The sequence below is a fragment of the Paracoccus gahaiensis genome (genome assembly GCF_005048225.1).
Classification (GTDB): Bacteria; Pseudomonadota; Alphaproteobacteria; order Rhodobacterales; family Rhodobacteraceae; genus Paracoccus; species Paracoccus gahaiensis.
This window is the reverse complement of sequence record NZ_SUNI01000001.1, coordinates 111390-167636: the sequence shown is the minus strand read 5'-3', so window position 1 is coordinate 167636 and position 56247 is coordinate 111390. Positions and strand designations below refer to the sequence as shown.

At 67.9% G+C, this 56247-nt stretch carries 52 protein-coding genes and 1 tRNA gene (2 of these 53 running past the window's edge); 32 read left to right on the top strand and 21 right to left on the bottom strand.

Translation table 11 applies throughout. The features are described from left to right. The 11 genes in view from FA743_RS00815 to FA743_RS00770 are tightly spaced (at most 9 nt apart) and all read left to right on the top strand, a layout consistent with a single transcriptional unit that may run on beyond the window. Window positions 1–246: the 3' portion of a hypothetical protein gene (locus tag FA743_RS00815; protein ID WP_136883989.1), read on the top strand. 237 nt of this gene lie to the left of the window's left edge; only the last 246 of its 483 coding nucleotides appear in the window; its start codon lies off the left edge, out of view; the stop codon is at window positions 244–246. Next, entirely contained in the window at window positions 246–689 is a 444-nt protein-coding gene (locus FA743_RS00810) for a hypothetical protein (RefSeq protein WP_136883988.1), read from the top strand. Before FA743_RS00815 ends, FA743_RS00810 begins: the two co-directional genes overlap by 1 nt. 3 nt (window positions 690–692) lie before the next feature. Next, complete coding sequence (locus FA743_RS00805) at window positions 693–1004, top strand: head-tail connector protein (RefSeq protein ID WP_136883987.1); 312 nt, start codon at window positions 693–695, stop codon at window positions 1002–1004. Next, on the top strand, window positions 1004–1414 hold the full coding sequence (locus tag FA743_RS00800; protein WP_136883986.1) for an HK97-gp10 family putative phage morphogenesis protein: 411 nt from the start codon (window positions 1004–1006) through the stop codon (window positions 1412–1414). Before FA743_RS00805 ends, FA743_RS00800 begins: the two co-directional genes overlap by 1 nt. Next, on the top strand, window positions 1414–1824 hold the full coding sequence (locus FA743_RS00795) for a DUF3168 domain-containing protein (protein WP_136883985.1): 411 nt from the start codon (window positions 1414–1416) through the stop codon (window positions 1822–1824). The genes FA743_RS00800 and FA743_RS00795 overlap by 1 nt, the downstream gene beginning before the upstream one ends. Further along, entirely contained in the window at window positions 1821–2138 is a 318-nt protein-coding gene (locus tag FA743_RS00790) for a phage head closure protein (protein ID WP_136883984.1), read from the top strand. The genes FA743_RS00795 and FA743_RS00790 overlap by 4 nt, the downstream gene beginning before the upstream one ends. Then, complete coding sequence (locus FA743_RS00785; RefSeq protein WP_136883983.1) at window positions 2135–2524, top strand: phage terminase small subunit P27 family; 390 nt, start codon at window positions 2135–2137, stop codon at window positions 2522–2524. The genes FA743_RS00790 and FA743_RS00785 overlap by 4 nt, the downstream gene beginning before the upstream one ends. A 4-nt stretch (window positions 2525–2528) precedes the next feature. After that, entirely contained in the window at window positions 2529–3665 is a 1137-nt protein-coding gene (locus FA743_RS00780; protein ID WP_281281752.1) for a terminase large subunit domain-containing protein, read from the top strand. Next, complete coding sequence (locus FA743_RS20760) at window positions 3662–4186, top strand: terminase TerL endonuclease subunit (protein WP_281281751.1); 525 nt, start codon at window positions 3662–3664, stop codon at window positions 4184–4186. The genes FA743_RS00780 and FA743_RS20760 overlap by 4 nt, the downstream gene beginning before the upstream one ends. Window positions 4187–4195: 9 nt before the next feature. After that, complete coding sequence (locus tag FA743_RS00775; protein ID WP_136883982.1) at window positions 4196–6727, top strand: hypothetical protein; 2532 nt, start codon at window positions 4196–4198, stop codon at window positions 6725–6727. Then, window positions 6727–7086: a phage tail assembly chaperone gene (locus tag FA743_RS00770; protein WP_136883981.1), complete on the top strand. Its 360-nt coding sequence runs from the start codon at window positions 6727–6729 to the stop codon at window positions 7084–7086. The genes FA743_RS00775 and FA743_RS00770 overlap by 1 nt, the downstream gene beginning before the upstream one ends. Before the next feature lie 33 nt (window positions 7087–7119). On the opposite strand, the gene FA743_RS00765 is transcribed toward FA743_RS00770, so the two are convergent. Beyond that, window positions 7120–7344 carry an ECs_2282 family putative zinc-binding protein gene (locus tag FA743_RS00765; protein WP_136883980.1) on the bottom strand — a complete coding sequence of 75 codons (225 nt, stop codon included), beginning with the start codon at window positions 7342–7344 and terminating at the stop codon, window positions 7120–7122. 295 nt (window positions 7345–7639) lie between these two features. Between FA743_RS00765 and FA743_RS00760 the strand changes: the two genes are divergently transcribed. Together FA743_RS00760 and FA743_RS00755 are read left to right on the top strand one after the other, a co-directional pair. Then, window positions 7640–7912, top strand: coding sequence for a hypothetical protein (locus FA743_RS00760; RefSeq protein WP_136883979.1), 273 nt, complete (start codon window positions 7640–7642; stop codon window positions 7910–7912). Continuing rightward, window positions 7909–8145, top strand: coding sequence for a hypothetical protein (locus FA743_RS00755; RefSeq protein WP_136883978.1), 237 nt, complete (start codon window positions 7909–7911; stop codon window positions 8143–8145). Before FA743_RS00760 ends, FA743_RS00755 begins: the two co-directional genes overlap by 4 nt. Window positions 8146–8258: 113 nt before the next feature. On the opposite strand, the gene FA743_RS00750 is transcribed toward FA743_RS00755, so the two are convergent. After that, window positions 8259–8348 (bottom strand) — tRNA-Ser (locus tag FA743_RS00750). A 238-nt stretch (window positions 8349–8586) separates the two neighbouring features. Between FA743_RS00750 and fni the strand changes: the two genes are divergently transcribed. From fni to FA743_RS00720, 6 genes are read left to right on the top strand one after another with little or no spacing between them, the layout of a single operon-like run. Further along, window positions 8587–9666, top strand: coding sequence for a type 2 isopentenyl-diphosphate Delta-isomerase (gene fni / locus FA743_RS00745; protein ID WP_136883977.1), 1080 nt, complete (start codon window positions 8587–8589; stop codon window positions 9664–9666). Window positions 9667–9696: 30 nt separating this feature from the next. Continuing rightward, window positions 9697–10443 (top strand): fatty acid desaturase, encoded by a 747-nt coding sequence (locus tag FA743_RS00740; protein ID WP_136883976.1) that lies wholly within the window; start codon window positions 9697–9699, stop codon window positions 10441–10443. Further along, the gene (locus FA743_RS00735) at window positions 10440–10943 is read left to right on the top strand and encodes a sterol desaturase family protein (RefSeq protein WP_136883975.1); all 504 of its coding nucleotides are present in this window, start codon (window positions 10440–10442) and stop codon (window positions 10941–10943) included. Before FA743_RS00740 ends, FA743_RS00735 begins: the two co-directional genes overlap by 4 nt. Continuing rightward, window positions 10940–12100, top strand: a complete 1161-nt coding sequence (crtY, locus tag FA743_RS00730) for a lycopene beta-cyclase CrtY (RefSeq protein ID WP_169308724.1) — start codon at window positions 10940–10942, stop codon at window positions 12098–12100. The genes FA743_RS00735 and crtY overlap by 4 nt, the downstream gene beginning before the upstream one ends. After that, window positions 12097–13590 (top strand): phytoene desaturase, encoded by a 1494-nt coding sequence (locus FA743_RS00725; protein WP_136883973.1) that lies wholly within the window; start codon window positions 12097–12099, stop codon window positions 13588–13590. The genes crtY and FA743_RS00725 overlap by 4 nt, the downstream gene beginning before the upstream one ends. Next, window positions 13587–14498: a phytoene/squalene synthase family protein gene (locus FA743_RS00720; protein WP_136883972.1), complete on the top strand. Its 912-nt coding sequence runs from the start codon at window positions 13587–13589 to the stop codon at window positions 14496–14498. The genes FA743_RS00725 and FA743_RS00720 overlap by 4 nt, the downstream gene beginning before the upstream one ends. A 3-nt stretch (window positions 14499–14501) precedes the next feature. Here FA743_RS00720 and FA743_RS00715 read toward each other — a convergent pair whose 3' ends face one another. Continuing rightward, entirely contained in the window at window positions 14502–15383 is an 882-nt protein-coding gene (locus tag FA743_RS00715; RefSeq protein ID WP_136883971.1) for a polyprenyl synthetase family protein, read from the bottom strand. A gap of 185 nt (window positions 15384–15568) precedes the next feature. Beyond that, window positions 15569–15880 carry an ETC complex I subunit gene (locus FA743_RS00710; RefSeq protein WP_136883970.1) on the bottom strand — a complete coding sequence of 104 codons (312 nt, stop codon included), beginning with the start codon at window positions 15878–15880 and terminating at the stop codon, window positions 15569–15571. Window positions 15881–16080: 200 nt separating this feature from the next. Between FA743_RS00710 and FA743_RS00705 the strand changes: the two genes are divergently transcribed. Beyond that, window positions 16081–16362 carry an I78 family peptidase inhibitor gene (locus tag FA743_RS00705; RefSeq protein ID WP_136883969.1) on the top strand — a complete coding sequence of 94 codons (282 nt, stop codon included), beginning with the start codon at window positions 16081–16083 and terminating at the stop codon, window positions 16360–16362. Here the strand turns inward: FA743_RS00705 and uvrB are convergent. The 10 genes from uvrB to coaBC form a co-directional block, all read right to left on the bottom strand. Then, window positions 16359–18545 (bottom strand): excinuclease ABC subunit UvrB, encoded by a 2187-nt coding sequence (uvrB, locus tag FA743_RS00700; protein ID WP_136883968.1) that lies wholly within the window; start codon window positions 18543–18545, stop codon window positions 16359–16361. The genes FA743_RS00705 and uvrB overlap by 4 nt on opposite strands. A gap of 55 nt (window positions 18546–18600) precedes the next feature. Further along, complete coding sequence (locus FA743_RS00695) at window positions 18601–19818, bottom strand: NAD(P)/FAD-dependent oxidoreductase (protein WP_136883967.1); 1218 nt, start codon at window positions 19816–19818, stop codon at window positions 18601–18603. 102 nt (window positions 19819–19920) lie between these two features. Further along, the gene (locus FA743_RS00690) at window positions 19921–21132 is read right to left on the bottom strand and encodes an aminotransferase class V-fold PLP-dependent enzyme (RefSeq protein WP_136883966.1); all 1212 of its coding nucleotides are present in this window, start codon (window positions 21130–21132) and stop codon (window positions 19921–19923) included. Continuing rightward, window positions 21129–21722: a Yip1 family protein gene (locus FA743_RS00685; protein ID WP_136883965.1), complete on the bottom strand. Its 594-nt coding sequence runs from the start codon at window positions 21720–21722 to the stop codon at window positions 21129–21131. The genes FA743_RS00690 and FA743_RS00685 overlap by 4 nt, the downstream gene beginning before the upstream one ends. Beyond that, on the bottom strand, window positions 21719–22237 hold the full coding sequence (locus FA743_RS00680) for a hypothetical protein (RefSeq protein ID WP_246054758.1): 519 nt from the start codon (window positions 22235–22237) through the stop codon (window positions 21719–21721). Before FA743_RS00680 ends, FA743_RS00685 begins: the two co-directional genes overlap by 4 nt. After that, on the bottom strand, window positions 22210–23544 hold the full coding sequence (locus tag FA743_RS00675) for a SufB/SufD family protein (protein ID WP_136883964.1): 1335 nt from the start codon (window positions 23542–23544) through the stop codon (window positions 22210–22212). The genes FA743_RS00680 and FA743_RS00675 overlap by 28 nt, the downstream gene beginning before the upstream one ends. After that, a complete protein-coding gene (sufC, locus tag FA743_RS00670; protein WP_136883963.1) occupies window positions 23544–24299 on the bottom strand; it encodes a Fe-S cluster assembly ATPase SufC in 756 nt (251 codons plus the stop codon). The genes FA743_RS00675 and sufC overlap by 1 nt, the downstream gene beginning before the upstream one ends. Before the next feature lie 79 nt (window positions 24300–24378). Beyond that, the gene (gene sufB, locus FA743_RS00665) at window positions 24379–25899 is read right to left on the bottom strand and encodes a Fe-S cluster assembly protein SufB (RefSeq protein ID WP_136883962.1); all 1521 of its coding nucleotides are present in this window, start codon (window positions 25897–25899) and stop codon (window positions 24379–24381) included. A gap of 3 nt (window positions 25900–25902) precedes the next feature. Next, window positions 25903–26973: a cysteine desulfurase family protein gene (locus FA743_RS00660; RefSeq protein ID WP_136883961.1), complete on the bottom strand. Its 1071-nt coding sequence runs from the start codon at window positions 26971–26973 to the stop codon at window positions 25903–25905. Next, window positions 26970–28154, bottom strand: a complete 1185-nt coding sequence (coaBC, locus tag FA743_RS00655) for a bifunctional phosphopantothenoylcysteine decarboxylase/phosphopantothenate--cysteine ligase CoaBC (protein WP_136883960.1) — start codon at window positions 28152–28154, stop codon at window positions 26970–26972. The genes FA743_RS00660 and coaBC overlap by 4 nt, the downstream gene beginning before the upstream one ends. 121 nt (window positions 28155–28275) lie before the next feature. Here coaBC and FA743_RS00650 point away from each other — a divergent pair, with 121 nt between their 5' ends. Next, entirely contained in the window at window positions 28276–29790 is a 1515-nt protein-coding gene (locus FA743_RS00650) for a YifB family Mg chelatase-like AAA ATPase (RefSeq protein WP_136883959.1), read from the top strand. 361 nt (window positions 29791–30151) lie between these two features. On the opposite strand, the gene gshB is transcribed toward FA743_RS00650, so the two are convergent. The 3 genes from gshB to rsmI all read right to left on the bottom strand — a co-directional run bounded on the left by gshB (window position 30152) and on the right by rsmI (window position 32543). Further along, window positions 30152–31102, bottom strand: coding sequence for a glutathione synthase (gene gshB / locus FA743_RS00645; RefSeq protein ID WP_136883958.1), 951 nt, complete (start codon window positions 31100–31102; stop codon window positions 30152–30154). 63 nt (window positions 31103–31165) lie between these two features. Next, the gene (locus FA743_RS00640; protein ID WP_136883957.1) at window positions 31166–31603 is read right to left on the bottom strand and encodes a YraN family protein; all 438 of its coding nucleotides are present in this window, start codon (window positions 31601–31603) and stop codon (window positions 31166–31168) included. Between the two features lie 31 nt (window positions 31604–31634). Continuing rightward, the gene (gene rsmI / locus FA743_RS00635) at window positions 31635–32543 is read right to left on the bottom strand and encodes a 16S rRNA (cytidine(1402)-2'-O)-methyltransferase (protein WP_136883956.1); all 909 of its coding nucleotides are present in this window, start codon (window positions 32541–32543) and stop codon (window positions 31635–31637) included. Window positions 32544–32655: 112 nt separating this feature from the next. Between rsmI and FA743_RS00630 the strand changes: the two genes are divergently transcribed. The 3 genes from FA743_RS00630 to murJ all read left to right on the top strand — a co-directional run bounded on the left by FA743_RS00630 (window position 32656) and on the right by murJ (window position 38367). Then, window positions 32656–33891, top strand: coding sequence for a penicillin-binding protein activator (locus FA743_RS00630; RefSeq protein WP_136883955.1), 1236 nt, complete (start codon window positions 32656–32658; stop codon window positions 33889–33891). Window positions 33892–33914: 23 nt separating this feature from the next. Beyond that, the gene (locus tag FA743_RS00625; protein ID WP_136883954.1) at window positions 33915–36677 is read left to right on the top strand and encodes a [protein-PII] uridylyltransferase; all 2763 of its coding nucleotides are present in this window, start codon (window positions 33915–33917) and stop codon (window positions 36675–36677) included. Window positions 36678–36837: 160 nt separating this feature from the next. Then, complete coding sequence (gene murJ / locus FA743_RS00620) at window positions 36838–38367, top strand: murein biosynthesis integral membrane protein MurJ (RefSeq protein WP_136883953.1); 1530 nt, start codon at window positions 36838–36840, stop codon at window positions 38365–38367. Here the strand turns inward: murJ and FA743_RS00615 are convergent. Beyond that, complete coding sequence (locus FA743_RS00615) at window positions 38364–39065, bottom strand: rhomboid family intramembrane serine protease (protein ID WP_136883952.1); 702 nt, start codon at window positions 39063–39065, stop codon at window positions 38364–38366. The two genes, murJ and FA743_RS00615, sit on opposite strands and share 4 nt — an antisense overlap. Window positions 39066–39153: 88 nt before the next feature. On the opposite strand from FA743_RS00615, the gene trpS reads away from it, so the two are divergent. The 7 genes from trpS to FA743_RS00580 all read left to right on the top strand — a co-directional run bounded on the left by trpS (window position 39154) and on the right by FA743_RS00580 (window position 52921). Further along, window positions 39154–40188, top strand: coding sequence for a tryptophan--tRNA ligase (gene trpS / locus FA743_RS00610; protein ID WP_136883951.1), 1035 nt, complete (start codon window positions 39154–39156; stop codon window positions 40186–40188). Between the two features lie 521 nt (window positions 40189–40709). Continuing rightward, window positions 40710–42047 (top strand): Hint domain-containing protein, encoded by a 1338-nt coding sequence (locus FA743_RS00605; RefSeq protein WP_136883950.1) that lies wholly within the window; start codon window positions 40710–40712, stop codon window positions 42045–42047. A gap of 66 nt (window positions 42048–42113) precedes the next feature. Beyond that, window positions 42114–42626, top strand: coding sequence for a GNAT family N-acetyltransferase (locus tag FA743_RS00600; protein WP_136883949.1), 513 nt, complete (start codon window positions 42114–42116; stop codon window positions 42624–42626). A gap of 51 nt (window positions 42627–42677) precedes the next feature. Further along, window positions 42678–49556, top strand: a complete 6879-nt coding sequence (locus FA743_RS00595; RefSeq protein WP_136883948.1) for a type I polyketide synthase — start codon at window positions 42678–42680, stop codon at window positions 49554–49556. Then, window positions 49553–50806: a peptide deformylase gene (locus FA743_RS00590; RefSeq protein ID WP_136883947.1), complete on the top strand. Its 1254-nt coding sequence runs from the start codon at window positions 49553–49555 to the stop codon at window positions 50804–50806. The genes FA743_RS00595 and FA743_RS00590 overlap by 4 nt, the downstream gene beginning before the upstream one ends. Continuing rightward, complete coding sequence (locus FA743_RS00585) at window positions 50803–52101, top strand: glycosyltransferase (protein WP_169308723.1); 1299 nt, start codon at window positions 50803–50805, stop codon at window positions 52099–52101. Before FA743_RS00590 ends, FA743_RS00585 begins: the two co-directional genes overlap by 4 nt. 62 nt (window positions 52102–52163) lie before the next feature. Next, a protein-coding gene (locus FA743_RS00580; RefSeq protein WP_136883945.1) for an IS5 family transposase occupies window positions 52164–52921 on the top strand; the annotation gives its coding sequence in 2 pieces (ribosomal slippage) (window positions 52164–52485 and window positions 52485–52921; 759 coding nt in all). 9 nt (window positions 52922–52930) lie between these two features. Here the strand turns inward: FA743_RS00580 and FA743_RS00575 are convergent. From FA743_RS00575 to FA743_RS00565, 3 genes are all read right to left on the bottom strand, one after another. Then, entirely contained in the window at window positions 52931–53929 is a 999-nt protein-coding gene (locus FA743_RS00575; protein ID WP_136883944.1) for a GGDEF domain-containing protein, read from the bottom strand. Continuing rightward, complete coding sequence (locus FA743_RS00570; protein ID WP_136883943.1) at window positions 53926–54489, bottom strand: heme NO-binding domain-containing protein; 564 nt, start codon at window positions 54487–54489, stop codon at window positions 53926–53928. Before FA743_RS00570 ends, FA743_RS00575 begins: the two co-directional genes overlap by 4 nt. 69 nt (window positions 54490–54558) lie before the next feature. Then, on the bottom strand, window positions 54559–54849 hold the full coding sequence (locus tag FA743_RS00565; protein ID WP_136883942.1) for a DUF3572 family protein: 291 nt from the start codon (window positions 54847–54849) through the stop codon (window positions 54559–54561). 100 nt (window positions 54850–54949) lie between these two features. Here FA743_RS00565 and FA743_RS00560 point away from each other — a divergent pair, with 100 nt between their 5' ends. After that, window positions 54950–56247, top strand: partial view of a diguanylate cyclase gene (locus FA743_RS00560; RefSeq protein ID WP_136883941.1) — the 5' portion only. Its footprint extends 88 nt past the window's final position; only the first 1298 of its 1386 coding nucleotides appear in the window; it begins with the start codon at window positions 54950–54952; its stop codon lies off the right edge, out of view.

Below are 56247 nucleotides of genomic sequence, written 5' to 3'. Positions count from 1 at the left end.
GTCTGCGGCCTCGACGCCACCGATCCCGGCCAGATCGCCCTGATCGCTGCCGAGCGCACCAAGGGCGATTACGCCTTCCGGGTGGTTCTGGCAGATGCCCTGCCGGGCGGCACCCCTTCGGAGCGCATGTTCGTGGCCCAGGTGGGCAGCGCGGCGGAACAGTATGACACCGCCAACAGCGTGATGAAGCTGAACGCCTCGCTCTGGATCAACAGCAACATCGTCAAGATTGACGCTGAAGTCTGATGCTGTTCCCCGTCGCTGGCAGCCGCTTCTTCATCGCGGATCAACCCGCCTCGTCGCCATCAGGCCCGGTATCGGTGCCTGCTGGTGCATGGGTTGAGATCGGAGAGACGGAAGCCTTCGGCACCTTGGGCGGGCGGTATGAGCTGCACGAGGCTAATCACATCGACCCCCTTGGTGATGGTTATACGGCAATGAAGGGCGTTCACAGTCCCGATACGATGCAGATCGTCATGGGCCTCGATCCGACCGACCCCGGCCAGCTGTTGCTGTTCAATGCGTATCGGTCCCGAGATGCCTTCCCGTTCCGGCTGCTGTTCCCGGATGGCGTGACCGATCGGCAATGGTTCGCCCTGGTGATGAGCTTCGGGGAAGTCTTCGACGCGGCCAACAATGTGATGCGGATGCAGGCCGATCTGCACCCGGTCACGAACATAACGAGGTGACCCATGCCGATTGAAACCATCGTGACCCTCGACGACATGAAGGAACACCTCGCCCTGACTGGCGATCAGCAAGACGACGACATGTTGATCCAGCTCAAGCTGGACGCAGCGCAAAGCCTGATCGAGCGGATGCTGGGCTATGGCCTGATCGCGCAATTCGAGGTGGCCCACGCTGTGCCCCCGGATCTGCGCGAGGCCGTCATGCAACTGGCTGCGTGGTGGTACGAGAACCGCGAAGCCGTCATGGAGCGTGGCGCCCCCCTGCCGTTCGGCGTGGCCGAGATCATCGACGCACACCGGGATCGGTCCTTCTGATGGCGGATGATGGCGGCCTGTCCAAGTTCCAGAAGCGCATGGCGGCGATCCCTCTCGCCGCAAGGGCAGCGGTCCAACCGGCATTGGCAGCCAGTGCCTATGAGATCGCGGATATCATCGAGAGCCTGGCGCCTGAGGATGATGGTGATCTGAAGAACTCTGTGGCTGTCACCCTCGCAGGCCAATCGACCCCGGCTTACTCGCAGCCCGGCGGCTCGCAAGTGGTGCCCGAGAACGCTGCCGCCATCACGGTCGGCAATACCGATGTGCGCTATCCGCATCTTGTGGAACACGGGACCAGCAAGGCAGCGGCGCAGCCGTTCTTCTGGCCGGGCTTCCGCTTTGGCCGAAAGCGCGCCCTCGACCGCATTAAGCGTGCCGTGGGCAAAGCAATCCGGGAGGCCAAGTGATGGAGCTGGCAGTTCAAAAAGCCATCCGCGACCGGCTAATTTCTTACGGGGTTATTACGGTGCTGGTCCCTGCCGCGCATATCTTCGACACCAATCAGCGCCCCGCGCCAATGCCGTCGATCATCCTGGGCGAAAGCCAGTCCGTGGATGAGGGCACCAGCCTGCGCCGGGCGCACACCCGGATCTATCACACCCTGCACATCTGGGCGCGTGAGGCGTCCCTAGAGCGGTCCAAGGCCATCGGGGCCGCCGTGGCTGCCGCAATGCAACTTGGCCGCCTGACGCTGCCTGTGGGGCTGCACTGCGCCGATCTGCGCGTGTCCGGTCAAAGATACCTGCGCGACCCTGACGGCGAACATTCCCACGGCGTCGTGACACTTGAAATCTTGATTGCGGAGGCCCTGCCATGAAGTCCGGCAAGCTGACCGACAGCATTCAGATCGAGCATCGCACCGATGCCGTGAATGACTACGGCACTCCGACCACCACCTGGCGCCCCTTTGCCAGCGTCCGGGCCGAGCGCATCGACCAGACCACCGAAGAGTTCATGCGCAGCTTTGGCGCCAGTGAGGAGGAAGCCGTGGTGTTCCGCATCCGGCATCTGGACGGCATTAGCAACGCTGACCGGGTGCTGTGGCACGGGCAGCCCTACAACATCAGTCAGGTGACCCCCATCGGACGCCGCAAGGGTCTGGACCTGCGCTGCACGAGGCTGACGGAATGAAGGGCACCAAACCCCACCTGCGCGAAGATAATGACGCTCTGGCCGACAATATCGCAGCGCCCGAATGGCTGGACGTTCACGCCCGCGAGGAATGGGACCGGGTGATGCCGGTTCTGACCGAACGCCGCATCCTGACCGACGCGGATCTTGGCGGCTTGGGAAACTACTGCATCAGCATCGGACGGGTCCGGCAGATGGAAGAACTGATCCAGACCGAACCCGAACCTGAGATGATGCTGAAGCTGATCCGGGTGCAGGGCCAAGCCATGGCCTCTGCCCGTCAGCTGGCCGCAGAGATGGGCCTGACGCCTGTCAGCCGGTCGCGCCCCGCGATCCGCGAGGATGGCGACCAGGACAGCACCCCATCGCCTCTGGACGTGGGGTAAGGTCATGAAAGCCATACCCTCGACCTTCCCGGAATGGATCTACGACGGGTCCGAGATCCCCGACCCCTACGGCTATGGTGAGCGGGCGGTGACCTTCCTGCGCACTCTGCGCCATCCCAAGTCGATCCTGCCGAACCGGGCTTTCCAGCTCGACCCCTGGCAAGAGCGGATCGTGCGCCGCATCTATGGCCCCCGGCATGAGGACGGCACGCGGATCACCAACACCGTCGCGCTGCTGCTGCCCCGGGGCAATCGCAAGACCTCCCTGGCGGCGGCACTGGCCCTGCTGCACACCATCGGCCCTGAGCGCCGGGCGGGCGGTGAAGCCATCTTTGCCGCGGCGGATCGCAAGCAGGCCGGTATCGGCTTTCGCGAGGCCGTGGGCATCATCCGCGAAGACAGGCGCATCGTGTCGGCGGTGGGCATCTATGACGCCCACAACGCCCCGAAGAAGCTGCTCTATCGCAAGGACGCCTCATACCTGGAGGTCATCTCCGGCGATGGCGGGCCGCAGCATGGCCGCACACCTGCCTTCGTGCTGGCAGATGAAATTCATATCTGGAAGGGCCGCGACCTGTGGGAGGCGCTGACCACCGGCCTCGAGAAGATCGATGACAGCCTGCTGGTCGTGGCCTCGACTGCCGGGCGGGGTCAGGACACCCTGGCCTTTGACTTCTTCGAGGACGCGCGCAACGTCGCCCGTGGAAAGGTTGAGGATGACTCGATCCTGCCCATCCTGTTCGAGGCCGACCGCCGCGACGACTGGCAGGACGAGGAGCTGTGGCACCGCGTCAATCCCGGCCTGCAGCACGGCTATCCGAGCCTTGCGGGCTTCCGGCGCCACGCCAAGCGGTCACAGCGCAGCGTGGGCGACCGGCAGTCCTTCAAGCAGCTCAAGCTGAATATCTGGCTGGATGCCTCGACCGAGCCGCTAGTGGACATGGAGATCTATGACCAGGGCGCGAAAGAATATGACTTCGATACGCTCAAGAACGAACCCTGCTGGCTGGCTGTCGATCTGTCATCGACCGTGGACCTGTCGGTGATCGTGGGGTGCTGGCGGGTTGCCGAGGGTTACGCGGTCATGCGTGGTTCTTCTGCCCTCAGGACACCGTCACCAGCAAGGACGATGGCGGAATGATGGACGACGACGGCGTGGCGCAGCGTGAGAGCCAGTCCGGGGCACCCTACAGCCAGTGGGTTGAGGATGGGTTGGTCACGGCCACGGTCGGGTCGGTGATCGATTATGCCGAGATTGAAAGCAAGATCATCGAACTCTGCGAAGAGCTGAACGTCCAGGAAATCGCCTTCGACCCGCACATGGCCCGGCAGGTGCAGCCCAAGATCCTTGAAGCGGGCCTTCCTGCCGTGGACTTCCGGCAGGTGCCGTCCCTGATGATGCCTGCAGCGATGGAGCTAGAGCGCGCCCTTCTGGGTGGCGAGTTCTTCCACGGCGGCAATCCGGTCCTGCGTCATTGCTTCGCCAATGTCGTCGTGAAGCGCAACGACCACGGCCATGTCGTGAAGTTCACCAAGCCCAAGAAATGGCTGTCGATCGACGGCGCGGTGGCAGCGGCAATGGCCGTATCCCGCGCGGCGGCGAACGAGGGCGGCCTGACCACCAATCAGACATGGTTCACCGAAGACATGTGGACCGCATAGGAGGCGACGATGAACGTAGCAGTGGGAGCCGACGAGCGCCTGGTGGTAATGCTGGAAGCCCGCGTGACCGAGTTCGAGCGCCGGATGCGGCAGGCCGAACAGCGCGGCACCAGGACCTATCAGGGCTTGTCCCGCAATTCCCGGTCGGCAACCCGGCAGATGGAAGCGGACATGATCCGCTCGACCGGCTCGATCAACCGCGCCATCGCCTCGACCACGGGGCGCATCGGCACCTTGGCCGCATCCATGGCGGGCGGGCTGGTGGCCGGCGCAGCGGTGGGCCTGTTCGCAGGCGTCACCGGCAGCATCTCAAACACCGTCCGCAGCATGGCCGAGCTTGGCGACGAGGCGAAGCGGGCTGGCATGTCGGCGCAGTCCTTCCAGGAATGGAGGTTCGTGGCCGATCAGAACCGGGTCAGCGTCGATGCCCTGGTGGACGGCTTCAAGGAACTGTCCCTGCGCGCAGACGAGTTCATCACCACCGGCAAGGGATCGGGGGCGGATGCCTTCACCCGCTTGGGCCTTAGTGCCGATAGCCTGAAGACCAAGCTGAAAGACCCCTCTGCCCTGATGCTGGAGATCATGGGCAGGCTTGAGGGGCTGGATAAGGCCGCGCAGATCCGCATTGCAGATGAGATCTTCGGCGGCACGGGTGGCGAGCAGTTCATTCAGATGCTGGGCCAAGGTGAAGGCGCCTTGCAGGCCACCATCGACCGCGCCCATGAAACCGGCGCCGTGCTGGATGACGAGCTGATCCGCAAGGCCGAGGAGATCGACCGGAAGTTTGCCCAGCTCACCAGCACCGCAGGCAACTTCGCCAAGCGCATGGTGGTCGAAGTCGTGGCTGCCGGGGCAGAAATGGCCGACTTCCGCGACCGCCTCGACCATCTGTTCGACAGCGAGGACCAGGGCCGGGCGATCTTGGGGGATGAACTCTATGACAGCCTCGCGCAGAACCGCGACATGGTGGATGAGAACGCCGAAAGCCTGGGCGTCCTGAACCAGCAATACATGGCCCTCTCGGAGGAAGCCGACCGCTCCGGCATGGCCCTGATCGACGCCATCAGCAAGATGGACAGCCTGGGCTATGACGATGCCGCAGACATCCTGCGCACGGCCTACAGTGAAATGCAGACGCTGGTCGAAGCCTTCCGCGAGGGGGAAGTGTCGGGCGAGGACTTCACCGCGCAGCTTGGCGAGATCGAGGACGCTGCCTCAAGCGCATTCAGCCAGCTCGACGCCAGCGATCGGGTGCAGTTCTCCGGGGTCATCAGCCAGCTGGAACGCCTTGGCGGGGTCATCGGCGGCATCATCAGCCTTGCAAACAGCATGGGCGCGGCACTGGCACGTGCGGCAGGCGTGGCACCTGACCAGCAGGCCGGGCAGACCATGCGCGACCGTCATGCGGCAGAGGCGGCCAGCCTCGAAAGCCTGGAGGCACAGCGCGCCGCGTCTGAGGGCTTCACGCAGTCAGAGACGGCCCGCAACAGCGCAAGCGCCGAGCAACTGCGGCTGCAACGCGAGATCGAGTCCGTCCGGGAACGGGCAGGTGAAAGCGGCGCATCCCTGACCGAACAGCAGGCCACCGACTTCGCCAGCGCAGCCTTGGCGGCAGAGGACGCACGCCGGGAAGCGGGGCGAGCAGGTCGCGGTGGTGGCGGTGCGAAGGGCGGCAAGGGCGCGTCCGGGGGCAAGGAGAAGCTGGACGAATACCAGCGCGAGGCCGAGGCCATCCGCGACCGCACCCTGGCCCTTGAGGCTGAGGCCGCATCCTTGATCGTGGTGGCCCAAAGCGGCGAAGACTATGGCGATGCCCTGGAATACGCCCGCACCCGCGCAGAGCTGCTACACGCCGCCCAGGAGGCCGGGAAGGCCATCACCCCGGAACTGACAGCCGAGATCGACCAACTGGCCCAGAGCTACGTCACAGCGGGGCTGGAGGCCGAAGCGGCGGCGGAAAAGATGAAGCAGATCCAGGAACAGTCCGAACGCGGCAAGCAGGCGCTGGAAGACATGTTCGGATCGATCATCGACGGGTCCATGTCCGCCAAGGATGCGATGCTGCAACTGGTGGCCGAGATCGCCAAGGCGCAGATGATGAAGGGCCTGATGGGGCTGCCCGGCATCGGGGCTGCAAGTGGGTTGCTTGGTGGGTTGCTGAACCCCGGATATGCGGCGGGCGGCTTTACCGGCGCAGGTGGCAAGTATGACCCGGCAGGCATCGTTCACCGTGGCGAGTATGTGATGAGCGCGGCAGCCGTCCAGCGCCTCGGGGTCCGCAACCTCGACAGCATCCACCAAGGCGCCTTGAGGGGCTATGCCAACGGCGGGGCTGTGGGCGTGTCATCCGGGGGTGGCGGCGGTAAGCAGGCGGTGGACGTGCAAGTGCACGTGACGAACAGCTTCGATAACAACGGCAACCTGCAAACCTTCGTGGACCAGCGGGTTGCTGGTGGGGTCCAGCGAGGTCTTCACCAGTTCCGGAAGGGGATCCCCGACATGGTTCATAAATCAATTCGCAACCCGAGGGACCGCTGGTGATGGCCCGCCTTGAGAAGATGCTGTGCGCCACGCTGGAAGCCATGCTGCAGGGCAAGAAGTATCGGATGCCGGATGCGGGCGGGGATATCTTCGATGCCTTCCTGCACCTGTCCCGCGCGCGGTCCTATCACCAGCACGGCCCGAACCCGATCACCTGGGAGGCAATGGCTGCCTATGTGCAGGTAAGCCGCCGCCCCATCCCCCCGCATCATGCCGAGATCATCATGGCGCTGGACGATGTGTGGATGAGGCACGCGGGGAAGCAGATGGCAGGGCAGGCATCGGGAACGCCAGCCGCGCCTATGGTGTCCAGCACGCCGCTATCGGCGGGGCTGTTCGACGCTCTTATGGGCGGGTGATGCGTTTAATGTGCGGGCACAATAACTTCACTTTCAGAACTTGATGCCCTTGAATGCTTCTATTCCAGCTTTCTCAACCGCAGCCTTGAGGGCATCCATCCCCTGCGCTTTAAGGTCTCCAAATCGTCCTAGCTGCGCGCCACAGTCTGCGCATGTGGCATCGCTATCGTCAGAGACTGGATCAGAAACCGCAACTTGAAGCGGGTCAGCCCCGCAAGATGAACAGCTAAGCGGAAGGTCGACAAGATCAGTGTTCATTTGAGAAACCCCTTTTCGCGTAGGTAGGTTGTAAGAATTAACTCTGCCATCGACGCAGTTGATCTGTTGTCTTCGCGGGCAGCGGCTTCAAGCGCAGCCTTCACTGACGGCAGGATGCGCAGCCCAAGAGGCGCGGAGCGGGTTTCGCGTTCTACTGACAATGCTAGCACTTTCCTGTTGACAGATCCCTTCCTCGGCATGTATCAAACAATTGCTAACAAAGCAAGCAGCCACGCACGGTGTTACAGCACCACGCGCGGCCTAACCGAAACCCGATCCTATAGGAGATCGAGCAATGGCTGATACTTGCCATAACACCCCCGGCATGTCTGGGCAAAGTCCTTCCCTGCACCCCGGCATCAAGGCCCGTCCCCTGAACGATATCCACCGTGACGCGGTGTTCTTGCACGCATTTGCGCAGGGCGTGGCCGAGCTACATGAAACGCTCAAGACCGACCTGTCGCCCGCGTCCAACTCGATGCCTGCTATGTTCGAAACCCTGATCGACCGCGCCAGCCGTTTGGTCAATGATATCGAGATCTTCGACTATGTGGAGGGCCGGAAATGAACACACCCGATTGGCATGACGCCCACAACGCCACCGATATGCACATTGCGCGCATGCAGGGGTTCGCGGAGATCCTGTATGAGGTCGCTACCGAGTATCCAGCCCTCTGCAAGAACGAACCACTTGCCAACGGCATCCTCGCCTTGATCCGAGCGATAAAAGAGGACGCGCGGCAACTGGAGGAATTGCATTCCGTGGAATGGAAACTCAAGCCGAACGCCGCATCGGGCTGATCCAGCTTCCCAAAACTTCCCGCATCTTCCTACGTTCGCTGGGGGGATGCGCGGGGGGACAAATAAATGCACGCCCATAAAGTAGAGCGAAAACAATGCCTTACAAAGGTAATTGGCGGAGACGAAGGGATTCGAACCCTCGAGACCCTTTCGGGCCTGCGCCCTTAGCAGGGGCGTGCCTTCGACCACTCGGCCACATCTCCGCCGACCCCTATAGGGAGATCGGGAAAGGGGGGCAAGGGGTTTTTCCCATGATCCCGGGGGGTCTCCGGGCTTCGTCGCTGGATCCCGATCCGGCGGTGCTTTTCAGCCAAGCGCCAAGGACATGCGCGACCATTCCGCCTGCGGATCGGGGATGTGGCAGTTCGTCCCTCTGGCATCCCGGGCCGAACCGGGACAGGGTCGGGACGACAGCCCTGCCCCAGAACCGGATGGCCCCTCATGACCGAGATCTCGCGCCGCAAGTCGGACCATCTGCGCATCGTGGCCGAGGGGCGTGGCGAACAGCAGGGGCTGGACAGCGGCTTCGACCGGGTGCGCTTCCTGCATCAGGCGCTGCCCGAGCTGGACATGGCGGCCGTCGACTGCCGCACGCGGTTTCTGGGACGGGACATGGCGGCGCCGCTGCTGGTCTCGGCCATGACCGGGGGGCCGGACGAGGCCGAGCGCATCAACCGCCACATCGCCGAGGCCTGCGCGCATCTGGGGCTGGCCCTCTCGGTCGGCTCGCAGCGCATCGCGGTCGAGGCGGGCGGCGCGGGGGGCCTGGGGGCCAGCCTGCGGGCGATCGCGCCGCAGATCCCGATCCTGGGCAATATCGGTGCGGTGCAGCTGAACTATGGCTTCGGCCTGGACGAGGCGCAGCGGGCGGTGGACATGATCGGCGCCGACGCGCTGATTTTGCACCTGAACCCGCTGCAGGAGGCGATCCAGGAGGGCGGCGACCGCGACTTCTCGGGCCTTCTGGCGCGCATCGCGGCACTGGCGACGGCCCTGCCCGTCCCCCTGGGCGTCAAGGAGGTCGGCGCGGGCCTCTCCGCCCCGCTCGCCCGGCGGCTGATCGAGGCCGGGGTCACCATCCTGGACGTCGCAGGCGCGGGCGGGACCAGCTGGGCGCGGGTCGAGGCCGAGCGGGGCCCGGAGCGGCTGCAGGCGCTGGCCGCGCCCTTCCATGACTGGGGGATCCCCACCACGACGGCGCTGCGGGGGGTGGCGCCCCTGATGCGGCCGGGCGGGGTGCTGATCGGCTCGGGCGGGGTGCGGCACGGGCTGGATGTGGCGCGCGCGATCCGGCTTGGCGCGGATCTGGCCGGGCAGGCGGCGCGCGCCCTGCCCGCCGCCCGCGACAGCGCCGAGGCGCTGGTCCAGCATCTGGGCGACGTGATCGCGCAGCTGCGCATCGCAATGTTCTGCACCGGATCGGCCGATCTGGCGGCCCTGCGCCGGGCGCCGCTTCTGTCCCCGCCTGGCGGCTTTTGGTCGCAATCAGCAGGGATGGAAAAGCCCGACCCATCGGCGTAGCCTGCCCGCGTACCGGGCCGAGGATCCAGCATGACCGACCGACCGCTGAACAGGACCGACCACCTGACCCTCCCCAACCTGATGCTGGCGGGCGGGATCATCCTGGCCTGGCTGGCGCTGCACATCCATGCGCTGTGGTTCCTGGACGCCGCCGCCCATCCGGTGATCGCGGCGCTGAACTTCATGGGCCTGACCTGGCTGTCGGTGGGGCTGTTCATCATCGCCCATGATGCCATGCACGGCGCCGTCGTGCCGGGGCGCCCGCGCGCCAATGCGGCGATCGGCTCGCTGGTCCTGTGGCTTTATGCGGGGTTCTCGTGGCGCAAGATGATCGTCAAGCACATGGCCCATCACCGCCATGCCGGCACCGACGACGATCCGGATTTCGACCATGGTGGCCCGGTCCGCTGGTATGCCCGCTTCATCGGCACCTATTTCGGCTGGCGCGAGGGGCTGATCCTGCCCGTCATCGTCACCACCTATGCGCTGATCCTGGGGGATCGCTGGATGTATGTGGTGTTCTGGCCCCTGCCCTCGATCCTGGCGTCCATGCAGTTGTTCGTCTTCGGCACCTGGCTGCCGCACCGTCCGGGGCATGATCATTTCCCCGACCGCCACAATGCCCGGTCCTCGCGCATCAGCGATCCGCTGTCGCTGCTGACCTGCTTCCATTTCGGCGGCTATCACCACGAGCATCACCTCTATCCGACGGTGCCGTGGTGGCGCCTGCCCAGCACCCGCAAGACCGTCACAGACATGAAAGGCCCCCGCCCATGACCAACTTCCTGATCGTCGTGGCGACCGTCCTGGTGATGGAGCTGACCGCCTATTCCGTCCACCGCTGGATCATGCACGGCCCCCTGGGCTGGGGCTGGCACAAGTCCCATCACGAGGAGCATGACCACGCGCTGGAGAAGAACGACCTCTACGGTCTGGTCTTCGCGGTGATCGCCACGATCCTGTTCACCGTGGGCTGGATCTGGGCGCCGGTCCTCTGGTGGATCGCGCTTGGCATGACCGTCTATGGGCTGATCTATTTCGTGCTGCATGACGGGCTGGTCCATCAGCGCTGGCCCTTCCGCTATGTGCCCCGGCGCGGCTATGCCCGGCGGCTGTATCAGGCCCACCGGCTGCATCACGCGGTCGAGGGGCGGGACAAATGCGTCAGCTTCGGCTTCATCTATGCGCCGCCGGTCGACAAGCTGAAGCAGGACCTGAAATCCACGGGCGTGCTGCGCGCCGAGACCCAGCCCCGCAATCGCGGACCCGCTGCATGACCCCTGATCTTGTGGTGGCGGGCGCCGGGCTTGCGGGCGGGCTGATCGCGCTGGCCGTCCGCGCCGCCCGGCCCGACCTGCAGGTGCTGCTGCTGGACCGCGCGGCGGGGCCGGTGGACCGGCATACCTGGTCCTGCCACGACACCGACCTGTCGTCCGACTGGCTGACCCGGCTGCGGCCCCTGCGACGTGCCAGCTGGTCCGACCAGCAGGTCCGCTTTCCCGAACATGCGCGGCGGATGCGGGCGGGCTATGGCTCGCTGGAAGATACCGCGCTGCTGGCCGCGGTGCAGGCGGCGGGCGCTCGGGTACGTTGGTCCAGCGACATCGCCGCGCTGGACGCGGCAGGCGCGACTTTGACGGACGGCACCCGGATCGAGGCGCCCTGCGTGATCGACGCGCGGGGCGCGGAACCCTCGCACCATCTGGCGGTGGGCTTCCAGAAATTCGTCGGCATCGAGATCGAGACGGATGCCCCCCATGGCGTCACCCGCCCGCTGATCATGGACGCGACCGTGCCGCAGCAGGACGGCTATCGATTCATCTACCTCTTGCCCTTCTCGCCCACGCGCATCCTGATCGAGGACACGCGCTATTCCGATGGCGGCGATCTGGATGACGCGGCCCTGGCGCAGGCCTCGCATGATTACGCCCGGGACAAGGGCTGGACCGGCACCGAGATGCGGCGCGAGCGCGGCATCCTGCCCATCGCGCTGGCCCATGACGCGCAGGGCTTCTGGGACGATCACGCCTCGGGCGCGGTGCCCGTGGGGCTGAGGGCGGGGTTCTTCCATCCGGTCACAGGCTATTCGCTGCCCTATGCCGCGCGGGTGGCCGATATGGTGGCCGCCCTGCCCGGCCCCCTGACCACCGACCGCCTGCGCCCCGCCCTGCGCGATTTCGCGCTGGACCGCGCGCGGCAGGACCGCTTCCTGCGGCTGTTGAACCGCATGCTGTTCCGGGGCTGCGCGCCCGAGCGGCGCTATACCCTGCTGCAACGTTTCTACCGCATGCCCGAGGGGCTGATCGAGCGGTTCTATGCCAGCACCCTGACCAATGCCGACCGGTTGCGCATCGTGACCGGCAAGCCCCCCATTCCGCTGCGCACGGCCTTCCGCTGCCTGCCCGAGCGTCCGCTTCTCAAGGAATTCGCATGACCCAGACCAAGACCGCCATCGTCATCGGCGCCGGATTCGGCGGGCTGGCCTTGGCCATCCGCCTGCAATCGGCGGGCCTCGCCACCACGCTGGTCGAGGCGCGCGACAAGCCCGGCGGGCGGGCCTATGTCTGGCACGATCAGGGCCATGTCTTCGATGCCGGCCCCACCGTCATCACCGATCCCGATGCGCTCAAGGAGCTGTGGGCGCTGTCGGGCCAGGACATGGCGCGCGACGTGACCCTGATGCCGGTGTCACCCTTCTACCGGCTGATGTGGCCGGGCGGGAAGGTCTTCGACTATGTCAACGAATCCGACCAGCTGGAGAGCCAGATCGCGCGCTTCAATCCCGACGATCTGGAGGGATACCGCCGGTTCCGCGACTATGCCGAGGAGGTCTATCAGGAGGGCTATGTCAAGCTGGGAACGGTGCCCTTCCTGAAGCTGGGCCAGATGCTGCGCGCGGCGCCCGCGCTGATGCGGCTGGAGGCCTACAAGTCCGTGCATGCCAAGGTCTCGACCTTCATCAAGGACCCGCATCTGCGGCAGGCGTTTTCCTATCACACGCTGCTGGTCGGCGGGAATCCGTTCTCGACCAGCTCGATCTATGCGCTGATCCATGCGCTGGAACGGCGCGGCGGCGTCTGGTTCGCCAAGGGCGGCACCAATCAACTGATCAACGGCATGGTCGCGCTGTTCGAACGCTTGGGCGGTCAGGTGATGCTGAACGCCAAGGTCGCCCGGATCGAGGTCGCGGGCAGCCGCGCCACCGGCGTCACGCTGGCCGATGGGCGCAAGGTCCAGGCCGACATGGTCGCCAGCAATGGCGATGTCATGCACAATTACCGCGACCTCTTGGGCCATACCCCGCGTGGCCAGTCCCGCGCCAAGTCGCTGGACCGCAAGCGCTGGTCCATGTCGCTCTTCGTGCTGCATTTCGGCCTGCGCGAGGCGCCGAAGGACCTGGCCCACCACACCATCCTGTTCGGCCCCCGCTACAAGGAGCTGGTGAACGAGATCTTCAAGGGCCCGAACCTGGCCGAGGATTTCTCGCTGTACCTGCATTCCCCCTGCACGACCGATCCGGAGATGGCGCCTCCGGGCATGTCGACGCATTACGTTCTGGCCCCGGTGCCGCATCTGGGCCGCGCCGAGATCGATTGGTCGGTCGAGGGGCCGCGCTATGCCGACCGCATCCTGGCAAGCCTTGAAGAACGGCTGATCCCTAACCTGCGCGCCAACCTGACCGTGCAGCGCATCTTCTCTCCGGCCGATTTCGCCAGCGAGCTGGGTGCCCATCACGGCAGCGCCTTTTCCATCGAGCCGATCCTGACGCAATCGGCCTGGTTCCGGCCCCACAACCGCGACAAGACGATCCGCAATTTCTATCTGGTGGGCGCGGGCACCCATCCGGGCGCGGGCATCCCGGGCGTGGTGGGCAGCGCCAAGGCGACCGCGCAGGTGATCATGGCCGATCTGGGCGCGGCATGAGCGATCTGGTCGCCACCTCGCAGACGGCCATCACCCAGGGCTCTCAAAGCTTCGCCACCGCCGCCAAGCTGATGCCGCCGGGCATCCGCGAGGATACGGTGATGCTATACGCCTGGTGCCGCCATGCCGATGACGTCATCGACGGGCAGGAGCTGGGCAGCCGCCCCGAGCTGGTGCAGGACCCGCAGGCGCGGCTGGAGGATCTGCGCGCCATGACGCTGGCGGCGCTGCATGGCGACGGGCCGGTGACCCCGCCCTTCGCCGCGCTGCGGGCCGTCGCGCGGCGGCATGATTTCCCCGACCGCTGGCCGCTCGACCTGATCGAGGGCTTCGCGATGGATGTCGAGGCGCGCGATTATCGCAGCCTCGATGACGTGCTGGACTATTCCTATCACGTCGCGGGCGTGGTGGGCGTGATGATGGCGCGCGTCATGGGCGTGCGCAACGACGCGGTGCTGGACCGGGCCTGCGATCTGGGGCTGGCCTTCCAGCTGACCAACATCGCCCGCGACGTGATCGACGATGCCGCCATCGGGCGCTGCTACCTGCCCGGCGACTGGCTGGAGGAGGCCGGGGCCACCGTCGAGGGCCCGCTGCCCTCGCCCCAGCTTTACGCGGTGATCCTGCGCCTGCTGGATGCGGCGGACGGCTATTACGCCTCGGCGCGGGTGGGGCTGCCGCATCTGCCGCCGCGCTGCGCGTGGTCCATCGCGGCGGCGCTGCGCATCTATCGCGCCATCGGGCACCGGATCCGCAGGGGCGGGCCTGCCGCCTATCGCCAGCGGATCAGCACGTCCAAGCTGACCAAGCTGGGCCTCTTGAGCGCCGGAGGATGGGATGTGGCCCGCTCGCGCCTGTCGCGGCCCGCCGTCTCGCGCGACGGGCTGTGGACCCGGCCGCGGGGCTGAGCCTCAGGCGCTGGCGCGATAGGGCAGCACGCGTTCCAGCAGCGCCGCGATCTCGGGCGCCTGCAGCCGCTTGCTGCGCAGCATCGCATCCAGCTGTGCCCGGCTGGCCGCATAATGGCGCGAGACTTGCTGCAGATCGGCCACCGCCAGCAGCCCGCGCTTGGGGCCCGGGGCGGCCTGATCGCGGCCGGGCTCCTTGCCCAAGGCCTTGCTGTCGCCGATCACGTCCAGCAGATCGTCATAGGACTGGAACACCCGGCCCAGCTGGCGACCGAAGGCGATCATCTGGTCCTTGTCCTCGGCGTCGAAATCCTTGACGACGGCCAGCATCTCGAGGCCCGCCACGAACAGCACGCCGGTCTTCAGATCCTGCTCGCGCTCGATCCCCGCATCGCTCTTGTCGGCATGCAGGTCCAGGTCCTGCCCCGCGCACAGCCCCTGCGGCCCGAGCGCGCGCGTCAGGATCCGCACCAGCTGCGCCCGGGTCGCGCCATCGGCGCCCCGCGCGGTGGCCAGGACCGCCATCGCCTCGGTGATCAGGGCGATCCCGGCCAGCAACGCCCGGCTTTCGCCATGGGCCACATGGGTGGCGGGCTGGCCTCGGCGCAGCGTGGCATCGTCCATGCAGGGCATGTCGTCGAAGATCAGCGAGGCGGCATGGACCATCTCGATCGCGCAGGCGGCGTCGATCATCGTCTCGCCCACCCCGCCCGAGGCATCGGCGGCCAGCAGCAGCAGCATCCCCCGGAAGCGCTTGCCCGAGGACAGGACCGCGTCCCGCATCGCCCGGCCAAGCGGGTCGGACACGGCATCGAAACCGCGCGAGATCTCGTGCAACCGGGTCTGCAGCAGATCCTGGTGAAGGGTGTCGACGTCTCGTCTCATCAGTACCTGCGCGCTTGGGTTCCGACCGGGGCGGGAAGGCAGCGCCCCAAGGCAAAAGCCCCGATCGTCGCCGTCAACATGGGGCCATCGTGGATCGGTTCACCGCCGATTGCACGCCTTTTCGACAGGCAGACCGTGGCGCGCGGCATTTTGTCCCGCAGCAGGTCCGGGGACCGCGCCGGGGCTCAATGCGTCCAGGGGGCGCGGCGGTCGGTGGCGAAATTTTCGCCATAGCCGCGCGGGCGGACATTGGCGGCGCGGCGATGGGGTTCCTGCACGACGAAGTCCAACCCGTGGTCGCGGGCGTAATCCTCGGCCTGCTTGCGGCTGTCGAAGCACAGGCGGACCTGGCTCTGCGTGTCCTCGCTGCTGGTCCAGCCCATCAGCGGGTCGATCTCGCGCGCATCGGAGGGGGGGAATTCCAGCACCCATCCCTTGGTCTTGGCGGTGCCGGACTGCATCGCGGTGCGGGCGGGCTGAAAGATGCGCACGATCATGGGATGTCCTTCGGGAAAAGCTGCCCTTGGTATATCGTCAAAACCGCCCCCCGGATCAAGCCCCCGGATTGCCCGCGCCCTGCCTGTGCGATGCGGAAGGCGCGCCCTCCTGGGACGCGCCCGACAGCCCGCTGGCGGAACCTGCCGCGTTCTGCAAGATTGGTACCTGCGACAGACCTGCTGACAAGAAAGACGCGACCATGACCGCATCCCCCCTTCGCATGACCCTGCTGGGCGCACCGCTGCTGGTGCTGGCCCTGGGCGCCTGCGCCGCCAGCCCCTACGACATCTCGGCAACCCAGTGCAGCCCGTCCCAGCATCAGGCGCTGGTCGGCCGCAATATCGGCGAGGTCTTCCTGCCGCCCAACCTGCGCAAGCGCGAGGTCGGACCCGAGGGCGCCATGACGCGCGATTTCAATCCCGCGCGCCTGACCATGTTCCTGGACGCCAAGGGCTGGATCACCAGCGTCGCCTGCGGCTAGCCCCCGCGCTTCGAGCGCTTGTTGCCGCCGCGCTGGCCCGCCCGGCCGGCGGTCGAGCGGCCCGAGGACCGCACCGCCGCCTCGGCCGCGTCGTCGATGACCGATTGCCGCGCCATCGGATCGTCCGAGATTGCCAGATCGACCGCCTCCAGCCGCTTGACCTCGTCGCGCAGCCGCGCCGCATCCTCGAAGTCCAGGTTCTCGGCGGCCTTGCGCATCTGGGTTCGCATCGCGTCCAGATGGGCGGCCAGGTTGGCCCCGATCAGCGGCTTGTCCACCTTGGTGGTGATGCGCGACTGATCCGTGTCGCCGGCCCAGAGGCCCGCCAGCACATCCTCGACATTCTTGCGCACGGTCTGGGGCGTGATGCCATGCAGCTCGTTATAGGCGATCTGCTTTTCGCGGCGGCGTTCGGTTTCCGCCATGGCGCGTTCCATGCTGCCGGTGATGCGGTCGGCATACATGATGACGCGGCCATCCTCGTTCCGGGCCGCGCGCCCGATGGTCTGGATCAGCGAGGTCTCGGACCGCAGGAAGCCTTCCTTGTCGGCGTCCAGGATGGCCACCAGCCCGCATTCGGGAATGTCCAACCCCTCGCGCAGCAGGTTGATGCCCACCAGCACGTCGAAGGCGCCAAGGCGCAGGTCGCGCAGGATCTCGATCCGCTCGATCGTGTCGATATCGCTGTGCATGTAGCGGATCTTGATGCCCTGCTCGTGCAGGTATTCGGTCAGATCCTCGGCCATGCGCTTGGTCAGGGTGGTGACCAGCGTCCGGTAGCCGGCGGCGGTGACGCGGCGCACCTCGTCCAGCAGGTCGTCGACCTGCATCTCGACGGGACGGATCTCGATCTTGGGGTCCAGCAGGCCGGTGGGGCGGATGATCTGTTCGGTGAAGACGCCGCCGGTCTGGTCCATCTCCCATTGCGCGGGGGTGGCGCTGACGAAGACCGACTGCGGCCGCATCGCGTCCCATTCCTCGAACTTCAGGGGGCGGTTGTCCATGCAGCTGGGCAGGCGGAAGCCGTGTTCGGCCAGCGTGAACTTGCGCCGGAAGTCGCCCCGGTACATGCCGCCGATCTGCGGCACCGAGACGTGGGATTCGTCGGCAAAGACGATGGCGGTGTCGGGGATGAATTCGAACAGCGTCGGCGGCGGCTCGCCCGGGGCGCGGCCGGTCAGGTAGCGCGAGTAGTTCTCGATGCCGTTGCAGACGCCGGTGGCCTCCAGCATCTCGATATCAAACGCCGTGCGCTGTTCCAGCCGCTGCGCCTCCAGCAGCTTGCCCTCTTCGGTCAGCTGCTTGAGGCGCAGCGCCAGTTCCTGCTTGATGCCCTTGATGGCCTGCTGCAGCGTCGGGCGCGGCGTCACGTAATGGCTGCTGGCATAGATGCGGATCTGCTTGAAGCTGTCGGTCTTGACCCCGGTCAGCGGATCGAATTCGGTGATCGCCTCCAGCTCGTTGCCGAAGAAATCGAAGCGCCAGGCGCGGTCTTCCAAGTGGGCGGGCCAGACCTCGACCAGATCGCCGCGCACCCGGAAGGCGCCGCGCTGAAAGCTGGTGTCCAGGCGCTTGTACTGCTGCGCCACCAGCTGGCCCAAGAACTCGCGCTGGTCATAGCTTTCGCCCACGACCATGTCCTGGGTCATCGCCGAATAGGTCTCGACCGAGCCGATGCCATAGATGCAGCTGACCGAGGCCACGATGATCACGTCGTCGCGTTCCAGCAGCGCCCGGGTGGCCGAATGGCGCATCCGGTCGATGGCCTCGTTGATCTGGCTTTCCTTCTCGATATAGGTGTCCGAGCGCGCGACATAGGCCTCGGGCTGGTAGTAGTCGTAATAGCTGACGAAGTACTCGACGGCATTGTCGGGGAAGAAGCCCTTGAATTCGCCATACAACTGCGCGGCCAGGGTCTTGTTCGGCGCCAGGATGATGGCGGGGCGCTGCGTCGCCTCGATGATCTTGGCCATGGTGAAGGTCTTGCCGGTGCCGGTGGCGCCCAGCAGGACCTGATCGCGCTCGCCGCCGGTGACCCCCGCCACCAGTTCCTTGATGGCCGAGGGCTGGTCGCCTGCCGGTTCGAACTCGCTTTTCAGGACGAAGCGCTTGCCACCCTCCAGCTTGGGGCGGGTCACTTCGATCGGGCGCATCACGGGCGCGTTGGTGTTGTTATGGCCCATGGGGTTCCTGATCCGTTCGGTGTCGACCCCAAGATGTGTCGGGCCGCGCCCGGTTTCAACCGCGTTTGAGACGCGCCGGCTGAAGTTCCGCCCAGCCCTCGCCGCCGGACAGCTCGTCGGCCAGGATCTCGGCGGTGACGGGGCCCAGGGTGAAGCCCTGATGCCCATGCCCGAAATGCCCCCAGAGGTTCGGCTGGTCGGGAATCCGCCCCACCACGGGCAGCATGTCGGGCATGCAGGGGCGGCGGCCGGTCCAGGGTTCGGCCTCGACCGCGGCGCCCACGTCGAACAGCTCGCGCGCGGCCTTCTCGCCGTGGCGCAGCTGCGGGGGCGAGAGGCGGGGATGCGGGGTCAGCTCGGCGGCGGTGGCGATGCGCAAGCCCCGGCGCATGGGCGACATCACCACCGAGTTGCCGAAATCGGCGATCGGGTGATGGGGCGGCAGTTCCATGTGGTAATGCTTGTGATAGCCGCGCTTGAAGACCATCGGCACCTTCAGCCCGAAGCGCTGCGTCAGCATCGGAGACCAAGGCCCGAGCGCGATGACGGCATGTTCGCCCACAGCCTCGTCCGCGCGCCAGCCCGCGCCGTGGCGGTGCAGATCGCCCGCATCGCCGTTCACGATCCGACCGCCGTTCTTCTGGAAGAGCGCCGCATAGCTGGCGACCAGACCGCCCGGATCGGCACAGTTCCAGCTGTCGGACCAATGGGTCGCGCCCTCGACCTCGGTGCGAATCGAGGGTTCCATCGCGCGCAGTTCGGCCCCGGTCATCAGCCGCGCCTGCACGCCGAATTCGGTGGCGAAGCGCTCGGCGGTCTGGCGGGCCTTGTCCATGCGGGCGGGGGTGCGGTGGATCTCGATATAGCCGTTGCGGCGGATGATATTGTCGGCGCCCGAGGCGGCGATCAGCGGCGCGTGGCGGTCGGTCGATTGCCGGATCAGCTTGCCCCAGGTGACCGAGGCGCGCCTGTGGGCCGCGGGCCGGGAATTCCAGGCATAGGTCGCGACCGCGCCCAGCTGCGACAGCAGGCCCTGCGGCGTCCATTTCACGTCATAACCGCGCCCCATGGCGATCTGCAGCAGGGCGCCGGGGGCCAGCGGCATGGCGTAGGGCTCGACCGCCTCGGTCTGGATCAGCCCGGCATTGCCATAGCTGGTTTCCCGCCCCGGCACGCCGCGTTCGACGATGGTGACGTCATGGCCGCGCGCCTGCAGCGCCAGCGCCGTCGAGACGCCCACCATTCCCGCACCCAAAACCAGAACCTCGGCCATCGCTGCCCCCGTGACTGACAATGGGTCAGAGATGCAGACATTCCCGGCATCCGGCAAGATTTATCGGGGGTTCTTCGACACCCTGCCAAATCTTTGCAAGATTCAGGCGAAAAGCTCGCGGCAGAAGGTCAATCCTTCGACCAGCGCGTCCACTTCTGCCTGCGTGTTGTACATCCCGAAACTGGCCCGGGCGCTGGCGGTGACGCCCATGAACTCCATCAGCGGCATGGCGCAATGGCTGCCCGCGCGCACGGCGATGCCCTTCTTGTCGAGGATGGTCGAGATGTCATGTGCATGCGCCCCCTCCATCGTCATCGAGAAGATCGCGCCCTTGTCCGCCGCGTCGCCGTGGATCTGCAGCCAGTTGAGGCTGCGCAGCCGGTCGCGGGCATAGTCGCGCAAGGCGCGTTCATGGGCGGCGATGTTGTCCATCCCCAGCTCCATCATGTAGTCCAGCGCGGCGCCCAGGCCGATCTGGTTCACGATGCCCGGTGTGCCTGCTTCGAAGCGCAGCGGCGGATCGGCATAGGTGATCACGTCGCGGCCCACGGTGCGGATCATGTCGCCGCCACCCATGAAGGGGCGCATCTGGGCCTGACGGTCGGCCCGGATCCAGATCGCGCCCGAGCCGGAGGGGCCATAGAGCTTATGCCCGGTGATGCAGTAGAAATCCGCACCGAGCGTCGACAGGTCGACCCGCATATGCACCGCCGCCTGCGATCCGTCCACGACCAGCGGCAGGTCGGTGCCCGCGCGGATCGCGGCGATGTCCACCACCGTGCCGGTGACGTTCGACATGTGGGTGACCGCGATCATCTTCGTGCGCGGGGTGATCGCGGCCAGCACCTTTTCGGCGGGCAGGCTGCCATCGGGCTCGGGTTCGACCCAGTTCAGGACCACCCCCTGCCGCTCGCGCAGGAAATGCCACGGCACGATGTTGGCGTGATGCTCCATGACCGACAGCAGGATCTCGTCGCCCGCCTGCAGGCGCGGGGCGGCCCAGCCATAGCTGACCATGTTCAACGCCTCGGTCGAACCGGAGGTGAAGATCACCTCGTCCTCGCGCGGGGCGTTCAGGAAGCGCGCGATGGTGGCCCGGACCCGTTCGTAATTGTCGGTGGCCAGGTTCGACAGGTAATGCAGGCCCCGATGGACATTGGCATATTCGCCCTCATAGGCGCGGCTGATCGCGTCGATCACCACGCGGGGCTTCTGGGCGCTGGCGCCATTGTCCAGATAGACCAGCGGCTTGCCGTTCACCTGCCGCGACAGGATCGGGAAATCGGCCCGGACGGCCTCGACATCAAAGCTCATTGCGGCATCTCCGGCATGAGGCCAAGCGCGGCCATGAGGAAGGACAGCACGAAACCCATCACCAGCAGCGTGCCGAACATCACCAACAGCACCTTGGGCCCGCTGGTGAAGCCGTGCAGGGTCTTGGTGAACTGGACCGTCAGCCACAGGAACATCGCGATGGCCAGGATCCCCAGGATGCCCGCCGCGGCCGGCAGCACCAGCGACAGCACGATCTGGACCGCCTGCACGATCAGCAGGATGACCTCGATCCAGACGGTCAGCAGCAGCGCGTCGGCGAAGCGCCCCGTGCCGCCGAACATGCGCCCGACACTGGTCATCAGCCCGGCGCCCAGCACGATGGCCACCAGCTGCAACCCGGCCAGCACCAGGGGCTGCTCGCTGATCGAAAAGACGGTCGCCGCCTCGCCCTCGGGCACCGGGAAGATCAGCGTCGAGGCATAGGCCATCAGACCCGACAGCGAGACCGCCAGAAACAGCGCCATCCAGCGCAGCTGCATCGGCCATCCTTGCCCGATCAGCAGCGCGGCGGCGGCCTGGGGGTCGCGCAGGGTCTGCCCGACCAGCGCCTTGAAATCGTCAAACGTCATGTGCGTCTTGCCAACGCCGCGATCCCGGCGCCCCAGATGATGAAAAATCCCAGGCCCGCGACGGTGCGGGTCAGGGTCAGTGCGGCGGAGGGACCGATCAGCCCCGCCACCATCCCGGCCAGCAGCGTCGCCGGAGAGGCCGCCAGCAGCGCCCAGAACAGCGCCAGCCGGGCATGGCGCGGGTCCAGCCGCCACGGCGTCGCCCGCGACAGGATCGACGTCAGCCCGGCCATCGCATAGGCCAGCAGCGGCATCATGAAGATCGTGCCCATCGCCGCCCCGGCGATCCGGGCGTCCAGCGGAACCGAAGGGTCCAGCTGCGCCGCCCGGGCCAGTCCCGGCGCCTGCCCGATCAGCGTGATCAGCATGGCCAGCATCAGCACGACCAGCAGCACCCGGTCGGGCATCCCTGACAGGCCCCGCACCACCCGGCGCGGCGCCCACCAGCTCTCCAGCACGCGCAGCACCATGCCGCCGCGCGGGCGGCCTAGTTCAGCGGTTGATCGGTCAGCCACGCGTCCAGCCGTTCGTTGATCTCGTCCCGCAGGCTTTCATCCTCGACCTCTGCCAGCGCATCGGCCAGGAAGGACAGCACCAGGAACACGATGGCCCGGTCGCGCGGCACCCCGCGAGAGCGCAGGTAGAACAGCGCCTCGTCGTCGATCGCCCCGGTGGTCGAGCCATGCGAGCATTTCACGTCGTCGGCATAGATCTCCAGCTCGGGTTTGGCCAGGAACTGACTGGCCTCGTCCAGAAGCAGCGCCTGGCTGATCTGGTAGCCGTCGGTCTTCTGCGCGCCCTGCTTGACCAGGATCTTGCCTTGGAACACGCCGGTCGCGCCGTTGCGAAGCACTTTCTTGAAGACCTGGCGGCTTTCGCCGCGCAGCCCCGCATGGGTGATGAAGACCGTGTCGTCGTGGTGGAACGGCCCGACATGGCCGTCGCCCATCACCGCCGCCGCGACATGGGCCACGGCATCGTCGCCGACCATGTCGATGACCGCCTCGTGCCGCATCTGGCGCCCGTTCACGGCGAGGGTGAAGCTTTTCAGCGACGCCTCGTCCAGGACGCGCGCGAACAGGTGCGACAGCCCGACCTTGGGATCGTTGGCCCGCTTGGCGGCGATGTGGTGCAGCTTGGCACCCGGCGCCAGATCCGCCTCGATCACGCCGTTCGAGCGCGCGCCGATGGTGCCGCTTTCCAGCAGCGTCAGCTCGGCGCCCGCCTCGACACGGATGACATGGTGCCAGACCGCATCCGCCGCATCCGTGCCGCGCCGGTGCAGCACATGCACGGGCTTCGAAGGGGTGCCGGTCACGCGGATCAGCAGCCCGTCGCGGGCGGCGGCGGTATTGAGCACCGCGAAGGGACGGCGGACCGGGGACTGGCCCGCAGCCTCCAGCGTGCCGTAGAGGTCTTCGGCCCAATGGCCCGCACCGGCGTCCGCCAGCGAGGTGATCTCGACACCGTCCAGCGCCGGATCGTCCGAGGCGGCGGCATCAAAGACGCCATCCACGAAGACCAGCGTCAGCGTGTCGCGCGCCGCGAACAGGGGCGATTCCGGGCCGCCGACGATGGGCAGGGCCTGCGCCTCGGGGGCGTTGAACGGGCGCGGATCGGTATAGCGCCAGTATTCGTCGCGGGGCGCGGGCAGGCCCATGGCGCGCAGCCGCGCCAAGGCATCGACCCGCGCCGCCACGGCAAAGCCGTCGCGCGGCAGATCAAGAGCGGCCAGACGCGCCTCCAGCGCATCCGCCGCCTTGGGCGGGCCGCTGACCTGCGGGGTCACCTCGTCGATGGGTTTGACAGCCAGATCGGACATCAGCCGGCCTCCGCCAGAAGATCGCCATAGCCGTTCTCTTCGACTTCCAGCGCCAGTTCCGGGCCGCCCGACTTGATGATCCGGCCATTGGACAGGATGTGCACGACGTCCGGCTTGATGTGATCCAGCAGGCGCTGGTAATGCGTGATGACCAGGAAGCTGCGGTCGGGGCTGCGCAGCGCGTTCACGCCATCCGCCACCAGCCGCATCGCGTCCACGTCCAGACCGCTGTCGGTCTCGTCCATGATGCACATGCGCGGCTCCAGCATGGCCATCTGCAGGATCTCGTTGCGTTTCTTCTCGCCGCCCGAGAAGCCCACATTGACCGGACGCTTCAGCATGTCGGGGCTGATCTGCAGATCGGCCGCCTTGGCGCGCACGACCTTGAGGAACTCGCCCGCGGTCAGCTCGGCCTCGCCGCGCGCTTTCCGCTGCGCATTCACGGCCGTGCGCAGGAAGGTCATGTTGCCGACGCCGGGGATCTCGACCGGATACTGGAAGGCCAGGAACAGGCCCGCCGCCGCCCGCACCTCGGGGTCCATGTCCAGCAGGCTGGCGCCGTCCAGCGTCGCCTCGCCCTCGGTCACGACATAGCCGTCGCGGCCCGACAGGACATAGGACAGGGTGGACTTGCCCGATCCGTTCGGACCCATGATCGCATGGACCTCACCGGCGGGCACCTCCAGCGTCAGGCCCTTCAGGATGGCCTTGTCCTCGTCCTCAAGTTTCACATGCAGGTTGTTGATGTTCAGCATAATATCCTCAAACGGCGAAAGCGCCGCAGGGGCGCCGTGATGGGGGTGCGGCCGGGCACAGGGGCCCGGCCGAAGGGGATCAGCCGACCGATCCCTCCAGCGAGATCGCGACCAGAGCCTGCGCTTCCATGGCGAATTCCATGGGCAACGCCTGCAGGACCTCGCGGCAGAACCCGTTGACGACCAGCGCCACGGCCTCTTCCTCGTCCATCCCGCGCGAGCGGCAGTAGAACAGCTGGTCGTCATCGACCTTGCTGGTCGTCGCCTCGTGCTCGACCCGGCTCGAGTTGTTCTTGACCTCGATATAGGGGACCGTATGCGCCCCGCACTTGTCGCCGATCAGCAGGCTGTCGCATTGGGTATAGTTGCGGCTGTTCGTGGCGCGCGGATGCATCGACACGAGGCCGCGATAGGTGTTCTGCGCCTGCCCCGCCGAGATGCCCTTGGACACGATCCGCGACCGGGTGTTCTTGCCCAGATGGACCATCTTGGTGCCCGTGTCGGCCTGCTGCCAGTTGTTGGCGATCGCGATGGAATAGAACTCGCCCTGGCTCTCGTCGCCGCGCAGGATGCAGGAGGGGTATTTCCACGTGATCGCCGACCCGGTCTCGACCTGCGTCCACATCACCTTGGCCCGTGCCTCGCGGCAATCGGCCCGCTTGGTCACGAAGTTGTAGATGCCGCCCTTGCCGTTCTCGTCGCCCGGAAACCAGTTCTGGACGGTCGAGTACTTGATCTCGGCATCCTCCAGGATCACCAGCTCGACCACAGCCGCGTGCAGCTGCGTCGTGTCGCGCTTGGGCGCGGTGCAGCCTTCCAGATAGCTGACCGAGGCGCCCTTGTCGGCGATGATCAGCGTGCGTTCGAACTGGCCGGTATTCTCCGCATTGATGCGGAAATAGGTCGACAGCTCCATCGGGCATTTCACGCCGGGCGGGATGTAGACGAAGGACCCGTCCGAAAAGACCGCGCTGTTCAGCGTGGCGAAGTAGTTGTCGGATTGCGGCACGACCGTGCCCAGGTATTTCTTCACCAGCTCGGGATGCTCGCGGATCGCCTCGCTGATGGAACAGAAGATGACCCCGGCCTTGGCCAGTTCGTCCTGGAAGGTCGTGCCCAAGCTGACGCTGTCGAAGACCGCGTCCACGGCAACCTTGCGGCCCTCTGCAGGAGCGTTCTCCGCCCCCTCGACGCCCGCCAGGATCATCTGCTCGCGCAGCGGGATGCCCAGCTTGTCATAGGTGGCCAGCAGCTTGGGATCGACCTCGTCCAGGGACTTGGGCTTTTCCTCCATGCTTTTCGGGCGGGCATAGTAATACTGGTCCTGATAGTCGATGACCGGATAGTTCAGCATCGCCCATTTCGGTTCCGTCATGGTGACCCACCGGCGATAGGCTTCCAGCCGCCACTCGGTCATCCATTCCGGCTCTTTGTTCTTGGCCGAGATCAGACGGACGATATCCTCGTTCACGCCCTTGGGGGCGTAGTCCATCTCGATCTCGGTATTCCAGCCGTATTTGTAGCTGCCCATGTTCTGCACGGCCTCGACCGTTTCGCGGTCGACGCCTTCGCGCACATCAAGATCGGTGGCTTCCGTCATCGTTCATCCTTCCTCGGTGCTCGGCCGTATCGCCGGACCAGTCCTGTCGCGCCAGCGTGAATACGCCTTTTCCCACGCATCCGCAAATCGGTTGATCTGATCATCGCCCAAAGTCGGGCTTATCGAGATCCGGATCGCGGATTGCGAAAGCTGATCGTCGAACCCCATGGCCTGCAAAGCGCCACTGGCCCGGACCTTTCCCGACGAGCAGGCCGAGCCTGCCGAGATCGCAAATCCGGCCAGATCCATCTGCATGACCTGGGTTTCGCCCTTCCATCCCGATGTAAGAAGGCAGGTCGTGTTCGGCAAGCGCCGCGCCGCCTTTCCGGCGATCACCGCCTCGGGCGCAATGTCGCAGAGCCGGGCCTCCAGCGCGTCGCGGCGCTGCGCGACCTGATCCCAGACCCCGGCTTCCAGGTCGCGCTGCGCGGCCGCGGCGGCGGCGGCGAAGGCCAGGATGCCGATCAGGTTCTCGGTCCCCGCGCGGCGGCCCTGTTCCTGCCCGCCGCCCCGGATCAGCGCGGGGATCTCGGTGCCCTTCCTCAGGACCAGCGCGCCGATGCCCTTGGGACCGCCCAGCTTGTGTGCGCTGACGAAGCCCGCCGTCAGGCCCAGCCAGTTGAAGGCGAAGGGCACCTTGCCGAAGGCCTGCGTCAGGTCGCTGCTGTGCAGCCCCTGCGGCAGGTCCTGCATCACGCCCGTCTCGTTGTTGGCCAGCTGCAGGCTGGTCCGCGCGGGGTCGGTCACCGTCACGATGCCGTCGCGGTCCACGGGCAGGACCGGGTCGCACCAGACCTTGATGGCGCTGTGCTCGGTCGGCGCGCAGAGGTATCCGCCCTGCCCCAGCACCATCGACGCGGCCTCGGTCGTGCCCGAGGTGAAGACCAGATCGGCCCCCTCGGCCCCCAGGGCCGCCGCGATCTGCTCGCGCGCGCGTTCCAGCGCCATCTTGGCCGCCCGCCCCTCGGCATGGACCGAGGAGGGGTTGCCCGACAGCTCCAGCGCCTCGATGATCGCCTCCTTGACCTCGGGGCGCAGGGGCGTGGTGGCGTTCCAGTCCAGATAGGTTCTCATGCCAGCTCCCTCGCGATGCGGGCGGCCAGCCGGGCGGCGACGGCATCCTTGCCCATGCGCGGCCAGTCCTCTGGCCCCTGGTCGGTGATCAGCGTCACCGCATTCTCGGTCCCGCCCATGATGCCGGTGGCGGGGCTGACATCGTTGGCCACGATCCAGTCGCAGCCCTTGCGCAGGCGCTTGGCGGTGGCGTGCGCGGTGACGTCCTGCGTCTCGGCGGCAAAGCCCACCACCAGGCGGGGGCGCTGCGGGGCGTGGGACAGCCATGCCAGGATATCGGGGTTCTCGGCCATCTGCAGGTTGGGCAGATCGCCGGTCTTCTTCATCTTCTGATCGCTGCCGTTCACCACACGCCAGTCGGCCACCGCCGCCGCCATGACCGCCGCATCGGCCGGCAGCGCCGCCTCGACCGCCGCGCGCATCTGCTCTGCGGTCTCGACCCGGATCACCTGCGCACCCGCAGGCACAGGCACGCTTGCAGGCCCGGTCACGAAGCTGACCCGCGCCCCCAGATCGCGCAAGGCGGCGGCGATCGCCGTCCCCTGCGCGCCAGACGAGCGGTTGGCCAGATAGCGCACCGGGTCGATCGGCTCATGCGTGGGCCCCGAGGTCACGATCACATGCCGCCCGGCCAGCGGCCCCGGCTCCAGTGCCGCGCGGATCGCGGCCAGGATCGCCTCGGGCTCGGCCATGCGGCCCGTGCCGTATTCGCCGCAGGCCATGTCGCCGTCATCGGGGCCGACCGTCAGCACGCCATCCCCCTGCAGGACCGCCAGATTGCGCCGCGTGGCGGGATGACCCCACATGCGGACGTTCATCGCGGGCGCGATCAGCACCCGCTTGTCGGTGGCCAGCAGCAGGGTCGAGGCCAGATCGTTCGCCAGCCCCCCCGCCATCTTGGCCATCAGATCGGCGGTGGCGGGGGCCACGACGACCAGATCGGCCTGCCGCGACAGCTGGATATGGCCGATCTGCGCCTCGGAATCGCGGTCCCACAGCGTGTCATGGACCGGTTCTCCGGCCAGCACCGACAGGGTCATGGGCGTGACGAACTGTGCGCCCGAGGCGGTCAGCACCGGCGTGACCGCCGCGCCCGATGCCCGGATCAGCCGCACCAGCTGCGGGATCTTGTAGGCGGCGATCCCGCCCCCCACGATCAGCAATATCCGCCTGCCCTGCATGAGGCCCCCTCTGTCTGCGACCCAGATAACCCCGACGCCCCCCTGCCGCAAGGAAAGCCCGAGGTTAACCTTTCCTTAAACCCGCCGCGTTAACCATTTGCGGGATCAGCAAGGGGCAGCCATGGTCGCCATCGCCTATTCCGTGGCCTTCGAGGGGGTCGAGGCCCGCCTCGTCGAGGTGCAATGCGCCGTCTCTGCCGGCCTGCCCGGCTTTTCCATCGTGGGCCTGCCCGACAAGGCGGTCAGCGAGGCGCGCGAACGGGTCCGTGCGGCCTTCGGGGCGCTGGCCATCGCGCTGCCGAACAAGCGCCTCACCGTGAACCTGTCGCCTGCCGACCTGCCCAAGGAGGGCTCGCATTTCGACCTGCCCATCGCGCTGGCGGTGCTGGGCGCGCTGGAGATCCTGCCCGCCGAGGAACTGGCCCGCCACGTCGCCCTGGGAGAGCTGGCGCTGGACGGGCGGCTGGTCGCGGTCGCGGGTGCCCTGCCCGCCGCCCTGGCCGCCTCCGAGGAGGACCGCGCGCTCATCTGCCCCTGCGCCTGCGGTCCCGAGGCGGCCTGGATCGACCAGATCGCGGTCTTCGGCGCCGACACGCTGCGCGCCGTCATCGACCACCTGACCGACCGCCAGCCCCTGACCCCCGCCCGCCCCGGGGCGCTGCTGGACACCCCCGATCCGCTCTGCCTGACCGACGTGAAGGGCCAGGAACGGGCCAAGCGCGCGCTCGAGATCGCCGCCGCGGGCCGCCATCACCTGCTGATGATCGGCCCGCCGGGCGCGGGCAAGTCCATGCTGGCCACCCGCCTGCCCGGCCTGATGCCGCCCCTGTCGGCGCGCGAGGCGCTGGAGACCTCGATGATCCATTCGGTCGCGGGCCTCCTGACCGACGGCGCCATCTCGCGCCGCGCGCCCTTCCAGGACCCCCACCACACCGCCTCGTCCCCCGCCATCGTCGGCGGCGGTCCCAAGGCGCGGCCCGGGCAGATGAGCCTGGCCCATAACGGCGTGCTGTTTCTGGACGAGTTGCCGGAATTCCCCCGCCAGGTGCTGGAGACGATGCGCCAGCCCATCGAGACGGGCGAGGTCGTGGTGTCGCGCGCGTCGGCCCATCTGCGCTATCCCTGCCGGTTCCTGCTGGTGGCGGCGGCCAATCCCTGCCGCTGCGGCTATCTGGCCGATCCCGCGCGGGCCTGTTCGCGCGCGCCGGCCTGCGGCGACAGCTATCTGGGCCGGATCTCGGGCCCGCTGATGGACCGGTTCGATCTGCGGCTGGAGGTGCCGGGCGTCAGCCTGCAGGACATGGACCTGCCGCCCTCGGGCGACAGCTCGGCCACGGTGGCGGCGCGGGTGGCCGAGGCGCGGCAGATCCAGGCTCGGCGCTATCGCGCCTATCCCGGCGTACGTGTCAATGCCGAGGCCTCGGGGCCGCTGCTCGACAGCATCGCCGCCCCGGATGCCGAGGGGCGGGCGCTGATCCTGGCGGCGTCCGAGAGGCTGGGCCTGACGGCGCGGGGCTACCACCGCATCCTGCGCAGCGCCCGGACCATCGCCGATCTGGACCATTCGGAGAAGGTGCTGACGCGGCATCTGGCCGAGGCGATCAGCTATCGCCTGCCGTTCCTGTCGGGCGGGTGATGGGGAGCAGGCTTGGGCCAAGGCGGGTTTTAGGCGACGTCGCTTGTCAGACAGACATCACAAGGTAAAAATGCGCGATGCAAGCCCGGGGGCGGAGGCGAAGGCCTGTCCGGCACGCCTTCCGGCCAGCAGCTCTCGGCAGTCGGTAAGCCGGTAACAGCCGCAGGCAACTGGTACGTCGGTCTCCGCCGAGGGCAGCCCTTCGGCAGAGACCGAACCGATCCTCGCTGCCATTGCCTCCCTGCAACAGCCATGACCGCCGAACATTCGACCTTTCGCGACGCCAATCGCGTTTGTCAGGACAGGCGACGCCTGTGAGGCCAACCGCGATGCGCCGGATGCCACGACACTCCGCACAGGGTCAGCCCTTCTCGGCCACCCGTCGCTCGATCGCCTGCCACAGGGCCTCGGCGGCATTGATGCCGTCGAAGCGCTCCAGCTCCTGGATGCCGGTGGGCGAGGTGACGTTGATCTCGGTCAGCCAGCCGTCGATCACGTCGATGCCGGCGAAAATGAGGCCTTTCTCGCGCAGGACCAGACGCAGCCGGCCGCAGATCTCGCGCTCGCGCTCGGTCAGGCCGATCTTTTCGGCCCGGCCCCCGACATGCATGTTGGACCGCGCCTCGCCCTTCTGCGGCACGCGGTTGATGGCGCCCACCGGGTCTCCGTCGACAAGGATGATGCGCTTGTCGCCCTTGACCACGGCGGGTAGGTATTTCTGCGCGATCATCGGCTCGCGGTTGATCCCCGCGAAGGTTTCCAGCAGTGCCGAGAGGTTGGGATCGCCGGGCCGCAGGTGGAACACCCCGGCCCCGCCATTGCCATAGAGCGGCTTGACGATGATCTCGCCATGCCGCGCCCGGAACGCCTTGAAGGCGGCGGGATCGCGGGCGATCATCGTCGGTGGCGTCAGGTCCGGAAAGTCGAGGACCATCAGTTTTTCGGGACAGTTCCGGACCCAGAACGGATCGTTCACGACCAGGGTGCCGGGATGCACCCGGTCTAGAAGATGGGTCGAAGTGACATAGCCCATGTCGAAGGGCGGATCCTGACGCAGCCAGACCACGTCGAAATCGCCGACCTCGACCTCGGCCCAGTCCCCGAAGGTCACATGATCGCCCTGTTTGCGGCGCAAGCTGACCGGCCTGCCGCGCGCGATGACGCGCCCTTCGTCATAGCGCAGCTGTTCGACCGTATACTGGAACAGGCGATGCCCGCGGGCCTCGGCCTCCAGGCCGATGCGGAAGGTGCTGTCGGCGTCGATCGAGACATGCTCGATCGGGTCCATCTGCAAGGCGACGTAAAGGCTCATCCCGCGCTCCTGAATTTCGGCCCCGTTGTGGCCCGAGCAGGACAGGGATGCAAGCCTGCAGGATCAGACCTCGCCGAAGGCATTCTCGATCAGGTCGACCCGTCCCAGCGCGTCGACCAGCGCCGCATCGAAGCGCATCGAGACCAGCCCCAGACCGTGCAGGTCGCAATATTCGCAGGCGGCCTGAGTGATCCGGCGCATTTGGGCGGGCAGCAGCCTTTCGGCGGCCGCCGCATGGGTGGCGGAGGACTTGACCTCGACGAAGACCAGATCCTCACCCTCCTGCAGGATCATGTCGATCTCGCCCGCGCGGCCCCGCCAGCGGCTGGCCAGCAGGCGGGCGCCGCGCCGCTGATAGAGGCGCAGCACATTGTCCTCGGCCATCAGGCCGGACAGGGCCGCGCGCCGACCGCGCCGTTGGCGGGCCGGGCTGGGCGCGGGGACGACGGTCGAAGGACGCGCCCAGGGGGTCAGAACGTTCCGGTCCGCGACTTGTGCCATTGTTCCTCCATCGGACCGCCACCGGTCCCCTCTAGCTGTCATCCGCCAATCCCAGGGCGCGCTGATAGACGTCGCGCTTGGGCAGGCCCAGGTCCTCTGCCGCCGCGCGGGCGGCGTCCTTGACCGACATCGTGCGCAGATGCCCCAGCAGCACCTGGTCCAGACGATCCTCGTCCACCTCGACCGCCGAGGGACGGTCGAGCACCATCACCACCTCGCCCTTCAGCGTGGCCATGCGGGGATCCGCGGCCAGCTCGGCGGCCGTTCCTCTGATCACCTCCTCGAACTTCTTCGTCAGTTCCCGCGCCACCACCGTAATGCGATTCGGATCAATGTCGCACAAGTCATCTAATGTTCGGTTAACGCGCCTGGGGCTTTCGAACAGGATCAGCGTGGAATCGACCGCCAGCCAGCGTCGCAGCCAGGTCAGGCGCGCGGCCTTGGTGGGCGGGGGAAAGCCCAGGAACAGGAAGCGGTCGCTGGGCAGGCCCGCGAGGCTCAGCGCGGCCAAGGCGGCCGAGGGCCCAGGCAGCGCGTGAACGCGCGCGCCGGCCTGGGCTGCGTCGAGTGCAAGGCGATAGCCGGGATCGGCCACCAGCGGCGTGCCCGCATCCGAGCAATAGGCGACGCTGCCCCCTTCGGCCAGCGCGGCCAGCAGCGCCGGGCGGGCGCGGTCGCCGTTGTGGTCGTGATAGGCCAGGATACGGCGCCCGCGCAGCGGGATGCCGTGGATGTCCATCAGGTGGCGCAGCACGCGCGTGTCCTCGGCGGCCAGATGGTCGGCGCTGTTGAGCACGTCCAGCGCCCGCAGCGTGATGTCGCGCGCCGCCCCGATCGGGGTGGCGACCAGATAAAGGCCGGGCTCCAGCCGCGCGGCCTCGACATGGGCGGTCAGGCGGCGGGGCGGCTCGGCATCGGGTCGGTCGTGGCGGTCGGTCATCCTGCCTCCGTTCGGCACCGGTCGCGGGCCGGCGCTGATTGCCAATCGCGGGCGCAGGCCATAGGCTTGCCGGCAGCCACACGCGTCATCTCACACTGCAGGGAAGTTTCACATGTCAGCCTCCGCCACAACCCGGCCTTCCTTGGGCCGGCCTGCCACGGGTCTGCCCACGGGCCTGCGCCATGCCCTCGCCCGGACCGCCGCGGTCGTCTCGGCCCTGTTCTTGGCCGCCTGCGACCCTGGGGCCGGCAGCCAGCAGGCTAGCGGTCCCGAGATCGGCCCGCTGATCGATCCCTCCGAGCCGGTGCGGGTGGCCCTGCTGGCGCCGGCGGGCACCGGGTCGCAGGATCTGGAATGGCTGGCGCGCAGCCTCAAGAACGCCGCGCGGATGGCGGCGGGCGATGCCCAGGGCGCGACCATCGACCTGCGGGTCTATGACAGCGGCGCCTCGACCGAAAGCGCCGTGGCACAGGCCAATGCGGCCGCCGATGCGGGGGCGCAGATCATCCTGGGGCCGCTTTTCGCCGATGGTGCGAATGCCGTGGGCAATGCCATGATGCCGCGCAACATCAATGTGCTGACCTTCTCCAACAACGCCCAGATCGCGGGCGGCAACGTCTTCATCCTGGGCAACAGCTTCGAGACCATCGCGGACCGGCTGGTCGATTACGGCATGAGCCAAGGCAAGCGCAACGTCCTGGTCGTGGCCGAGGATGACGTCGCGGGCCAGCTGGGCGGCCGCGCGATCGAGACCGCCATCGCCCGCAACGGCGCCCGCATGGCCGGGCGCGTCAACCACCCGGTCTCGATCAGCGGGATCGACGGGGTGACCCCGCGGATCACCGAAGCCGCGCAGTCGGGCGGGGTGGACGCGGTCTTCATGACCGCCAACAACCAGGCCGTCCTGCCCTATCTGACCGAACAGCTGGCCGAGGCGGGCGTCCGCTCTCCGGGCATCCAGATGATGGGCCTGACGCGGTGGGACCAGCCGGGCGCGCGCCTCGGCCTGCCGCAACTTGCCGAGGGCTGGTTCGCCCTGCCCGACCAAGGCCTGCAGCGCCAGTTCGAGGCGCGCTATGCCCAGGCCCATGGCGAGGCGCCCCATCAGCTGGCCTCGCTGGCCTATGACGGGGTGGCGGCCATCGCCTCTCTGGCCCGCGACGGGCGGCGCAACGCGCTGACCACCTCGGGCCTGACGCAGCGCGCGGGCTTCACCGGCGTCGGCGGCATCTTCCGCCTGCAGCGCGACGGCACGATCCAGCGCGGGCTGGCGGTCGGCACGATCCGCGACAACCAGCTGGTCGTGCTGGACCCCGCCCCGCGCACTGCGCGCGGCCTGGGCTCCTGATCCGCTCGGAGACGCAGGGCCAGATGACCGCGACCGCTTCCTTCCTGACCCGGACCGATCTTGATCCCGCCCGGCTGCTGGACCATCTGGACCGGCAGCTGGAGGCGTGCCAAGACCCCAAGGAGGTCCGCGCCCGCACCGTGGCCTTCCTGGGACTGGCCCGGCACGAGGGCATGGCCGCCATCGAGGCCGCCTTCGCCACCCATCCCCGGGCGGCGCGGGAGACCGTGCGCGCCATCTCGGGGCTGACCGATGCGCTGGTGACGGCCATCCACCATGTCGCGACCACCCGTCTGCATCCCCAGCAGTCGCATTCCGAGACCGAGCGTCTGGCCGTGCTGGCCGTCGGCGGCTATGGCCGGGCCGAGATGGCGCCCGCCTCGGATGTGGACCTGCTGTTCCTGACCCCTTGGAAGATCACCGCATGGGCGGAAAGCGTCGTCGAATCGATGCTGTACATGATGTGGGACCTCAAGCTGAAGATCGGCCATTCGATCCGCAGCGTCGACGACTGCCTGCGCTTGGGCGCCGCCGACATGACCATCCGTACCTCGCTGGTGGAACATCGCCTGGTCACCGGCCACGCGCCTCTGGCCGAGGAGCTGCGCCACCGGCTGTGGACGGAGCTTTTCGCCCAGACCATCCCCGAATTCGTCGAGGCGAAGCTGGACGAGCGCGCCGCCCGCCACACCCGGCAGGGCGGCCAGCGCTATGTGCTGGAGCCCAACGTCAAGGAGGGCAAGGGGGGCCTGCGCGACCTGCAGACGCTCTACTGGATCGCCAAGTATATCCACCGCGTCGACCGCGCGGTCGAGCTGGTCGATCTGGGCGTCTTCTCGCGCGAGGAGCATCTGTCCTTCTGGCAGGCCGAGGATTTCCTCTGGGCGGTGCGCAGCCACCTGCACCTGATCGCCGGGCGGCCCGTGGACGTGCTGTCCTTCGACATGCAGGTCGAGGTGGCCCGGCGCATGGGATATGCCGACACCGCCGCCCGCCGCGCGGTCGAGTACTTCATGCAGGACTATTTCCGCCACGCCACCCGCGTGGGCGAGCTGACCCGCGTCTTCCTGACCGAGCTGGAGACCCGCCATGTCCGCGCGGCGCCCTTCCTGGGCCGCATCTTCCGCCGGCGCCGCAAGATGCGCGCGGGCTTCGTCGACCAGCAGGGCCGCCTGTCCTATGCCGACGAGGCGCAGTTCCTGTCCGATCCGCTGAACATCCTGCGCCTGTTCGAGGAGGCGCTGCGCAACTCGATCCTGATCCATCCCGACGCGATGCGACTGGTGGCGGCGAACCTGCATCTGGTCGACGCCTCGGTGCAGTCCGACCCCGAGGCGATCCGCATTTTCATGGATCTGCTGCTGCGCCACGGAAACCCCGAACGCGCCCTGCGCCGCATGAACGAGCTGGGCGTGCTGGCCGCCTTCATCCCGGAATTCGAACCGGTCGTGGCGATGATGCAGTTCAACCTGTATCATCATTACACGGTCGACGAGCATTCCATCCAATGCGTCGCCGCCCTGGCCGAGATCGAGCGCGGAGAGCATCCGGCCGACCTGCCCTTGTCCAGCGGGATCATCGAATCCGGGGTGAACCGCCGCGTCCTTTATCTGGCGACGCTGCTCCATGACATCGGCAAGGGCCGGCCCGAGGATCACTCGATCCTGGGCGCGCGCATCGCCCGGCGGATCGCCACGCGGTTCGGCTTTGCCCAGGACGACATCGACACGGTGGAATGGCTGGTGCGCCATCACCTGCTGATGTCGGACGTGGCGCAGAAGCGCGACATTTCCGACCCCCGCACGCTGCGCGACTTCGCCAAGGCGGTGAAGACCCGCAAGCGGCTGGACATGCTGCTGGTGCTGACGGTCTGCGACATCCGCGGCGTGGGCCCGGGCACCTGGAACAACTGGAAGGCCGCGCTGCTGCGCCAGCTGCACCGCGAGACCGCCGCCGCCCTGGAAAACGGCCTGGAAGAGCTGAACCGCGACCGCCGCCATGCCGAGGCGAAACGGTCCCTGCGCCACATGCTGATCGCCAAGGGATGGGAGCCCCGCGCCATCCGCGCCGAACTCGGCCGCCATTACGATGCCTATTGGCCGGGCCTGCCCACGCAGACGCAGGTCGTCTTCGCGGATCTGCTGTCGGGCATCGGCCCCGACGAGATCCGCATCGACCTGCGCGCCGATCCCGACCGCGATGCGACCCGCACCGCCTTCGTGCTGTCGGATCATCCGGGCATCTTCTCGCGGCTGGCCGGCGCGCTGACGCTGACCGGGGCGAACGTGGTGGACGCGCGCACCTACACGACGCGCGACGGCTATGCGACGGCGGTCTTCTGGGTGCAGGACGCCGAGGGCCGGCCCTTCGCCGAGGACCGCCTGCCCAAGCTGCGCCAGACCATCCTGCGCACGCTGGCCGGCGAGATCGTCGCCCGCGAGGCCTTTGCCAGCCGCGACAAGCCCAAGAAGCGCAACCGCGAGTTCAAGTTCCCGACCCATATCATCTTCGACAACGAGGGCAGCGACATCTATACCATCATCGAGGTGGACACCCGCGACCGCCCCGGCCTGCTCTATGACCTGACCCGCGCCATGGCCGCGAACCACATCCAGATCGTCAGCGCCGTGATCGCCACCTATGGCGCGCAGGTCGTCGACAGCTTCTACGTTAAGGACATGTTCGGGCTGAAGCTGCACAGCCTGTCAAAGCGCGACATGCTGGAAAAGAAGCTGCGCGCGGCGATCGCCGAGGGCGTCAAGCGGGCCGAGGCTGAGCAGGGATAACCTTGCTGGACCCCAACCGGCGGGTCCATTCCCGGTCACGCCACATCAAAGCACACCGCCTCATGCCACACCGACGCCAACCGCATCACATCACATCAGGCTCTGACGGGTCACAACGAAACGACGTGCGCAGCGACGCGCCAGATATGAACGGGCAAGCATGAAGACCGGACTTGTGCGGGGGTTCCTCTCGGTGGGGCTCTGGACGCTGATCTCGCGGGCCTCGGGCTTCGTGCGCGACATCCTGATGGCCGCCTGGCTGGGCACGGGGGCGGTGGCCGAGGCCTTCCTGATCGCCCTGTCCCTGCCCAACATGTTCCGCCGCTTCTTCGCCGAGGGCGCGTTCAACACCGCCTTCATTCCGATGTTCTCGAAGAAGCTGCAGGATGCCGAGGACGCGCAGCGTTTCGCGCGCGAGGCCTTCTCGGGGCTGTTCCTGACGGTGCTGGCGCTGTCGGCGGTGGCGATGATCTTCATGCCGGGGCTGGTCTGGCTGATGGCCTCGGGCTTTGCCGGCGACGCGCGCTTCGATCTGGCGGTGACCTATGGGCGGATCACCTTTCCCTATATCCTGCTGATCTCGATGGCCTCGATGATCTCGGGCGTGCTGAACGCGCATGGCCGCTTCACGGTGGCCGCCGCCGCGCCGGTGCTGCTGAACCTGCTGTTCATCGCGGCGATGGGCTTGGGGCGCTGGCAGGGCTGGGATCTGGGCCTGACGCTGGCCTGGGCCACCCCGGTCACCGGCGTGGCCCAGCTGGCGCTGGTCTGGTGGGACGCCCGGCGGACGGGATACACCTTCTGGCCCCGCCGCCCGCGCCTGACCCCCGACATGCGCCGTCTGGTGGCTGTGGCCCTGCCCGCGGCCTTCGCGGGCGGCGTCGTGCAGATCAACCTGCTGGTGGGTCGTCAGGTCGGATCGCGCTTCGAGGGGGCGATCGCCTGGCTGTCCTATTCCGACCGGCTCTATCAGCTGCCGCTTGGCGTGGTGGGCGCCGCCGTGGCCGTGGTGCTGCTGCCCGAGCTTGCCCGCCGCATCCGGGCCGAGGATCACGCGGGCGGCCAGTCCGCCTATTCCCGCGCGACCGAGTTCGGGCTGTTCCTGACCCTGCCCGCCGCCTTCGCCATCGCGGTGATCGCCGAGCCGATGGTCTCGACCCTGTTCGAGCGTGGCGCCTTCACGGCCTTCGACACGCAGCAGACGGCGGCTGCGCTGACGGTCTATGCGCTCGGCCTGCCGGCCTTCGTGCTGCAGAAGATCCTGCAGCCCCTGTATTTCGCGCGAGAGGACACGCGCACACCCTTCCGCTTCGCGGTCGTGTCGATGGTGGTGAATGCGGTCGCGGCCTTCGGGCTGATGCCCTGGCTGGGCTTCCTGGCCGCGGCGCTTGGCACCACCATCGCCGCCTGGATCATGGTGGCGCAGCTCTGGTGGGGCACCCGCGCCATGGGCCAGGCGGCGCGCGCCGATGCCCGGCTGCGCAGCGCCTTCCCGCGCATCCTGGCGGCCTCGGTGCTGATGGCGGGCGCCCTCTGGGCGATGCGCGCGGCGCTGGAGGCCGCGGGCACCGGGCGCGGGCTGGGACTGGCGATCCTAGTCTTCGGTGGCGCGGCGGTCTATTTCGCGCTGGCCTTCGTCATCGGCGGCTATCGCCCGTCGGAACTGAAGGCGGCGGTCCGGCGCGGCTAGCGCTGCCGGATCTGCGCGAGGGCCCGCCGGGCACCCCCGTCCACCAGCAGGAAGGACAGCGCGAAGCCGCAGGCAAAGCCCGCGATCTCGGCGATCCAGCCGGGGCCGGTGCCGCCGAAGACCAGCCCGAAGACCAGCTGGAAGGCCAGAAGGATGCCGATCAGCGTGAAGGCCCGCATCCGGTTCGCGTTCTGCGCCGCCAGCCGCGTCCACAGCAGGAAGGTGAAGGCGCCCACGAAGCCGTAGACCGCCGGATAGCCGCCGATCAGCGGCGCCGCCCGCACGCCCAGCCACGGCACGATCGCCGCATAGACCAGCGCGCCCCCGATCGCCGATCCGAAGAACAGCGCCAGCAGCGCCCAGGGGCGGAAGCTGTGCGCGATCATGTTGCCAAGCGCCAGCGTGAAGACCACCACGAACAGCGCATGCATCAGCGACACATGCACGAAGCTGAAGCTGAAGGCGCGGTACAGCTGGTCCAGGTCCAGCGCCCCCAGGGTCCAGACCCGCTGCGCCAGCTCGGGCGGAAAGGCGGTCAGGCGGATCGCGGACAGCCGCATCCCCACCCCCTCGGCGCCGCCGATGAAGCCCGCGGTGCCCAGGGCGAACAGCGCCTCGGACGCGATCGCGGGCAGGGCCAGCAGCCAGATCACGGGCGGCAGCGGGTTCAGCGGGGATTCGGTGAGGCCGGAGCGCATGGGGTTTCCAGTTCGGGTTCGGGGATGGTTGCGAAGGCTGCCCCCACCCGCTAAGCCACGGGCCAGGAAATTCCAAGGCAGGCCGCTCATGTCCGATCCGATCAATGCCCCGTTCCGCCCGCGCATCTTCTCGGGGATCCAGCCCTCGGGCGGGCTGACGCTTGGCAATTATCTGGGCGCGCTGAAGCGTTTCGCGGCGCTGCAGGGCGGCGAGGCCGAGACGGTCTATTGCATCGTCGACCTGCACGCGATCACCGTCTGGCAGGACCCCGAGGTTTTGCGCGGGCGCATCCGCGAGGCGGCGGCGGCCTTCATGGCCTCGGGCGTGGATCCGGCGCAATCTATCCTGTTCAACCAGTCCCAGGTCAGCGCCCATGCCGAAATGGCGTGGCTGTTCAACACCGTGGCACGCGTGGGCTGGATGTACCGGATGACCCAGTTCAAGGACAAGGCGGGCAAGAACAGCGAGAACGCCAGCCTTGGGCTTCTGGCCTATCCGGCGCTGATGGCCGCCGACATCCTGACCTATCAGGCGACCGCCGTGCCGGTGGGCGAGGATCAGAAGCAGCATCTGGAACTGACCCGCGACATCGCCGCCAAGTTCAACCACGATTACGGCGTCACGCATTTCCCGATCACCGAGCCGCTGATCGAGGGCGTGGCCACCAAGGTCATGTCCCTGCGCGATGGCAGCAAGAAGATGTCGAAATCCGACCCCTCGGATGCGAGCCGGATCAATCTGACCGACGATGCCGACACCATCGCCCAGAAGATCCGCAAGGCGCGCACCGATGCCGAGCCCCTGCCCGGCCAGATGGAGGGTCTGAAGGACCGCCCCGAGGCGAGGAACCTGGTCAACATCTATGCCGCCCTGACCGAGGAGACCCCCGACCAGGTGCTGGCCCGGTTCGAAGGCCAGGGCTTTGGCGCCTTCAAGCCTGCTCTGGCCGAGGTCGCGGTCGAGGCGCTGTCGCCCATCACCCGCCGCATGGCCGAATTCATGGCCGATCCCGCCCAGATCGACGCGGTGCTGGCCGACGGCGCCGATCGCGCGGCGGCGGTGGCGACTCCGATCCTGGACCGCACCAAGGACATCATGGGCCTGCTGCGCACCCGCGGGTGAACCACCCCTGACACGGCACTGACAGCCGCGCGACCGACTGCCGGTCCGCGCGCGCCATCGGCTGCGCGCCCGGGCCGGCGCGGCGCTCGCTTGGAGTGACGTGCCGGTTCAACCCTGACGGCATCCCCGACCCCCTGATTCCCTCGCGCCGCGCGCTGTCCCAACCGGGACGGGTTTTCCTGACCTGCGCGCCCTCGGGACCGTTGGCCAGACTTGCGCGATGTGTAAAACGTACGGTTCAGTTTGTAAAATTACGGCAGGAGTTCTGCCTATTAATTAAGAAGATCAGCACCCCTTACCTGCTGAGAGGGAACAATACCTCCTCCGCGATAAGTAAGATTTTATAATAATACATTGTATTTATTTACTTTTGTTCTACGCATTTTGAGGGTTGTGCGTGTGACAGAGGCAAGACAGCACCCCGGGCATTCGTTAACTAACGATTGACAATGTGGGGTCATTCTTCCTAACACCTGTTAAAGAACAGCCCATGCGCACCACTTATTTCAAGGAGTACCGCGATGGCGGACATTGACGGAAACGACAACGTAAACAATGTGACTGTCAGCAATGCCACCGATGCCAACGGTGTGCCGCTGCGCGATCCCAATCAGGTCACGATCACGAAGGGCCCCGACGTCACCGTCTCGGGGATCGGCAGCGGGCACGATCGTGCCTTCTTCGATGTCAACCTGGAAGATGCCAGCGACAAGCTGGTCGGCCAGAACATGAACTGGATCGATGACAGCCAGGGCGTCCGGGTCGCCTTCGACGACATCGACATGGGTCGCGGCGACGATACCGTCGAGCTGTTCCGCAGCGCCTTCGACAATATCCAGATGGGCGGCGGGAACGACGAACTGGTGCTGGACCATTCCGGCGGCAGTCACGTCGACATGGGAAAGGGACATGACGAAGTCAGTCTTGGCAACATCACCCCCAATGTGACCCTGTCCGATGCCGAACTGGCGCAGAAGGACCCCAACCATCCGATGGTGATCGACGGCGGCGACGGCGTCGACACGCTGAACCTGCAGGGCCCCTGGACCCTGACGCTGGAACATGGCAGCGTCTGGATCGATACCGACGGCAACGGCGTCGGCGATCTGGAGACCAACGTCTTCTCCAATGAGGATGTCGCGAAGATCGTCAGCCCGCTTCCGAAAACGCTGAATGGCACCGTCCAGTTCAAGGATGATGTCAAGGTCAAGTTCCAGAACTTCGAGAAACTCGAGGTGATCTGCTTCACCGCCGACACGCTGATCGACACGCCCACGGGCAAGGTCGCGGTGCAGGATCTGCGCGAGGGCGATCTGGTCACGACCCGCAACGGCGCCCGCCCGATCCAGTGGATCGGCAAGCGCAAGCTGGACTCGATCGACCTGGCCGGCAATCCCAAGCTGATGCCGATCCGCGTCCCCGCCGGTGCCTTCGGCAACGGCATGCCGACCCGCGATGTCAGCTTCTCGCCGCAGCACCGGGTCGTGGTCCGCTCGACCATCGCCGAGCGCATGTTCGGCAGCGCCGAGGTTCTGGTCTCGATCAAGCAGCTGGTCGGCGTGAACGGCATCGATGTCGACGGCGATGTGCGCAGCGTGCAGTATTTCCACATCATGCTGGACGAGCACCAGATCCTGTCGGTCGAGGGGATCGAGGCCGAAAGCCTCTATCCGGGCCGCCAGGCGATCAGCTTCCTGAACGAGGACCAGCTGCGCGAGATCCGGGAGATCTTCCCGAACCTCGACGATCTGGTCGAAGCCGACCACCCCGCAGCCTCGGCCCTGCCCTTCCTGAAGGGGCGCGAAAGCCGGACCCTGGCTGCCCGCCACGCCAAGAACGATCGGCCGCTCTACGCGTAAGATTTTCATATAACCTTATGGAAAGGCCCACTTTGCTGCTGAGGCAAGGTGGGCTAATTTTTGGACATGAGCATCGAAACAACCCTCCCCGCCTCAACGCTCCGCAAGATCTCGGTCCAGTTCGGCAAGGATGCCATCGACTTGGACAGGATCCTGCCGCTGGCCCGCCAGCTGCACAAGGAAAGCATGTTCTCCGACATGCCCTTCGACCAGCCGCAGCTGGAAAAGGTCATCAGTGACCTGAAGGCCGAGACCGGCTTCCATGGCTCGGTCTATATCGAATTCGAGGGAGAGCCGGTGGCTTTCGCCTATTTCTACTTCTCGCCGCTGATGGGCAGCCGCCAGACCTGGGTGACGATCATGCACACGGTCTATGTCCGCAGCGACATCCGCTCGACCGAGATCGGCAGCTATGTCTGGCAGCGGATCATGCTGGCGGTGCGTGGCTGGTCGGCGCCGCGCGGATCGAAGGGCATCATGTTCAACGTCGTCTCCGGCATCGCGATGGAGGAGACCGACCTGGTGCTGCGGTCGAACGGGGCGACGCATCTGGGCGGGAACTACTTCATGCGGCTCTAGGCGCGCCTGCCGCCTTTGCACGTCACGCCCAGTCCCGGAACGATCGACCCCATGCCCAAGACCCCGCTGCAGGCGCCTTCCTCCCAGACCGAAGGTCCGGTCATCAGCGGGATCGGCTGCCGGGTTCCCGGGGCGCGGGGGCGGGACCGCATGTGGCAGGTCCTGCGCGACGGACGCTGCACCATCGGGACCTTGCGCGACGGGCTGTTCGACCCGGACCTCTATGCCGACCCGTTCCAGAACCGCCGCGGCAAGGCCTATTCGCTGGCCTCGGGCCAGCTGGACGACGTCTTCCGGTTCGACGCGGGCTTCTTCGGCATCACCCCGCGCGAGGCCATCGACACCGATCCGCAGCAGCGCCTGATGCTGCAGACCGTGTGGGAGGCGATCGAGGATGCGGGCCTGTCGCCGCGCGATCTGGCGGGGCCCCGCACCGGGGTCTTCGTCGGCGCCTCGCTGGTCGAGAACCTCTGGCCCTATTATTCGGACACGGCGCGGTCCGGCTCCAGCTTCTCGCTTGGCAACACGCTGTGCATCATCGCCAACCGGGTGTCCTCGGTCTTCGATTTCGGCGGACCCAGCTATGTGCTGGATGCGGCCTGCGCCTCGTCGCTCTTTGCGATGCACCAGGCGTCCGAGGCGATCCGGACGGGCCAGGTGGACACGGCCATCGTCGGCGGGGTGCATGTGCTGATGACGCCGGGGGGCTTCGTCGGCTTCTCGCAGGCGCGGATGATGTCGCCCACCGGGCTGTGCCGCACCTTCGATGCCGGGGCGGACGGCTATGTCCGGTCCGAGGCCTGCGTGGCGCTGGTCCTGCAGCATCCCGACGTGGCCGACCGGATGATGGCGCGGCGCCGGGCACGGTTGCTGGCGACCGGGGTGAACACCGATGGCGGGGCCTCGGCGCTGACCGTGCCCTCGGCCGCGCGTCAGGAAAGCCTGCTGGACGAGGTGCTGGACCGCAGCGGCTGCGATCCCGACGACCTGTCCTTCTACGAGGCGCATGGCACCGGCACCCAGGTGGGCGACCCGGTCGAGGCGCGGGCCATCGGTCAGGCCATCGGCCAGTTGCGCCGCGCGCCGCTGCTCCTCGGCTCTGCCAAGACCAATTTCGGCCATGCCGAGCCTGCGGCGGGGCTGGTCGGCCTGGCCAAGGTGCTGCTGGCGATGCAGCATCGCGCCCTGCCCGCGTCGCTGCATTTCAGCTCGCCCAATCCGAACATCGACTTCGACGGGCTGAACCTGCGGGTCAACACCGCGCTGCTGCCGCTTGGGCCGGGGCGGCTGGTGGCGGGGTTGAACTCGTTCGGCTTCGGCGGCACCAATGTCGCCGCGATCCTGGCCGAGGCGCCGCCGCCGGCGCCCCGTCTGCATCCGGTCGCCCTGCCCCCACCGCCCGAGGCCCCTTGGCTGCTGCTCTCCGCCGCCTCGCAAGGCTCGCTCGACCGGCTGGCGGCGGGCTGGGCCGGGCGTCTGCGGGATGTCCCCGAGGCCGAGGGTGCCGCCCTCTGCGCCGCTGCGGCCGTGCGGATGGCCCTGCCGCACCGGCTGGCGCTGCCGCTGCCGGAGGCGATGTCTGGGGGACTTCTGGCGGAGGAGGAGGGTCCGTTGCGCGGCCTCGCGGGTCGGGGACAGGCGCGCGGCGTGCTGGCCTTTCCCGGCAATGGCGCGCAGGTGCCGGGCATGGGCGTCGCGGAATACCGCCTTGATCCGATCTTTCGCGCGACCTTCGACGAGGTGGCCGATGCCATGGCCGCGATGGGCGTCGGTGATCTGGCCGGACTCCTGCACGCCCCCGATCTGGCCGAGCGTCTGTCCAGCCCGCTGGTCGCCCAGCCCCTGCTGTTCGGCCTTCAGATCGCGCAGGCGCGCAGCCTGCTGGCCGCCGGGCTGGATTGCGACGCCGTGATCGGCCATTCCGTCGGAGAGATCGCGGCCCTGCATGTCGCGGGCTGCCTGGATCTGAGGGCGGCGGCCCGCATCATCGTCACCCGGTCCACCGCCTTCGAGGCGCTGCGGGGTCAGGGCGGCATGGCCGTGCTGGCGGCGTCCGAGGCCGATGTGACCCGCGCAATGGCCGGGCTGGACCTGCCCGATCTGGCCATCGCGGCGGTGAACAGCCCGCGCTCGGTCACGGTGGCCGGATCCGAGGCGGCAATCGCGCGGCTGGCGCGGGTCAGCATCGCCGGCAAGCGGCTGCCGCTGGTGCGTCTCAAGGTCGAGATCCCCTATCATTCACCGCTGGTCGAGCCGCTGCGCGACCGTTTCATGGCCGATCTGGCGGGCCTCGTCTTTGCGGCGCCCCGGATGCAGATCGGCGCTTCGGCGCTTGGCCGGGTAATGCGGCCCGGCGACATGGGGCTGGACTATCTGTGGCGCAATGCCCGCGACCCGGTGCGCTTTGCCGATGCCGCGGCGGCGCTGGCCAAGGACGGGCCCTGCCATCTGGTCGAGGTCTCTCCCACCCCCGTCTTTCCGGGCAATATCCGCGACATCGCCCGCTTCGGCGGGGTTGCGCTGGAGCATTTCCAGCCGCAGCCACCGCAGGACGGCACCCCCCCCGGTCGGCAGGCGGCGCGGGCCTGGGTGGCGGGCGTTCCGGTCCGCCCCGAGGCTTTGGGCGGGTCCCGCAGCGGCCCCGCCCCGGACATGCCGGCCTACCCGTGGGACGAACAGGATTACCGGACCCAGCCGACCCCCGACGGGCTGGACGTCTATGGCGCCGCCGGTCCGCGCCCTCTGGCCGGACGCCGGGCCGAGGTCGATGCCCCCCTCTGGGTGACGGACATGACCCCCAGCCATCCCGCCTGGCTGGCCGATCACAAGGTCGGCGGGCGGATCGTGCTGGCCGCGGCCACGCTGGTCGAGATGGCCCTGGGCGCCGCCGCCAGCCTCTGGCCCGACCAGCCGCTGCAGCTGCTGCATTTCGACATCCTCGCCCCCGCCGTGATCGAGGGCGACGGGCTGCGGATCCGCACGCGCATCGACGAGGCTTCCGGCGCCCTGACCCTGCAGATGCGCCCGCGCCTGTCCGAGGTGGCCTGGGTCGCGCTGGCCCGGGGCGTAGTCCGGCGCGGCACCGCCCTGGCCGCCCCGCATGCACCCTCGCGCCGGGGCCGTCCGCAGGACCCCGAGGATCTGTACGATGATCTGGCGGCGGTGGGCCTGGACTATGGCCCGGCCTTCCGGCGCATGGCCGCGCTGCAGACGCTTGGGGCCGGCTCGGTCCGGCTGCAACTGGCCCCCGCTCAGGTCGCGCGCCGCTTCCTGCTGGACCCGACCGCCCTGGACGGGGCGTTTCACGGGCTGGCGGCCATCCTGCCCGCTTTGCGCGACCGGACCGATCCCGCCGCGCGCGAGCTGGCCGGGCGGCTGCACGAGGGGGCGACCCTGCTGCCGACGCGGATGGGGCATCTGCAGCTGTACCAGCCGGGCGTGGTCCCGCATCTGGCCCAGATCACCCTTACCCGGCATCGGAGGCGCTCGCTTCTGGCACGGATCGCGCTGTTCGATGCGCAGGACACCCCGGTCGCCGTGATCGAGGATGCCGAATTCTCGGTCGTGCATCTGGATGCGGCGACGCGCATCGCGCCCCTGCGGCTGATCGACCGCCGCGTGCGCCTGCGCCTGCCCGACGATCCGGTGCGACTGCCCCGCAAGTTCAGCAATCCGGCCCGGCTGGTGGACCGGCTGACGCGCGATCACCCCGGGCGTCCCGGTCCGCTGGACGTGGCGCTGTCGTCCCTGCGTGCGGCGGTCGAGGCCGGGCAGGGCCAGGACGCGGCGCTGGCCCTCGCGCTGCATCAGGACCCCGATCTGGCGGACGATCTGCGCGCGATGATGATCGCCGCCGAGGGGCGTGATCCCCGCGACACCGCGCTGCACGGGCTGGTCCGGCGGCGGCTCTGGTCCCATGCGGGCCGGATCCTGCGCGATCTGCTGCGCCTCTGGCCCCAAGGTCAGCGATGCTCTCTGCTGATCCTCGGTCTGCCCGATGTCGCCCTGCTGCGTGAACTTGCCGATGATGCGCGGCTGGACGACATCCGGGTCGCGGCAGCGGATCCGGGCGATCGCAGCCTGCTGGTGCAGGTCCTGCCGCCCGACCTGATGCCCTGGGTGACCGACAGCCCGGCCCCGGGGGGCAGCGACCTGATCCTGATCGCGGGGCCGGTCCCGGCGGGGGGCATGGTTGCCGAGGCGCTGGCCCCGGGCGGCCTGGCCCTGGCGCTGCGGCCCGCGGGTGCCCCACAGATCGACTGGCCCGAAGGCGATCTCGAGGCGGAGGGTCTGACGCTGCGGCTGTCCGCCTGGCGGCGGACCCCCGACCCGATGCCCGCGCAGGTGGCGCAGATCGCCCTCGACCTCGGGCCCGCCGCACCCCTGCCCGAGGATCTGGCCGCCGCACTGCAGGGCTGCAAGGCCGAGGGCAAGCCCTCCCACCGGGTCCTGACCCATCTGCATCGCCCCGGCATGGACCTGACCCAGGGGCTGGTCCGTGCCATGATGGCCGTCAAGGCTGCCCTGTCGCAGCCCGGCCCGCCGATCCTGCTGATCGCCGCCGATCCCGACAACGATCCCGATTTCGCGATCCTCGCCGCCGGCCTGCGCTCGATCATGGTCACGGCGGCGAACGAGGCCGGGGCCTTGGCGATCCGCCTCCTGACCCTGACCGGGCCCGCCCCCGACGCGGCGGCTTTGGCCCGGCTGATCGCCCTGACCGAGGCCGAAACCGCCGCCCATTCTGGCCGCGACGGCCTGACAGCGGATCGCGTGCAGCCCCTGTCGCCGCGCCCCGACGCGGCCCCCGCCCTGCATCTGGATCAGCGCGACCCCGGGCGGCTCGACAGCCTCGGCTGGCAGCCCCTGCCCCTGCGCGCCCCCCGCGCCGGCGAGGTCGAGATCGAGGTCGCCGCCACCGGGCTCAATTTCCGCGATGTCATGTCCGCCCGGGGCCTTCTGTCCGAACGCATCCTGGATGCGGGCGCCTCGGGGGCGGGGATGGGCATGGAATATGCCGGAACCGTCCGGCGCGCCGGGCCGGGGGTGGACCTGGCTGCGGGCACGCAGGTGATGGGCTTTGCCGCCTCGGCCTTTGCCACCCGGCTGATCCTGCCCGCGGCCTCGGTCACGACCCTGCCGGACGGGATCGACCCGGACGCGGCGGCGGGCCTGCCGGTTGCCTTCGTCACCGCATGGGAGGCCTTGCGCAATCTGGCCGCCCTGCAGCCGGGCGAGACGGTGCTGATCCATGGCGGCGCCGGCGGGGTGGGCCTTGCGGCGATCCAGATCGCCCGGCTGGTCGGCGCTCGGGTCTTCGCGACCGCCGGCACGCCCGAAAAGCGGGCGCTGGCGCGGGCCACCGGGGCCGAGGCCGCCTTCGACAGCCGCGATCTGGGCTTTGCCGCCGATCTGATGCGCGCCACGGGCGGGCGGGGCGTCGATGTCGTGCTGAACAGCCTGTCGGGCGAGGCGATGGCGCGGTCGGTCGACTGCCTAGCACCCTTCGGCCGCTTCGTCGAACTGGGCAAGCGCGACTATCTGGAGGGCACGCAGATGGACCTGCGCCCCTTCGCCCGCAACCTGACCTATTTCGGCATGGATCTGGACCAGCGCCTGGCCGCCGATCCGGATCGGGTCAGGGCGATCCTGGCGGCCCTGCGGGCGGCCTTTGCGACGGGCGCGCTGCGACCGGTTCCGGTCACCCCCTTCCCCGCCGAGATGGCCGAAGAGGCGTTCCGCCACATGCTGGCCGCGCGGCACAGCGGCAAGATCGTGATCCGCCCGCCCTGCCCGCGCCTGCCGCTGCGCCGGCCCGTGCGCGACGCTTGGGTGATCCTCGGTGGCACTGGCGGCCTGGGCCTTAGGCTGGCGCGCTGGCTTCTGGATCAGGGCTCGGCCCATGTCCACCTGCTGTCGCGCGGCGGAGAGATCCGCCCGGGCAATGGCCGGATCGGGCGATGGGCGCAGTCCGCCGCGACCGTCTCGGTGCATGCCGTCGATGCCACCGATCCCCGAGCGATGGAAGCGTTCCTGGACGGGCTGCAGGGACAGCGGGTCGGCGGGGTGATCCATGCCGCGATGGTCCTGCGCGACCGGCTGCTGCGCGATCTGGACCCGGTCGAGGCGGGACAGGTGATCCGGGCCAAGCTGGGCGTCGCGCAGGTGCTGGCGGGGCTGCTGCGGCAGGGCAGGCTGGCGCCCGACCATGTGGTCCTGTTCTCCTCGATCGCGGCCTATCTGGGCAATCCGGGGCAGGTCGCCTACAGCGCCGCCAATTGCGCGCTTGCCGCTCTGGCCCGGCAGCTGCGGGACGAAGGCCATCCGGTCCGCGCCCTAGGCTGGGGGGCGCTGCGCGACGCGGGCTATCTGACGCGCAACGCCGCCGTGGCGCTGCAGCTGTCGCGGATGGAGGGCTTGGGCTTCCTGTCCACGCCGCAGCTGCTGGCCGAACTGGGCGCCGCGCTGCGTGATCCCCAGCCCGGCGATCACGTCCTGGCGCCGCTGCACTGGGGACGCCTCGCGCCCCTGCTGCCGGGCCTGGGCAGCGCCATGTTCGGCAGGCTGGTGGCCGAAGGCGCCGCCTTGGCCCGGGCCGAGGGCGAGCTGGCCGACCGCCTGCGCCAGCTGGACTGGCCCGCCGCGCTGGCCTTGGTCGAGGCCGAGCTGCGCGACATCCTGTCGGCCATCATGCGCCTGCCGCCCGACCAGTTCGACCCGCATCGCCCCTTCAACCGCTATGGCATCGATTCGCTGATGGCGATGGAGCTGCGCCTGGACATCGAGCGCCGTTTCGGGACCGCCCTGTCCAGCCTGCCCGTCACCGAAGAGATGACCGCCGCCCGGCTGGCCGCCGTCATGGTCGAGCGCATCCGGACCGAGGGCGATCCCGGCGCCGCCCCCCCGCCCGGACCCGAGGATTCCGAATGACCGACCCCGCGATCTCTTACGGCCCGCTGCTGTTCAACGACCCCCGGATGGGCATGCGCGTGCGGCCCGCGCAAAGCGGGGACATGGCGACCCGCGCCGCCATGCGGATCCTGGACGACATGCTGGCCCGGCCCGGAAACCGCGCGATCGCCGCGCCCGCCATCGGCCTGCCGCTGCGCTATCTGGCCCTGCGCCGGGGCGCCGAGCTGCTGCATGTGCTGGGGCCGCAGCTGTCGGCGGCCTCCGGTTTCCACCTGAACCGGGCCGAGACCACGCCCGCGACCGGCCCCATGCGCCGCCATGCCTGGCGCGCGGCCAAGGTGACGCTGACGGGCACGCAGCCCTCGGGCCTGCCGGTCTCCGAGGATCTGGACGGGGCGCTGGCCATCTCGGTCCAGCAGGCGATGGAGCTTCTGGACAGCGGCGCGCCCTTCGACTGGATCACGCCGTTTCACCGCAGCTGGGCCGACAGCGCCAGCCCGGTGATCCGAGCCCGGTCCGAGGGGCTGAACCGCGCCCTGCATCTGGCCCCCTGGCGGGGCGATGCCGAAGTTGCGGGACCGCTCGTCGCCCTGGACCCGCAGCGGGTGCAGGTGCTGGACGATGCCGGCGCCCCCGTCGCCGTGCTGGATGCGGCAAACCCGTCGCGGCCCCTCTGCGCCCTGGGGCGCCGCTGCCTGGGGATCCTCAGCGCCACATCGGCGCTGCAGAACGTGATGGTCCTGACGCCCGGCCTGACCCCGCTGGCGGTGGCGCTGCTGTCGATCCTGCCCGATCTGACCCTGCACCACGGGCCCGGCTGGCCCCTGCGCGCCATGACCGCGCTGCAGCTGGCCTCGGGCTGCCGGGTGGCATCGCTCAGCGATCCGACCGCCGACGAGACGGCCCCCCGCATGGATGCGATCCTGCTGGAGGGCGATGCGGACTGGCTGCACGGGGCCGAGGCGCCGGCCCTGATGCGCGGCCATGCGCGTCGGCTGACCGGGGGGGCCGCCGTCCTGCTGGTCTGCTACCCCGGCCCCGCGCCGAAGGTCGAGGATCTGCTGCAATCGATCTTTCCGGCCCTCTATGCCCTCGACGATCCCCAGGCCGGCACGATCTATGTCGCCGCCCGGGCACGGCTGGACCTGCCCGCCGCCTGCAGCCGGGCCATGCGGCGGGCGGGCGAATGGCGCCAGCCCGAGCTGCTGCGCCAGGCCACCGAGGGCTGGCAGCTGATCGTCAAATCCGGCGAGCGGCGGGCGCCATGACCGGACCCGCAGCCCCGATGCCCTCCGCACCCCTGCCGACCGTTCCCGCCGCGACCGAGGTCCGCCATGCGTCCCGGCCCCGGATCCTGTTCTTGCACCTGACCGGCCAGGGCCAGTTCCAGTTCCTTGGGAAATGGCTGGCCGAACAGGGCTGGGACGTGACCTTCGCTCATGGCGGCGTTGACAGCATCGAGGACGCTGACGGCTGCCGCATCCGGCGCTTCCGCCTGCGCGACACCGCGATCCCCCGGGGCGATTACCGGCATATCCTGGACCATGCCGCCCAGAATTGCCGGGGCGCCACTGAGCTGATGTCCCGGATGCGCCATGCCGAGGGGTATGTGCCCGACATCGTGATGGCGCATGTGGGCTGGGGGGTGGGCCTGGGCGTCAAGCTGGTCTGGCCCGACTGCCGCTACATCGCCTATCACGAATGGTATTACACCGACCGGAACTGGGACAAGGGCCGGGCCGAGCGCCCGGTCGAGGTGATGGATCAGGTCGCCGACCGTATGCGCAACCTGCCCATCGCCGCCGAATTCGACCTCGCCGATGCGCATTGGTGCCCGACCCGGTTCCAGGCCAGCCGCTTCCCGCCCGCCCTGCGGGACCGCATGACGGTGCTGGCCGATGGCGTCGATTGCGCGCTGCACCGCCCCGATCCCGATGCCCGGATCGACTTCGATTGGGTCGGCATCCCGCGCGGGCAGCCGATCCTGACCTATGCGACCCGCGGCATGGAGCCGCTGCGCGGCTTTCCCCAGTTCCTGCGCGCAATCGAGCGTCTGCAGCGTGAGCGACAGGATTTCCACACCGTCATCCTGGCCAATGACGCGGTGTCCTATGGTTCGCGGCTGCCCGCGGGGGACAGCTGGTGGCTGCGGATGATGGACCAGCTGGATCTGGACCACCGCCGCCTGCATGTGAACGCGATGCGGCCGCGCGCGGAATATGCGACGGTCCTGCAGGCCTCGACCGCGCATGTCTATTTCACCGAGCCCTTTGTCACCTCCTGGTCGCTGTCCGAGGCGCTGGCGATGGGGTGCCTGGTCGTCGGATCGAACACGGCCCCGGTCCACGAGATGATCGCGGACATGGAGAACGGGCTGATCGTCGACATGGACGATGCCGACGAGGTGGCCGAGACGCTGGCCTGGGCCATCGACACGCCGGATCAGGCGCAGGCACTGCGCCGGGCGGCGCGCGACCGGATCCTGGCGGAGCAGGACGCCCGGCATGTCTTTCCCGCCAAGGAGGCCTTGCTGCGGTCGATGCTGGCGGTGCCGCCGCATTAGGGTCAGGATGCATTGATTTTCGTTGCGCTGCGTGATTCACGGCCCGGAAACGGAGCGGTGACATGAGCGACCTTTTCTGGCTGACTGACGCTCAGATGGCACGCATTGCCCCCTTTTTCCCGAAGTCACACGGCAAGCCACGCGTTGATGACAAGCGTGTTCTCAGTGGGATTATCTTCATTGTCCGCAATGGCTTGCGCTGGCGTGATGCACCCTCCGCCTATGGACCCCACAAGACGCTTTACAGCCGTTGGAGGCGTTGGAGCGGAAAGGGCATTTTCGCTCGGATGATGGCCGGCCTCGCGGCCGAACATGGTGAAGAGAAGACCGTGATGATCGACGCCACATACCTGAAGGCACATCGCACAGCGACCAGTATGGCCGTCAAAAAGGGGGGCGTGGTCGCCTGATCGGTCGGACCAAAGGCGGCATGAACACCAAGCTGCACGCCATTTGCGACAGCCAGGGCCGACCGCTCGACCTGTTCATCACCGCCGGACAGGTGAGCGATTATATCGGCGCACGGGCGCTGCTCGGCAGCTTGCCGAACGTCAAATGGCTGCTTGGCGATCGCGGTTATGATGCTGACTGGTTGAGAGAAGCGTTGCGGGACAAAGGGATACGCGCCTGCATCCCCGGTCGGAAGCAACGCAAGACGCCGATCAAGTATGACAAGCGGCGCTATAAGCGGCGAAGTCGCATCGAGATCATGTTCGGGAGGCTCAAGGATTGGAGGCGAGTGGCAACGCGATACCACAGATTTCCAAAGGTCTTCCTCTCGGCCATCGCCCTCGCAGCAACCGTCATCTATTGGTTATGAATCCTGACCCTAGAGGATGACCGCCTGCGACCGGCCCGCCGCCTTGGCCTGGTAGAGCGCCTTGTCCGCGCGGTCCAGAAGATCCGAGGCCGAGTCCGTCTCTCCCGGCATCCAGATCACGATGCCCAGGCTGGCCGAGACCTGGCATTCGGTAAGCTCGGGCGGCGTCAGCAGGCGGATGGCGCGGATGATGCGCTTGGACAGATCCTGCAGGGCCGACCGCGAGGTCATCCCCCGCATGAGCAGGACGAACTCGTCGCCTCCGACCCGGGCCGCCGTATCGGCCTTGCGCACCTGCTGCTTGAGGACCGCCGCCACGCGATAGAGCAGCTCGTCGCCCGCCAGATGCCCCAAGAGGTCGTTGACCTGCTTGAAATGATCGAGATCCAGATGGATCAGCGCCACGGGAACCGCTGCATCCTCTTGCCGGTGCCCGTTCAGGCGCAGGGCCTGCGCCAGTTCCAGATCCAGCCCGCGCCGGTTGCGCAGGCCGGTCAGCGCGTCGGTCTGCGCCTGCAGCACGGCCTCCTGACGGGCCTCGGCCAATTGGTCGTTGAACCGCGACAGGACGTGCAGGACGCCGCGATTGGCCTCGCGCAGGAACATCAGCTCCATCGCCAGATCCGAGGGGACGAAGTCGTCATCCGTCAGCTCCGCCGCCCGGATCGCCCGGTGCAGGCTGATGCCGAAGCCGAGGTTCAGCAGCATCGCCCCCGCGCCATCGCGCACGCCATGACCCCGCAGGATGATGTCGCGCGTGTTCAGGATGCGCAGGATCAGACGGCCCTGGCCGTCGACGGCCTCCTGGATGGCCGCCAAGGGGCAGGTGCTGCGGCCGGGCCGGGCATTGACCAGGCGCCCCGGCAGCCCCGCCTGCAGATCGGGCGCCAGCTTCGCCAGCGTCGGTCCGACCGACAGCACCGTGCCATCGTCGCGAAGCCGCAGATGCATCGGCAGGAACCGTTTCAGCGCATCGAGGGTCAGGGCCGTTCCCCCTGCCGCGCTCATGGCACGATCCCCGGCCCGGGGGAGCCGTAGAGCGTGAACTGACGTCCTTCGGCAAAGGAATGGTCGCAGATATCGACGCGGATCGCCGTCTCGTGGACCGAGATGAGGCACAGCGCCCCGTAATCGTCGGCCATGCCCCGCAGCAGCCCGACCAGGATGTGCTGCCAGCCGATTTCCGGCCGCGACGGGGTCAGCCAGATCGCCCCATCGTCCACGTCGACCTGCAGAAGCGGCACGTCGACGACCGGCAGGACCAGACGCGCCCGGCCGGGCAGTTCGTCCAGACGCAGCAGAAAATCGTCGAAATCGCGCCCGGAGAAGCGAAGGAGCCTGCGGATCGGCTCGATGCGCGTCAGCCAGGCCCCCAGATCCTCGTAGAGGTCGGGCAGCGGCTTGGACAGACGCTCGGCCGCGAAGGCGAGCCCGGCGGTCGCAAAGCCCGTGACCGGCGTCTCGGGAGCGGCCATGCTTCTGCGATCGTCGCGGATCATCTGCGCGAAGTCCTCCCCATAGGTGCTGCGCAGGAATTCGGTGATGGTGCGGTGGATGAGCCGGTTCATGTCGTCCTCGATTCGAGACGACGTTACCGAGCCGGTCTTAACAAATCCGGAACGCGCGCCGGAATTTCGTCAATCGGCCTCCCATCCATAGCTTCCCGGCCCGGCCAGCGCCGTGCGGGCGGTCATGATCTCTTGCGGCCTGATCGACAGCGCCTCGGCGAAGCTGCAGATCCGCGCATCATCCTCGACGATGAAATCCAGCAGATACAAGGCGATGTCCGGACGCTCGGCAATGTCGCGCAGATCGGCGGGGCGCAGGCCCGAGCCGTCCATGAACTGCGCCAGATCCTGCGGCCGATCGACCAGCATCACCAGGATCTGCATCGCCAGATCGCGCGCCTGTGCCTGCGAAACAGCCATGAGCCTCTCCTTTTCCTGTCGGGGCGAATGCCCGGAAACCCTTTCTTAAGCATTTGCTGCGAAGTTGAAATGAAGATGTCGCATATGGCTGGATAGGGCGATGACAGCACGGATCCTGGTGGCGGATGGCACGGCGACGGTTCGGATCACCCTCAAGGTCCGGCTGACGGCTGTCTGCCATGATGTCGTGGCCCTGGGCTCTGGCGCGCAGCTGATGGCGCAGCTGGATCTTGGGCGCCCCGACCTGATCATCCTGGGTGACGGTCTGGCGGACGGGCCGGCGGTCGCCTGGTGTCGCAGGCTGGCTGCGGACCCTCGGACCTGCGACATCCCGGTGCTGATGCTGACCGGCCCCGACCAGCGTCTGGCGGCCCTGCAGGCGGGTGCGACGGCCACGCTGGATTCCAATGTCGATGACCAGATGCTGATGGCACGCATCCGCACCATCCTGCGCGAGGTCGATCTGCCGCAGACCGTTTCCGGCATGGCCGAGGCGCAATCGGGCTTCGATCACGCGCAGCGCCCGTTGATCTCGCTGATCGCCAGCCATCCGAGCCGCGCCCTCCGCTGGCGGCAGATGCTGTCGGACCGGATGACCTGCCGCTTCGAGGTTCAGGACCCCGACCAGGCCCTGAGCGCGGCGACGGCGGGGCGGACGGCGGATCTGTATCTGATCGCCGCCGATCTGCGGGCGCGCGGCGACGGGCTGCGCCTGCTGTCGGAACTGCGGTCGCGGCCGGGGTCACGGGATGCGGGATTCGTGATCGCCATCGCCCCCGACCGGGCCGAGCTGGCCAGCATCGCGCTGGATCTGGGAGCGGGGGATGTGATGCCCGACTGCCTGACCACGGCGCAGGCCGCGCAGGCCGCGGCCATGTCCCTGCAACTGCTGCTGTCGCGTAAGACCCGCAGCGATCAGCGGCGGGCCGACATGGACCGGCAGATACGGCTGGCGATGATCGATCCGCTGACCGGGCTCTACAATCGCCGCTATGCCCTGCCGCGCCTGGCCGAGATCGCGCAGCAGGCGGTGGCGGGCGGGCGGCATTTCGCAGTCTTTGTCGTCGATCTGGACCATTTCAAGACCGTCAATGACCGCCATGGGCACAGCGCCGGCGATGCCGTCCTGTCCGAGATGGCGCGCCGGCTGCGCGAGGCCCTGGGCAGCGAGGGCCTCGTCGCCCGCATGGGCGGCGAGGAATTCCTGGGCGTGCTGGACGACTGCCCGCCACACCGCGCCCATCCCGTCGGCGAGGCGCTGCGCCGCGCCGTGCAGGATCGGCCGGTGGCGCTGCCCAACCTGTCGGGGGGCGGCCTGATCCCGGTGACCGCCTCGGTCGGCCTCGCCTGTGGCGGCCCCGAGGACATGGACGGGGGCGACCAGCTGGGCCGGCTGGT

Coding starts and splice junctions, on each gene's coding strand:
- FA743_RS00810 (WP_136883988.1), top strand. CDS start 246: ATGCTGTTCCCCGTCGCTGGCAGCCGCTTCTTCATCGCGGATCAACCC.
- FA743_RS00805 (WP_136883987.1), top strand. CDS start 693: ATGCCGATTGAAACCATCGTGACCCTCGACGACATGAAGGAACACCTC.
- FA743_RS00800 (WP_136883986.1), top strand. CDS start 1,004: ATGGCGGATGATGGCGGCCTGTCCAAGTTCCAGAAGCGCATGGCGGCG.
- FA743_RS00795 (WP_136883985.1), top strand. CDS start 1,414: ATGGAGCTGGCAGTTCAAAAAGCCATCCGCGACCGGCTAATTTCTTAC.
- FA743_RS00790 (WP_136883984.1), top strand. CDS start 1,821: ATGAAGTCCGGCAAGCTGACCGACAGCATTCAGATCGAGCATCGCACC.
- FA743_RS00785 (WP_136883983.1), top strand. CDS start 2,135: ATGAAGGGCACCAAACCCCACCTGCGCGAAGATAATGACGCTCTGGCC.
- FA743_RS00780 (WP_281281752.1), top strand. CDS start 2,529: ATGAAAGCCATACCCTCGACCTTCCCGGAATGGATCTACGACGGGTCC.
- FA743_RS20760 (WP_281281751.1), top strand. CDS start 3,662: ATGATGGACGACGACGGCGTGGCGCAGCGTGAGAGCCAGTCCGGGGCA.
- FA743_RS00775 (WP_136883982.1), top strand. CDS start 4,196: ATGAACGTAGCAGTGGGAGCCGACGAGCGCCTGGTGGTAATGCTGGAA.
- FA743_RS00770 (WP_136883981.1), top strand. CDS start 6,727: ATGGCCCGCCTTGAGAAGATGCTGTGCGCCACGCTGGAAGCCATGCTG.
- FA743_RS00765 (WP_136883980.1), bottom strand. CDS start 7,344: ATGAACACTGATCTTGTCGACCTTCCGCTTAGCTGTTCATCTTGCGGG.
- FA743_RS00760 (WP_136883979.1), top strand. CDS start 7,640: ATGGCTGATACTTGCCATAACACCCCCGGCATGTCTGGGCAAAGTCCT.
- FA743_RS00755 (WP_136883978.1), top strand. CDS start 7,909: ATGAACACACCCGATTGGCATGACGCCCACAACGCCACCGATATGCAC.
- fni (WP_136883977.1), top strand. CDS start 8,587: ATGACCGAGATCTCGCGCCGCAAGTCGGACCATCTGCGCATCGTGGCC.
- FA743_RS00740 (WP_136883976.1), top strand. CDS start 9,697: ATGACCGACCGACCGCTGAACAGGACCGACCACCTGACCCTCCCCAAC.
- FA743_RS00735 (WP_136883975.1), top strand. CDS start 10,440: ATGACCAACTTCCTGATCGTCGTGGCGACCGTCCTGGTGATGGAGCTG.
- crtY (WP_169308724.1), top strand. CDS start 10,940: ATGACCCCTGATCTTGTGGTGGCGGGCGCCGGGCTTGCGGGCGGGCTG.
- FA743_RS00725 (WP_136883973.1), top strand. CDS start 12,097: ATGACCCAGACCAAGACCGCCATCGTCATCGGCGCCGGATTCGGCGGG.
- FA743_RS00720 (WP_136883972.1), top strand. CDS start 13,587: ATGAGCGATCTGGTCGCCACCTCGCAGACGGCCATCACCCAGGGCTCT.
- FA743_RS00715 (WP_136883971.1), bottom strand. CDS start 15,383: ATGAGACGAGACGTCGACACCCTTCACCAGGATCTGCTGCAGACCCGG.
- FA743_RS00710 (WP_136883970.1), bottom strand. CDS start 15,880: ATGATCGTGCGCATCTTTCAGCCCGCCCGCACCGCGATGCAGTCCGGC.
- FA743_RS00705 (WP_136883969.1), top strand. CDS start 16,081: ATGACCGCATCCCCCCTTCGCATGACCCTGCTGGGCGCACCGCTGCTG.
- uvrB (WP_136883968.1), bottom strand. CDS start 18,545: ATGGGCCATAACAACACCAACGCGCCCGTGATGCGCCCGATCGAAGTG.
- FA743_RS00695 (WP_136883967.1), bottom strand. CDS start 19,818: ATGGCCGAGGTTCTGGTTTTGGGTGCGGGAATGGTGGGCGTCTCGACG.
- FA743_RS00690 (WP_136883966.1), bottom strand. CDS start 21,132: ATGAGCTTTGATGTCGAGGCCGTCCGGGCCGATTTCCCGATCCTGTCG.
- FA743_RS00685 (WP_136883965.1), bottom strand. CDS start 21,722: ATGACGTTTGACGATTTCAAGGCGCTGGTCGGGCAGACCCTGCGCGAC.
- FA743_RS00675 (WP_136883964.1), bottom strand. CDS start 23,544: ATGTCCGATCTGGCTGTCAAACCCATCGACGAGGTGACCCCGCAGGTC.
- sufC (WP_136883963.1), bottom strand. CDS start 24,299: ATGCTGAACATCAACAACCTGCATGTGAAACTTGAGGACGAGGACAAG.
- sufB (WP_136883962.1), bottom strand. CDS start 25,899: ATGACGGAAGCCACCGATCTTGATGTGCGCGAAGGCGTCGACCGCGAA.
- FA743_RS00660 (WP_136883961.1), bottom strand. CDS start 26,973: ATGAGAACCTATCTGGACTGGAACGCCACCACGCCCCTGCGCCCCGAG.
- coaBC (WP_136883960.1), bottom strand. CDS start 28,154: ATGCAGGGCAGGCGGATATTGCTGATCGTGGGGGGCGGGATCGCCGCC.
- FA743_RS00650 (WP_136883959.1), top strand. CDS start 28,276: ATGGTCGCCATCGCCTATTCCGTGGCCTTCGAGGGGGTCGAGGCCCGC.
- gshB (WP_136883958.1), bottom strand. CDS start 31,102: ATGAGCCTTTACGTCGCCTTGCAGATGGACCCGATCGAGCATGTCTCG.
- FA743_RS00640 (WP_136883957.1), bottom strand. CDS start 31,603: ATGGCACAAGTCGCGGACCGGAACGTTCTGACCCCCTGGGCGCGTCCT.
- rsmI (WP_136883956.1), bottom strand. CDS start 32,543: ATGACCGACCGCCACGACCGACCCGATGCCGAGCCGCCCCGCCGCCTG.
- FA743_RS00630 (WP_136883955.1), top strand. CDS start 32,656: ATGTCAGCCTCCGCCACAACCCGGCCTTCCTTGGGCCGGCCTGCCACG.
- FA743_RS00625 (WP_136883954.1), top strand. CDS start 33,915: ATGACCGCGACCGCTTCCTTCCTGACCCGGACCGATCTTGATCCCGCC.
- murJ (WP_136883953.1), top strand. CDS start 36,838: ATGAAGACCGGACTTGTGCGGGGGTTCCTCTCGGTGGGGCTCTGGACG.
- FA743_RS00615 (WP_136883952.1), bottom strand. CDS start 39,065: ATGCGCTCCGGCCTCACCGAATCCCCGCTGAACCCGCTGCCGCCCGTG.
- trpS (WP_136883951.1), top strand. CDS start 39,154: ATGTCCGATCCGATCAATGCCCCGTTCCGCCCGCGCATCTTCTCGGGG.
- FA743_RS00605 (WP_136883950.1), top strand. CDS start 40,710: ATGGCGGACATTGACGGAAACGACAACGTAAACAATGTGACTGTCAGC.
- FA743_RS00600 (WP_136883949.1), top strand. CDS start 42,114: ATGAGCATCGAAACAACCCTCCCCGCCTCAACGCTCCGCAAGATCTCG.
- FA743_RS00595 (WP_136883948.1), top strand. CDS start 42,678: ATGCCCAAGACCCCGCTGCAGGCGCCTTCCTCCCAGACCGAAGGTCCG.
- FA743_RS00590 (WP_136883947.1), top strand. CDS start 49,553: ATGACCGACCCCGCGATCTCTTACGGCCCGCTGCTGTTCAACGACCCC.
- FA743_RS00585 (WP_169308723.1), top strand. CDS start 50,803: ATGACCGGACCCGCAGCCCCGATGCCCTCCGCACCCCTGCCGACCGTT.
- FA743_RS00575 (WP_136883944.1), bottom strand. CDS start 53,929: ATGAGCGCGGCAGGGGGAACGGCCCTGACCCTCGATGCGCTGAAACGG.
- FA743_RS00570 (WP_136883943.1), bottom strand. CDS start 54,489: ATGAACCGGCTCATCCACCGCACCATCACCGAATTCCTGCGCAGCACC.
- FA743_RS00565 (WP_136883942.1), bottom strand. CDS start 54,849: ATGGCTGTTTCGCAGGCACAGGCGCGCGATCTGGCGATGCAGATCCTG.